We start from the raw sequence: 57,671 nt of genomic DNA, 5'->3' as shown, positions 1-57,671 counted from the left end.
GAAACTAATTTAAGTTCTTCACCATCTAATACTAAATCGTTAGCTTGAGAATTTTTTTTGATGATATGACTACGGGCGATAACTGTAGTTGTTTCTGCCGCTAAATCGAAATCAAGATCGATGTCAGTAATAGTAAAGTCCGGTGTTTTATAGTCATGACGATATTTAGCAGTCGGTTGTATATCAGTTGTCGTTGTACTCATGTTTATATACCTTTGTAAGTGATGTGCTAATTATGTATTCGAATTAATCAAAACGGGGTTAATACCCATTAGTGTCTATGATTATTCTTTTAAAATAGAATGAATTATATTTGTTTATCATTTTGGAATGAATTTCGATTAATTTTACCAAAATCTCTATATGAAATATTATAGCCTATTAAAAATAATCTTATTAGATAATTAATTTATATCTTAATTATTATTCTGCTATAATCATCGGAATTTTCTTTAAAGAACTGATAATAGATAGACATGTTACCCGCAATAATTACATCAATATTAGATACTGATGCTTATAAGTTGCATATGCAGCAGGCCGTTTTTCATCATTATCCTGAAGCGACTGTCGTTGCACAGTTTCGCTGTCGTAGTGATGATCTACTTGGTCAATATGCCGATCAAATTGCCCATCAAGTTAAATTAATGGAGTCTTTAACACTTACCGATGATGAGTTTGCCTATTTATCTGGTATTACCTTTTTTAAATCTGATTATTTAAACTGGTTAAAAAACTGGCGTTTTAATAGTCAGTTATTAACCATTAAAAACGAAGATGGTTTGCTGGTGATTCAAATTGAAGGCAAATGGGTTGATGTTATTTTGTGGGAAGTGCCATTGCTAGCGGTTATTAGTGAAATTGTTCATAAAGATCGTTCGCCAAATATCGGCGTTGAACAAGCATTAGCAAGGCTTAAAGATAAATTAGCCAGATTTGATGAGCAAACTAATGATCTTGATATGTCTGGTTTTAATTTGCTGGATTTTGGCACACGAAGACGCTACTCTTTTGCTGTCCAAGAGGCCGTTGTAAGTTATTTGCAAAACCATTTCAGTAATTTTCATAGTACTAGTAATTACTTATTGGCGTATCGTTTAGGGTTAACCCCAGTTGGCACTCAAGCCCATGAATGGTTCCAAGCCCATCAACGTTTAAGTCCTAACTTGCATGATTGCCAAAAAACGGCATTACAAGTTTGGTTAGATGAATATCCTGATGATCTTGGTGTTGCGTTAACAGATTGTATTACTATGGATGCTTTTTTACGTGATTTTGACTATTATTTTGCATCTCATTATCAAGGTCTACGCCATGATTCGGGTGATCCGATTGAGTGGGGTGAAAAAGCGATTAGCCATTATCAGCAATTAGGAATTGATCCTAAAACAAAATTACTGGTGTTCTCTGATAGTTTAAACTTTGATAAAGCGCTGAAAATTTATCGACACTTTAATCATCGGGTGAAATTATCTTTTGGTATCGGTGGTTTTCTTGCTTGTGATATTCCGTCTACAGAAGTAAATACCAAATCGTTAAACATTGTATTAAAACTAACGGAATGCAATAATCAAGCTGTAGCTAAATTATCTGATAGTCCTGGCAAAACAATTTCGCAAGATTTGGCTTTTATTGACGAATTAAAAAGAACGTTTAAAGTCAATCATTAATAGTCATATTGATGATTAATATTAATAATTAAACAAAGTGATATAGCCTTATAAATAATCTGTATTATCAATTTTTGATAATGCTTTAATGAGTATTAAAATTCAGCTTATATATTACTTTTAATATTACTTACTATATAAATAATAAATAGAGATGGATAATTAAAATGAATTCTGTTGCTCCTATTGTTGACGTGCTACAAGGTAAAATTGCTGTTGGTAGCACCATTTCAGTTCAAGGTTGGGTAAGAACTCGCCGTGATTCTAAAGCCGGTATCTCATTTTTGGCTGTGTATGATGGTTCTTGTTTTGATCCAATTCAAGCGGTAATTGAAAAAGACTTACCAAATTATGAACAAGATATTTTGCGTTTAACTGCTGGTTGTTCAGTAAAAGTGACTGGTAAAGTTGTTGAATCTCCAGGTCAAGGCCAAAAATATGAATTACAAGCAACGCAAGTTGAAGTTTATGGTTTTGTTGATGATCCTGAAACTTATCCAATGGCAGCTAAACGTCACTCAATAGAATATCTTCGTGAAGTTGCGCATTTACGCGCAAGAACCAATATTGTTGGTGCAATTACTCGTGTTCGCCATACCTTAGCGCAAGCTATTCACCAATTTTTTGATGAACGAGGTTTTTTTTGGCTTTCAACACCAATTATTACAGCCTCTGATACTGAAGGTGCCGGTGAGATGTTTCGGGTTTCAACACTGGATATGTTAAATCTGCCTAAAACAGATAATGGTAAGGTTGATTTTGATAAAGACTTTTTTGGTAAGGAAGCATTTTTAACTGTTTCTGGGCAACTTAATGCAGAAACTTATGCATGTGCTCTTTCAAAAGTCTATACTTTTGGTCCCACTTTTAGAGCTGAAAACTCAAATACCACACGCCATTTAGCTGAATTTTGGATGATGGAGCCAGAAGTGGCGTTTGCTGATCTTAACGATAATGCCAAACTTGCTGAAGATATGTTGAAATATGTCTTTAAGAAAGTACTTGAAAAACGAGCTGATGACATGCAGTTTTTTGCTCAGCATATTGATAAAGACGCCATTAATCGTCTTGAAAGTTTTATCAATGCTGATTTTGCTCAAGTTGATTATACTGATGCTATAACTATTTTACAAAATTGTGATGCTAAATTTGAAAATCCAGTAAGCTGGGGTATTGATTTGGCGTCCGAACATGAACGTTATTTAGCTGAACAACATTTTAAAGCACCAGTCGTTGTTAAAAATTACCCTAAAGATATTAAAGCGTTTTATATGCGTATGAATGATGATGGTAAAACTGTTGCGGCAATGGATGTATTAGCACCGGGGATTGGAGAAATCATTGGTGGTTCACAGCGTGAAGAACGTTTGGATATGTTAGATAAACGTATGGATGAACTAGGCCTTAAAAAAGAAGATTATTGGTGGTACCGTGATTTACGTCGTTATGGCACTGTACCTCACTCAGGTTTTGGATTAGGTTTTGAGCGTCTTATTGTTTATGTCACTGGCGTCCAGAATGTTCGTGATGTGATCCCATTCCCAAGAACTCCTCGTAATGCAAATTTCTAAAATTTGTGCAAATTATCAACTGACTTTTGGTCAGTTGATAACAAATATTGCATTAACAAAACTTTACAAATGATTAAAAAATAATCAAACGGACGCTATTTTAAGCTTAGACATCACGTTTAACGAAAAGTTCACTTGATTTTAATAAATTTTTATACATAATTTACAGTACTGTAAAAAGTAAGATGAAAATAATAGTTAAAAACGTTAGTTATAAACATTATTTTGGATGAATAATCATTGTAAAAATTGACACAACTTAAAGACGTGTCTTTTTATAGAAATAACCATGAGGGTAAGAAATGAAACGTAATCTATTAGCAATCGCTATCCCTGCTCTTTTAGTAGCAGCTGGTGCCAATGCTTCTATCGAAGTATGGAACAAAGACGGTAATAAAGTTGACTTTTATGGTCGAGTAAAAGCAGCTAACCATATTACTGACCGTGGTCAAAAAGATGAAGGTGATGATACTTCAGCTCGTTTAGGTATGTCTGGCCAAACTCAAATCACTGACGGTATTACTGGCTATGGTCGTTGGGAATATGAAGCGAAAGCAGGTAAAAACTCTGACAACGAAGTTCGTTATGCATTTGCTGGTTTAAACTTTGGTGATGCAGGCTCATTCGACTATGGTCGTAACGACGGTGTTTTAAAAGCTATTACTGCTTATACTGACGTATTACCAGAATTCGGTGGTGACGCAGCAAACAACGATTGGAACGTACTTTCAGCTCGTACTAAAGCTGTTGCTACTTACCGTAATAACAACTTCTTCGGTTTAACTGATGATTTAAGCTTTGCATTACAATATGCTGATAACGGTGATAACTCTAATAAATTCAGAGAAGATGCAATTAGAGGTGAATCTCGTGAAGCTTATGGTGCAAATGTTCAATGGCGCATTTTTGACACTGGTTTAACTGCTGGTGCGGGTTATGCTCAAACTTCAACTAGCAATAATCGTCAAAGTACTTGGGCAACTGGTCTTAAATATGACAATTATAATTTATATTTAGGTGCTACTTATTTCCAATCTAAATTTAAAGATTCTAAAACATTTGTTTGGCCTGATGGTTATGTAAGACATGTAGATGAAAAAATTAAAGGTTTTGAATTAGTAGCTCAATATGGAATTGATTTACCAGTTGGTCGTATCACTCCATCATTAGCTTATGTTCAACATAAATATAAATATAGTTCTGAAAACTTTGTTGCTAACAACATTCGTCATATAGCTGATGGATGGAATACACCTTTAGCTAAATATGTATCTTTAGGTGCAACTTACGATCTTAACAAAAACTTCAGTACAATTGTTGAATATAAATTCAACTTGTTAGATCGCAAAGATCTTGGTGCTATCCAAAATACCCAAAATTCACGTGGTCACGGTTCTAAACCAGGAACTAAAGATGTGTTAGGTGTTGGTTTAATTTACCAATTCTAATCTCTTAATATCTTAAATATCTAAAAAAGGCACTTAGGTGCCTTTTTTTTCATCTATTGAACGTTATGTTATCTAAAAAAACATTTTATGCTTAAAAAAATATTATTTTAAGTCATAAAATAGTCTCAATTCGCAGAATAATATCTTAGAAACGTTATTAATCCATAATGTTTGCAATAAAAATCTAGTATTTAACAATAATAATAGATATCCCAGTAATAATTTAGTTGCTAATTAACAGCAGCTATTTATTAAATCAAGAACAAAATATTTTGTATCTTTAATAATAAAATACCTAAGAGGGTAACTAAATGAAACGTAATCTATTAGCAATCGCTATTCCTGCTCTATTAGTTGCAGGTACAGCAAGCGCTTCAATTGAAGTGTGGAACAAAGATGGTAATAAAGTTGACTTTTATGGTCGAGTTTATGCCTTGAACTATATTACTGATCGTGATAATCAAACTGGCGAAGGTGACAAAACCACTGCTCGTTTAGGGATGTCAGGACAAACACAAATCACTGATGGCTTGAGTGGTTATGGTCGCTGGGAATATGAAGCTAAAACAGGATCTGATGCTGATAACGAAACTCGTTATGCTTATGCAGGTCTAAACTTTGGTGATTTTGGTTCATTTGATTATGGCCGTAACGACGGTGTATTAAAAACCTTAACTTCATATACTGACGTTTTACCTGAGTTTGGTGGCGATGCATCAAATAATGATATCTATGCATTAACCGCAAGAACCAAAGCAGTAGCAACTTATCGTAACTCAGACTTCTTTGGTTTAGTTAACGGTCTACGTTTTGCTGTTCAATATGCCGATAATGGTGATAATAGTTCAACTCAATATCTAAATCATCACGAACGTACTGCTCATGACAGCGCTGAAGCTTGGGGTTCGGTAATTGATTGGGATGTATTAGATACAGGTTTATCAATCGGTGCCGGTTATGCACAAACAGGTGGTCATAAAGATGCTAAAGCATGGTCAGCAGGTGTTAAATATGACAACGACAATCTTTATTTAGCAGCACTTTATATTCAAGGTAAACAAAAAGCCGGTTGGGACAATGCTTCAACAACCCGTAAGGCTGATGATTTAAAAACCAAAGGTTTTGAATTAGTTGCGCAATATGGTATTGATTTTGATATTGGTCGTTTAACACCATCTGTTGCTTATATTCAACACAAAGTTAAAGATGCATCTAGTTTAACTAATGATAGCGGTCTTAAAGGTAATGATTTAGCTAAATATGTTGATGTAGGTTTAACTTATGACTTCAATAAAAACTTATCAGCAATTGTTGATTACAAAATCAACTTGTTAGATAAAAATGATATTGGTGCACGTCGTAGTTTATATGAAGATGGTACATTTACTAAATCTCAAATCAAAGCAACCGCTAAAGATACTGTAGCATTAGGATTAATTTATCAATTCTAATTATCTTTATCTTAAGATTAAATAAAAGGCACTTAGGTGCCTTTTTTGTTGTAATCTTTTCATTAAATACCGCTTGCGCTTTAATAGATAGTCTGATAAAAATAAAAAAATAATAATCAATTAGGACTATTTTAATGCAGTATATTACTCGAAAATTACCTGCAAAAAAAAATATTGCTTTGGTGGCACATGACCACTTAAAAGAAGCATTATTGAATTGGTGCAAAAAAAATCGCGAAGAGCTCTCTCATCATAATTTATGTGGAACAGGTACGACAGGCACATTAATAAAAAAAGAGACCGGTTTAGATATTACACCAATGCTCAGTGGGCCTATGGGGGGCGATCAGCAAATCGGTGCTTTAATTGCTGAAGGTAAAATTGATATTCTGATATTTTTCTGGGATCCACTAAATGCCGTACCTCATGATCCAGATGTAAAAGCGTTGTTACGCTTATCAACAGTTTGGAATATTCCTGTTGCCACTAATCAAGCCACCGCGAACGCTTTAATACAATCCTCAATATTTACTCAAGAAGTGGAAATTGAAATTCCTGATTATCAAGGTTATTTAAACGAAAGAGTAAAATAGATGCCAATTCCTTCACAAGTTCGCAAAAAAGGTCGATACATATTATTGTTAGATAATTTGTTTATTGTGTTGGGATTTTATGTAGTATTTCCATTGGTCTCTACTCATTTTGTTAGTCAAGTTGGTTGGAGTGCATTATTTGTTGGTTTTGCTTTAGGTTTTCGTCAATTTGTTCAGCAAGGATTTGGTTTGATTGGTGGGGCAATCGCTGATCGCTTTGGCGCTAAACCAATGATAATTACCGGTATGTTTTTGCGGTCAATTGGATTTATCTCAATGGCACTAGCAACAGAACATTGGTTATTATTAGTATCTTGTTTACTTTCGGCATTGGGCGGTTTGCTATTTGATCCCCCTAGAATGGGATTAACTATCAAATTTACTCGTCCTCATGAACGAGGTAAGTTTATTTCGCTACTAATGATACAAGACAATGCAGGCGCAGTTATTGGTGCTCTTATCGGTGGTATTTTAATCGATTACGATTTTCAATTAGTCTGTTGGTGTGGCGCTTTTATCTTCTTCTTATGTGGTATTTTTAATCTGATCTATTTACCGGCCTATCATATTGCAATTGGTAAAGCACCGATTATTAACGGCATGAAGATGGTTCTCAAAGATAGAAAATTTACTCATTATGTACTTACTTTAACTGGTTATTATGTGCTGTGGGTACAAATTATGTTGATGTTACCTTTAACCATTACCAACGTATCGGGTAGCCCTAGTTATGTAAAATGGATGTATGCTATCCAAGCGACAATATCACTATGTTTGCTTTATCCTCTTGCTCGAATAAGTGAAAAATATTTCAGATTGGATCAACGTCTCAAATTTGGATTATTGTTGATGTCGTTTGCTTTTATTATTATTGGCTTTACATCACAATTATCTATTTTACTCTCTCTTATAGCATTGTTTTATTTTGGGGCTATTATTGCTGAACCAGCTAGAGAAACATTAGCAACTGTTTTAACAAACCCTAAAGCTAAAGGTAGCTATATGGGGTTTAGTCGGTTGGGATTGGCATTAGGTGGTTTTATTGGTTATACCGGTGCTGGCTGGCTTTATGATCTGGCCCTCCAAATCGGTTTACCGCATTTACCATGGATAATCTTAACGTTAATCGGTCTATTAACTTTAGGATATTTAGAATATTTATTCAAAAATGAGCCACCTATGACTAAGGTTAAGATGAGAAAGATTGGCTAATTTCGCCATTTTTAAATAAAATTGCTTCACCACTAGCTAACTTAGTCCATACTTCGTTCGAAGTTAATGGCATAGTTGAGATTATTGTTACTACATCATTTGGTGTCGTATGTTTTTGAAAATCTATCTCAACATCTTCGTCAATCAACTTGGCTTTTCCAAATGGTGCTTTTCGGGTGATCCAGTGTAGATTAGTTGAACAATAGGCAAACACATACTCACCATCAGAAAGTAGCATATTGAAAATACCTAATTGAGTTAATTTAATTGCACACTCTCTAATATATTCAAAAAGCTCAATATTATTGGATGGTTGCTGTGGGTATTTTTTATGTAATTCATTTATTAAATAACAAAAGGCATATTCACTATCAGTTAATCCAACTGGTTGAAATATTCCTGTATCTAATTTTTCATAATCAGTTAATTGCCCATTATGTGCAAAAGTCCAATTTTTACCCCATAGTTCTCGGGTAAAAGGATGAGTGTTTTCTAGTGCAACACCACCGCGATTAGCTTGGCGGATATGAGCAACAACAGCAGTTGATTTTATTGGGTATTGTTGAACCAATTTAGCTATAGGTGAAAAACTACATGGCTGAGGATCTTTAAACGTTCGACAGCCTTTACCTTCATAGAAAGTTATACCCCAGCCATCTTTGTGAGGACCTTTATCGCCCCCACGTTTGATTAAGCTGGTAAAACTAAAACAAATATCGGTCGGTACATTGGCACTCATACCCAATAATTCGCACATATTAAGCCATCTCTTTTTCAATAAGTAGAATTAAAATATGAATTACTTTGATATGGATTTCTTGTACACGATCTGCATAGCCAAAATGTGGTACACGAATATCAACATCAGCTAATCCATTCATTTTCCCGCCATCTTTACCTGTTAGTGTAATAACTTTCATACCTTTTTGTTTAGCTGCTTCAATTGCTTTCAGCACATTAGCTGAATTCCCTGAAGTTGAAATGCCTAATAATACATCACCTTTTTGTCCTACGCCTTCAACGTAACGAGAAAATATGTAATCGAAACCATAATCATTGCCCACGCATGAGATGTGACTAACATCAGATATAGCAATGGCTGGATATGAAGGGCGGTTATCACGAAAACGTCCAGTTAGTTCTTCAGCAAAATGCATTGCATCACAATGTGATCCGCCATTACCGCATGAAAGTACTTTTCCACCTTGTTTAAATGAGTCTGCAATTAAAATAGCTGCTTGTTGGATTTTTTTTAGATTATCATCGTTTGCAACGAAATTGGTCAACACGTCAATTGCCTGATTTAATTCATCACGAATGGTGTTAATGTACATTAATAATACCTCTTTAAATAAAAAGCTTTTCCATAACCATTGTAATTCGTTAATAACAGCTTGCAAGCAATAACAATAAATTTTTTATAATAGGTAAAATATTTCAATTGATTACAAGTACATAATAGAATAGTTATCAAATAAATAATTATTAATAAATGCAAAAATGACCTTTAATAAATTAACTATTTTCATACTATAAATAGTTAATAACTATTTTCATTAAAGCTTGTCTTAAATAGATTAAATCCTCTTTTTGCTAATAGGATAAGCCTTTAATTTGTGGTATAATCGCCTAATGATTTTTATCTCTGAAAGAGATTATAAAATTGCATCCAGAATCAATCGGTAAGGAATGAATATGCAAACAATTAAAGGTAAAGTTGCTGCGCCTGAAGCCAAAGTAGCGATTATTGTGGCACGTTTTAACCAATTTATTAATGAAAGTTTAGTTAATGGTGCCATAGATGCACTTACTCGTATCGGTGAAGTAGACGATAACAATATTACCGTTATTTGGGTGCCAGGCGCTTATGAAATTCCTTTAGCAGCAAAAGTTGCTGCACAGTCAAAAAAATATGATGCAATTGTTGCATTGGGCACGGTTATCCGTGGTAGTACTGCTCATTTTGATTTTGTTGCTGGCGAATCAAGTTCAGGGTTATTGAATGCTAGTTTAGATTTTACGATACCAGTTGGTTTTGGTATTTTAACTACTGAAAGTATCGAACAAGCCATAGAACGAGCAGGAACTAAAGCGGGCAATAAAGGTGCAGAAGCGGCACTAACCGCACTTGAAATGTTAAATGTGATTAAAACAATTAAGGAGTAATTTAGTGGCGTTAGTTAATCCTCGTCGTCGAGCAAGAGAGTGTGCAGTTCAAGCTATTTACTCTTGGCAAATTTCTAGAAATGATCTTGCTGATGTTGAGAGCAGCTTCATGGCTGAACAAGATATGAAAGGTGTCGACACCAAATATTTTAGAGAATTACTGCATGGTGTTGCCAAAAATACCGCAGAATTAGATGAGAAAATGACTCCTTATTTAACAGAAAGAACTGTTGATGAACTCGGTCAAGTTGAATTAGCCGTATTAAGAATTGCTCTATATGAATTAATGAAGCGACATGATGTCCCTTATAAAGTTGTTATCAATGAAGCTATCGATCTTACTAAAACCTTTGGCGCAGAAGATAGTCATAAATTTGTTAATGGTGTATTAGATAAAGTTGCACCAACCATTCGTACACGATAATTGTCTTTAATTGGGAATAATATGAACGATACTAGTGAAAAAAGTAAGCCCACTATTTTTTATGCTAAAAATAGCGAAGCGAGAGTGAAAAAACGTTCAGCCAAAGAACGTGGCGGTGATTATAAAAATAAACGTAATAATGATGGTTTTCACACTGATTCAAAAGCAAAACATGACCGGATCGAAACCTTTAAACCAAAAAAATTTAATAAAACCGTAAAACCCGCTAAAGCACAATTTGATTTAACGGATGAATATGATTCCCCATGGCAGAAAAAAGTTCGAGATAATGAACAAGTACCAACATTCGGTTATGATGGCTATCGTCAAAAAAAGGAAGAGACATTAGTTTACAGCGAAAATAGTTGTAAAGCGGTATTTAAGCACCGACGTTTGGCTATTGTTAAATTATTTATTACTCAAGAAATGACTTATCAATTTAAAGAATTAATTAATTGGTTAGTCAAACAACGTCTTGGTTATGATGTTGTCTCAACAGAGCAAATTACCAAAATCACACAAACTCCCCATCATGGTGGCGTTTGTTTAATTGTTAAAAAACGTATACCACTCACTTTGCTTGATTATTTAGATGAATATGATGATCAAGCTCAAGATTGCATTATTGCTGTTGATGATGTGAATAATCCGCATAACTTAGGTGGGTTAATGCGTAGTGCAGCTTTTTTTGGTGTTAATGGCGTAATTTTACGGCAAACAAACTTACTCGATAGTGGTGCAGCAATGCGTGTTGCTGAAGGTGGTATTGAAGCCGTTGAATCTATTAAAAGTGATGATTTTATAGCATCTATTGATCTGTTAAAACAACATGGCTATCAAGTTATTGCATTATTACCATGTCAATTAAAATCGATTTCATCCACCGAGTTATCACAATTCAAATTTACCAAGAAAGTTGCCTTAGTTATATTTCAACAAATTAATAACAAATTAATTAACTGTGCTGATAATATTATCCATTTGCAAGGCAATGATAATATGTCGGCTTTAAATATTTCTGTAGCAACAGGGATTGTGTTATCTGCTATAAAATATCAATCTTAATTGGTATGATTCTAGCAATTGATGAATTTAATTGATGAAGTTAACACTTTTGTAATTTTATTATATTAAATAGCATCAATTGGTTAGAAAATGGTTGTTTTTTCTGTACATTAGTATCCAGTTTTGAAATTGATTGGTAATGATTATGTCATCTAAACATCGAGTTGGTTTAATTTTTGGTAAGTTTTATCCGTTACATAGTGGTCATATTTATCTTATTGAAAAAGCATTGACACAAGTAGATGAACTGCATGTCATGTTGGGTTGTGAGGCAATACGTGATAAACAACTGTTTGAAAAAAGTCGCCTGCCTAGACAGCCTCAAGTAAGTGATCGTTTCTCATGGTTGAAAGAAACCTTTAAAGATAGACATAATATTCACATTCATATTTCTGATGAAGCGGGTATTAACTATTATCCCAACGGTTGGCAAGATTGGAGTGACAGTATAAAACGTATTTTATTTGAACATAAAATCGAACCTACTGTTGTATTTACTAGCGAATCACAAGATGTCAAACATCATGAACGCTATTTTGGTTGCCCTGTTGTTATTGTTGATGCTGATCGTGATTTTGTTAATATTAGTGCGACACAAATTCGAGAAAATCCTTATCAAAACTGGTCTTATATTGCTAAGGCAGCGAAACCTTTTTTTGTTAAAAAAGTAGCGATTATAGGGCATGATAAATTTAATGAATTGCCGGTACAATTAGCTAATATTTATAACACACAATATGTTTCAAATGGTTATATTAACTACATTCAACGAGAAATATCTACAATAGAAAATAAACGTTATTTGAGTGAAAATGATTATCTTAGAATAGCTATGTTGCATGTAGAACGTATGTCCAAAGCTGTTGAAGATGCTAATAAATTACTCTTTACCTCAATTGATTTTGATACGTTGGCTAAATACTATAATCAAATTTTTGCTAAATCTAATGAAGTATTGAATGGGTTAAAAAATAGTTATCAGTTTGATTTAGTCATTCACGAACATGATTTGCCAGCAAACTCCACACCATTACAACATTTCGAAATCGTTTCTCAAATGGTTGAATCGTTATTAATTTAGACCATCACATTTAGGTTAGCTTATGCTAAAATAAGCTAACTATTTATGATAGGTGAATTTTTATGTCTCAATCATCTTCACAGCAAAATGATGAAAATCAAGATAAAATTGATTTTGGTTACACTCAAGTTTTAAAGCAAGATAAAGTAAAACGGGTAGCAGAAGTTTTTCATTCTGTTGCTGATAAATATGATGTTATGAATGATCTTATGTCATTTGGTATTCATCGTATCTGGAAAAAAATCACTATTGAGTATAGTAGTGTTCGTAAAGGTCAAAAAGTTTTAGATCTTGCCGGTGGTACTGGTGATTTAACGGCTAAATTCTCGCAAATTGTCGGTGATGATGGCTTAGTTGTATTAGCTGATATCAATGAATCTATGCTAAAAGTAGGTAGAGATAAGCTTCGAGACAAAGGTCTATTTAATAATATTGAATATGTACAAGCCAATGCAGAAGAACTGCCATTTGCTGATAACTATTTCGATTGTATTACTATCTCATTTGGTTTACGCAATGTCACCGATAAGCAAAAAGCATTGCAATCTATGTGGAGAGTGTTAAAACCAGGTGGACGTTTATTAATACTTGAGTTTTCTAAACCACAATACCAGATTTTAAATAAAGCGTATGACCTATACTCATTCACTATGTTACCGTTGATGGGCAAAATTGTCGCTAATGATGCTGATAGTTACCGGTATTTAGCTGAATCCATCAGAATGCACCCAGATCAAAAAACGTTGAAAAAAATGATGGAGGATGCTGGATTTGTCGATGTGAAATATCACAATATGACAGGTGGCATTGTAGCTTTACATACTGGTTTTAAATTTTAATGTGATAAAAAAAGAATGACATTTCTTCGAATTTATAAAATATTAACGGTATTTCGAGCTTATCGATTAGATGAACTATTACCAAAACATCGAACCTCAACATGGTTTAAGTTGTTGTTGATTAGTCTATTTTGGGTTAGATCTAAAGCGAAACAACAAGATGTTGGTGAAAGATTGCGTCTAGCCTTACAAGAGTTAGGTCCGGTTTGGATAAAATTTGGACAAATGGTTTCAACAAGGCGAGATGTATTACCAAAACATCTCGCTGATGCATTAGCCAAACTGCAAGATCAAGTAGCTCCTTTTGATGGACTAATTGCCAGACAAATTATTGAATCAGCTCTAGGCTGTTCTATAGATCATTATTTTATTGATTTTGATGAAAAACCATTAGCTTCAGCTTCCATTGCTCAGGTGCATACTGCAATTTTAAAAAGCAGCCAAGCCCAAGTTGTGATTAAAGTTTTACGTCCGAATATTTTACCTATAATCAAATCTGATATTCGCTTGATGTATTGGGCTGCTAATCAATTTACTAAACGGATTAAATTTGGTGAAAAGTTACGTGCGGTTGAAATTGTTAGTGATTATGAAAATACACTTTTGAAAGAACTGGATTTACAAAAAGAAGCTTATAATACCGCCCGTTTACGAGATAATTTCATTAATAGTGATATTTTATATATTCCTTATGTTTATCAAGATCTTTGTCGAACAAATATTTTAGTAGAAGAACGGATTTATGGTACGCCAATAGCTAATATTGATGAACTTAAACAAAATAATGTCAACATGAAATTACTTGCCGAACGTGGTGTTCAAGCTTTCTTTACGCAGGTGTTTCGGGATAATTTTTTTCATGCCGATATGCATCCAGGTAATATCTTTGTTGATATTTCTGAACCACAAAATCCTCGTTATATTGGTATAGACTGTGCAATTGTTGGTGTATTAACTGAAGATGATCAGCGTTATTTAGCTGAAAATTTTCTCGCCTTTTTTAATCAAGATTATCGACGGATTGCGCAAATTTATATTGCTTCTGGTTGGGTGCCAGAAACAACGGATGCAACGGCATTAGAAATGGCTATGCGTAGTGTGTGTGAACCTGCATTTGCCAAACCATTAGGTGAAATATCGTTTTCACAAATTCTATTAGCTTTATTTCAAGTTGCTCGTCAATTTGAAATGGATATTCAGCCGCAATTAACATTACTTGAAAAAACCTTATTTTATATAGAAGGATTAGGACGTCAGCTATACCCAGAACTCGACTTATGGCAAACTGCTAAGCCATTTCTTGAAAAATGGTATGAAGATAAGTACAGTGCTAAAACGTTATTCAAGCAAGTATGGACTTCGTTACCCGAATGGAAAAATATCCTAGTTGATCTGCCAGTAAGATTAGGCGATCAGGCGCGTATCACTAAACTGATGCATAACCAATTAAAACAGATTAATCAAGAATTACAACGAAGCAAAAAACGCTATCGTTGGTCATTGGCCATTCTTAGTCTGGTTTGTGTTTTATCTATTGTGACGCTGGTTATACATTGAGATAGTTATTTTTGGGAATATCATCATTTTACGTGTATAATTTGATTACTTGACGCTATTGGAGATAGTTATCATATGCCTAGTTTGCCCAAACTACTGATATTTGTTGCTGTTATCGTACTATTATTCGGAACAAAAAAATTGCGTTCATTGGGCTCTGATCTTGGGGCTTCAATTAAAGGTTTTAAAAAAGCCATGAATGACGATGATGACAAAAAAGAGACTGATGATTCACAAAAAGTTGAACATCTTGACTCATCAGCTAATAACCACGCCGATAAAGAGTAACCCGTGTTCGATATTAGCTTTGGTCAGCTACTATTAGTATTAATTATTGGACTGGTTGTATTAGGACCGGAACGTTTGCCTATTGCGATTAAAACTGTTGCCGGATGGATTAAAGTACTCCGTCGCATGTCAGCAACTGTCCAGTTAGAATTAAATAAAGAACTCAAACTGCAAGAATTACAAGATAGCTTAAAAAAAGCCGAACAAAGTGGTTTGAACACTCTTACCCCAGAACTGCAAGCATCAATTGATGAATTAAAACGGGTAACTGAATCACTGCAAAACGAGATTAATTCAGTCAGTCCAATTGATACAACAATTCCTTCAGATAAAGATAAATTATGACAGAAGACGCAACCCAACCACTTATTGGACATCTGGTCGAACTCAGAACAAGACTTTTACGCTGTATCATTTGTATATTACTAGTCTTAGCATGTTTACTTTATTTCTCAAATGATATCTATCATATTGTTGCTAATCCGCTTATCAGTCAATTACCTAAAGGTAGTAGTATGATTGCGACCGATATTGCGGCTCCTTTTTTTACACCAATTAAACTGACGGCTGTTGTTGCAATATTTATATCTATTCCTTATCTTTTATATCAAGTTTGGGGATTTATTGCTCCGGCACTATATCAACATGAAAAACGGCTGATTATGCCATTAATTATTTCTAGTACGGTACTTTTTTATATTGGTATTGCGTTTGCATATTTTGCTGTATTTCCTTTGGCATTTTATTTCTTTATCCATACAGCACCAGTTGATGTTGCGATAAATACTGATATTACAAAATATCTTGATTTTGTCATGACACTATTTATTGTATTTGGTTTTGCATTTGAAGTACCTGTGGCGATTATTTTGCTTTGTTGGACTGGCGTTACTACTCCTAAAAACTTACGAAAAAAAAGACCTTATATTATTGTCGGTGTGTTTGCTGTAGCGATGTTTGTTACCCCACCAGATGTATTTTCTCAAATTTTATTAGCTGTACCTATCTGTTTATTATTTGAAATAGGGACATTTTTTGCCCGTTTTTATCAATCTAGAAAAAAAATCCAACCAGACGATGAATGTGTTGGGGATTAATAATAAATTGATAAGTGATTTACTGAATAACAAGTAAAGGATATATGACCATAATGAAAACTTCACTTCCTGAGTTTAATCAAGCAAATGTTCTGGTTGTTGGCGATATAATGTTAGATCGCTATTGGTATGGAGGTACTAACCGTATATCACCAGAAGCACCAGTGCCAATTGTTAAAGTTGATGCTCTAGAAGAACGCGCTGGCGGTGCAGCCAATGTAGCTATGAATATAACCTCTTTGGGCGGTAGCGCAAGATTAATTGGTTTTACCGGTATTGATGAGCCAGCCAAAGTACTTGATGAACAACTGACTAAACGTAATGTCCATTGTGATTTTGTATCAGTCTCAACTCATCCAACAATTACCAAATTAAGAGTTTTATCTAGAAATCAACAACTCATTAGAATCGATTTTGAAGAGGGTTTTAATAGTGTTGATCATACACCTATTTTAGAACGTATTGAAAGTGCACTTTCAACCTCTAAAGTATTAGTACTATCTGATTATGCTAAAGGTGCCTTAACCGCTGTACAAGCAATGATTAAACAAGCTCAAAAAGCAAATGTACCAATATTGGTTGATCCGAAAGGCACTGATTTTGAGCGTTACCGTGGCGCAACGTTATTGACGCCAAATATGTCTGAATTTGAAGCGGTTGTCGGTGTTTGTAAAACAGAGCAAGAGATTATCGAAAAGGGCTATCAACTGATTAAACAGTATGATTTTAAAGCATTACTTGTCACTCGCAGTGAAAAAGGGATGACGTTATTACAGTTAGATAAGCCTGTTTATCATCTACCTACGCAAGCCAAAGAAGTATTTGATGTTACTGGCGCCGGTGATACGGTGATAGCGACCTTAGCTGCTTCATTAGCCGCAGGACAATCACTTGAAGAAAGCTGCTTTTTAGCGAATGCAGCAGCAGGTGTTGTGGTTGGTAAGTTAGGGACATCTACGGTATCTCAAGTTGAATTAAGTAATGCTATCCGTGCTCGTACTGATGATGGTTTCGGCGTAATGACTGAAGAGACATTAAAAGAAGAAATTAACAAAGCGCGTCTTCGTGGTGAAAAAATTGTCATGACTAATGGTTGTTTTGATATTTTACATGCAGGGCATGTCTCTTATCTTGCTAATGCCCGTAAACTAGGCGATCGTTTAGTTGTGGCAGTAAATAGCGATGCTTCGGTAAAACAGCTTAAAGGACCATCACGCCCAATCAATCCATTAATGCAAAGAATGATTGTTTTAGGTGCGCTTGATTCTGTTGATTGGGTTGTTCCTTTTGAGGAAGAGACTCCACAACGATTAATTGCCAGTATCTTACCTGATGTATTAGTAAAAGGTGGTGATTATAAACCTGAAGATATCGCAGGTGGAAAAGAAGTTATCGAGGCCGGGGGAATAGTTAAAGTCCTCAATTTTGAAGATGGTTGTTCCACAACTAACATCATTGATAAAATTAAACAGCAATAAATAATATCTGGTAATAAATGGCTACTTATTTAAGTAGCCATTTATCTAAATAGATGATTACTCTTATTTAATTTTTTCCATTATTTTTTATCTTTGTTTTATTTCAATTAAGATATATTTTAGTATCAATAAAGATCACATATTTAATGACTAATAAGGAATAAAATAATGAAACTAAAAATTACAGTGTTGTTAATGATATTGATGAGTGTCGCTTGTCATCGAGTACCTGTTCAAAAATATCTATATGAAGCAAATCTCCATGACCCAGAACTGATATTCACCACTGAAACTTATTATCCTACCTATTTTTCTTTAAACATTTATGATGGTAAAACTAGCAACTGCGCTAATTTTCAAAGTCTTGGCTATGTATTCCCACATAAAATTGTACCATTTAATATTTATCCTAAATACGTTCCCTCAATTGAAACTAAATCTCCAGCCAATAAACTTGTTACGGTTATTGGCAAATCACGAGATGATAAAGTTTCTTGTACCACAAAATATCACCAATTTACCGCTGAATTGGGTAAAACATATAATATTTTATATAAACTTGAAGACAGAAAATGTTATCTTGAGATTACTGAAAAAATGAGTTCTAAACCTGTCAATTTTCAGGCATTGAATAAATGTGGGGAATAGTCATATCAGTAGCAATATTATTATGTTAATGAATAAAATTATTCTCCGAAACTAATCAATAGTTAATAACTATCGTTAAATTTCATAATTAATACTTTTTTTATTGTCGGCTTTATGCAAAGCTATTAACCATCAATTGCTAATTTGTTTTTAAGGATTTTTTATATGACTAAACACTATGACTATATTGCTATCGGTGGTGGTAGTGGTGGTATTGCCTCAATTAACCGAGCTGCATCATATGGTAAAAAGTGTGCCATTATTGAGGCTAAATTATTGGGTGGTACTTGCGTAAATGTTGGTTGTGTGCCGAAAAAGATTATGTGGTATGGTGCACAAATTGCTGAAGCAATTAACCATTATGGCCCTGATTATGGATTTGATACAACAATTAATCATTTTGATTGGGATAAACTCATTGCAAGCCGAACTGCTTATATTGATCGTGTTCATCAATCTTATGATCGTGTATTAAATAATAATAATGTCGATGTGATCCATGGCTATGGCAAATTTGTTGATGCAAAAACGATTGAAGTTAATGGCGAACACTATAGTGCCGATCACATACTCATTGCTGTAGGTGGAAAGCCAACGATTCCAAATATACCAGGAGCACAATATGGTATCACTTCTGATGGATTTTTTGAGTTAAAAGCACTCCCTAAACGAGTAGCAGTTATTGGAGCTGGTTATATAGCTTGTGAAATTGCCAGCGTGTTACATTCACTTGGCGCTGAAACACATCAATTTGTTCGCCAAGGTACACCATTACGAGCTTTCGATCCGTTAATCGTAGAGACACTTATGGAAGTGATAACCAATGATGGCCAGCATCTGCACACCTTTGCCATTCCATCTTCTGTTAGCAAAAATAGTGACCAATCATTAACGTTAACATTAGAAAATGGTGAGAGTTATACTGTTGACTGCTTAATATGGGCAATCGGTCGTGAACCAGCAACCAAAGAAATGAATTTATCTGCTGCCGGCATTAAAGTTGATAACAATGGATTTATTATTGTGGATGAGTTTCAAAATACTAATGTCTCTGGTATTTATTCGGTAGGTGATGATACAGGCGCTGCAGCATTAACCCCTGTTGCGGTGGCTGCCGGTCGCCGTTTATCGGAACGACTATTTAACAATAAACCAAATGAACATTTAGATTATTCTAATATTCCAACGGTAGTGTTTACTCACCCACCGATTGGTACAGTTGGTTTAAGTGAACCGCAAGCTATATTGCAATATGGTCCAGAAAACGTCAAAGTTTATAAATCTACTTTTACTGCCATGTATACCGCAGTCACTTCGCATCGACAACCTTGTCGAATGAAATTAGTCTGTGTTGGTGAACAAGAAAAAATAGTTGGTATTCATGGTATTGGTTATGGTATGGACGAAATCTTACAAGGCTTTGCTGTAGCATTGAAAATGGGAGCAACCAAAAAAGACTTTGATAATACCGTTGCAATTCATCCAACAGCAGCGGAAGAATTTGTCACAATGCGCTAATATTTATCATTCATCTTACTTTTTAACGAAAACAGGGCTATGGCCCTGTTTTTTTATTAATAGTCTTTAATGATCCGAATTATTTTGCCAGCCATTTTGGGCTAATGAAGTAAAGCCAACTACAACAGCCAGTAAAGCAACAGCTGAAATATAAATACCTGCGCCAAGATAACTAAATTCACCTAATAAGTGATCTGGACTTAACAAATAAATAGTTAACGTTGGAGTAATTGCACTAAATAGTGCGTAGGCTAAATTATAAGAGAACGATAATCCTGAATAACGAATTGCCGGTGGAAACGTTCTAGTGCCGATAATTGGAGTCATGGCGATCGATCCAATAAATAGACCAAATAGTGCCCAAATCGAATAAAGTTTTGTTAATGACATATCTGGCGCTAATGAACTGTAAAAATAGATACTGACTACAGCTAATCCGCCCCAAGTCAGGATTACTGTTTTAGCTGTACCTAATTTATCATCTAACCAGCCAGAAATAACACAACCAATAGATAAGGTTAAAGCAGCAATACAACCACCAATACGCCAATCAAGATTAGCAAAATGGTACATACCACCAACAATACGACCCGGGGTAATTAAAATACCAACCATAATAGCGGTTGATAATGACCAAGTTAATAAAGCGACAATCAAACATGCTGTTTTATGTTTTTTTAATACGGTAACTACAGGTATACTTTTTTCTAAAGCTTTACGTGCAGCTAACTCTTTAAAAATTGGTGTTTCAGATAAAAATTTGCGTAAATATACTGAAATAACCCCAAAGATACCACCAATAATAAAAGGAATACGCCATGCATAATCCAAAATATTTTGGTTAGTAAAATAGAGATCAATAATAATTGTGACGAAAAAACCAAGTAAGATACCACCAGTAATGCCTGATGTTAGAGTGCCGACACCTAAACCATAACGTTGTTTTGGGGTATGCTCTGCAATAAATACCCATGCGCCAGGCATTTCACCGCCGATAGCAGCGCCTTGTAGCATTCGCATCAATAACAATAATAATGGCGCTACAATACCAATTGTTTCATAAGTAGGCAAAATACCAATGATAAATGTAGGTAAAGCCATCATCGCCACACTTAAGGTAAACATTCTTTTACGACCAACTTTATCACCAAAGTGCGCCATAATAATGCCACCAACAGGGCGAACTAAGTAGCCTGCTGCAAAAATTCCCCAAGCAAATAAATCTAACGTTAACGGCGATAAGGTATGGGGTAAAAATAACGGTTTGACAATAGTATCAATATAGAGAGCATAGATAACAAAGTCATAAAATTCTAATGTCCCCCCTAAAGAGGATAATATCAATGTTTTTAAATCTTTACTGTTCAATGGACGTGCCACTGGTTGCCATTCAGCATTAATCTCGGATTGATTCATGAAAAAACCTTATTGTTATAGTTAAATAGATATAGCCAATTAAGAAAATGATTGTATTTTGACTAAATCTTAATAGTGAATGGTCATTCTGCCATAAAAAATAGACTTTTTTTTAATCATAAAAAAATTTAATCAATGACAATGATATGTCTGTTTGATTTATAATCAGTATAAAAAATGATATTAAATGAAAATTCTATTCAATTATCACGTATAATATTTTTGAAACATAAGGATGAAATAATAATGACAAAACGATGCAGTTGGGTGACAAATGACCCGTTATATATTGATTATCATGATAAGGAATGGGGGAATCCACAATATGATAGTCTAAAGCTATTTGAAAAAATCTGTCTTGAAGGCCAGCAAGCAGGATTATCGTGGATTACTGTTCTAAAAAAACGAGATGAATATCGTCGATGCTTTTTCAATTTTGAACCGCAAAAAATTATCCAATTAACGGCGGCTGATATAGAATCATTACTTGAAAATGAAGGATTAATTCGTAACCGACTAAAACTTAATAGCATTGTAAAAAATGCTCATGCCTACTTAGCTATGCAAAGTAATAATGAGGATTTTTCTCAATTTATTTGGTCATTTGTTAATGGTAAACCTATAATTAACCACTTTAATGATATAAGTGAAGTTCCAGTTAGCACCGAAATATCAGATAGAATGTCAAAAGCACTAAAAAAGAGAGGTTTTTCTTTTGTTGGAACAACGATCTGTTATGCTTTTATGCAATCAATGGGATTAGTTGACGACCATTTTGAAAATTGTTTCAAAAAATGAGAGGTATTATATGATAATCATTAAATTAATTAGATGGTTACTGATATTAATACTATTTTATTTTGTTATTTGTAATATTATTATTTTTATTTATGCTCACCAAAAACCAGCTGCTAATGCTGATACTCTGGTGGTATTAGGTTCACAAGTTGTTGGCACACCAGCACAAGCTCCTTTAACGTTACAAATTCGCTTGAATACTGCATTTAATTATTTGCAAGATAATCCCAATACAAAAGTAATTGTATGCGGAGGGCGGGGGAGTGATGAATCAGCGACTGAAGCGAGTGTGATGGCTGATTACTTAATCAAAAAAGGTATCGAATCTTCCAGGGTCTATTTAGAAGATAGATCAAGGCGAACGGCACAACAATTTGTCTATGCTAATCAAGTTTTGCCATTAGGAAAGACAGTTGTGGTGACTAATGATTTCCATATTTTACGTTCAATCATGTTAGCTAAACGATCTAATATTGATGATATTTCCGGTTTGTCAGCGCCATTAAGTTATAGCAATTTTGATAAATATATCGCCATGATAAGAGAACCATTAGCTTTACTTAACTCATGGCTATTTGATCATCCATTAGATTATGTTGAAACTAAAAATGATAATTAATCGGTCCCATTGCTTTAGACTATTTCACTTTACAGATTTTTAATGGTTGTCGTGGTATGATTAACCATTTCTATTTAAATTAAAATTGATAAATATGAATACAGATACAATTGTTGCACAAGCGACACCTCCAGGTCGTGGCGGTGTGGGAATATTGCGTGTTTCGGGCCCTAAAGCGCAAGATGTTGCTAAAGCCGTTTTAGGTATTTTACCTAAGCCTCGCTATGCCCATTATTTACCTTTTTTAGCATCGGATGGTACAACCTTAGATGAAGGTATTGCGCTATTTTTTCCTAATCCACACTCATTTACGGGTGAAGATGTGCTTGAACTACAAGGGCATGGTGGCCCAGTTATTTTAGATCTACTGTTAAAACGCATTTTAGATATTCCTAGTGTGCGGATTGCAAGGCCGGGCGAATTTTCAGAGCGAGCTTTCTTAAATGATAAATTGGATCTAGCCCAAGCCGAAGCGATTGCAGACTTAATTGACGCTAGCTCGGAGCAAGCAGCAAAATCAGCCTTATCTTCTTTACAAGGGGTATTTTCTAAAAAAATTAATACACTGGTTGAAGCATTAATTCATCTACGTATTTTTACTGAAGCAGCTATTGATTTTCCAGAGGAAGAGATAGACTTTTTATCTGATGGAAAAATAGCGGCAGAACTTGAGCAAGTCATACAACGATTAAACGAAGTCCGTCAAGAAGCTAAACAAGGTTCATTATTACGTGAAGGTATGAACGTCGTCATAGCGGGTAGACCTAACGCTGGTAAATCAAGTTTACTTAATGCATTAGCTGGACGAGATGCCGCTATCGTAACGGATATAGCTGGAACAACGCGCGATGTTTTACGTGAACATATCCATATTGATGGAATGCCTTTACATATAATCGATACTGCCGGCTTACGTGAAGCTAGCGATGAAGTTGAACGTATTGGTATTGAGCGAGCATGGCAAGAGATTGATCAAGCCGATCGAGTATTATTCATGGTCGACAGTACAACAACTAATGAGACAAATCCTGAAAAACTCTGGCCAGAATTTATTGAACGTTTACCGAAAAACATACCTGTCACAGTTATTCGCAACAAGGCTGATTTAACTGGTGAACCATTAGGTTATAGTGAACAAAATGGCTATTGTCTTATTCAACTATCGGCAAGAACCGGAGAAGGTATTACATTATTACGTGATCATCTCAAACAGGTTATGGGCTTTACTAGTAGCACCGAAGGTGGTTTTCTGGCTCGTCGTCGACATCTGCAAGCACTTGAGAAAGCAGCAGAGCATTTAAATAATGGTCAATATCAACTTACCACATTCCATGCTGGCGAACTATTGGCGGAAGAACTAAGATTAGCTCAAGAAGCACTAAGTGAAATTACAGGTGAATTTACTTCTGATGATTTATTAGGACGAATATTCAGTTCATTCTGTATTGGCAAATAAGTTTTATCTACAGATAACTAAATATTTTAAACAGATCTTTCTATTTCAAAACCCATATAATTTTTTAAGTTATATGGGTTTATTTTTCAGAGTTGTAAAAATTGTATTTTTATAAAAGTTTTAATTAAAAAATAGGGATAGATGCGAAAAGATTTATCCCTAATTTAAAATGATAAACAACCTATGCTGACTTATTTATTCTTGCCGGCATTATTGGGTACTAAAATTAAAATTGAAACAAAACATAACAGACAAAAGCCAACATTAATCCACAGTCCAATTGCTGCTGCTGTCGCTATACTTTGCCCATTAGCAATAATTGCAGCATAAGTTGATGCCGAAATCGCCACACCAAATGCACCGCCTAATGAGCTTGCCATTTTATATATTCCTGATGCAACACCAACTTTATCTTCCGGAGCACTAGCTATTGCGGTATCAATTGATGGTGTAGCATAAAAACCTAAGCCAAGACCCAATAAAATATAGCCGGCTAACACCGAAATAATATAAAACATATCGGGTAAAAAAGTCAGCGTCATCAAGGCAATACCCGAACCGGTAATTAAAGGCCCGAGTAGCATTGGTTTTTTCGCTCCGACTTTTTGTAAGATCTTTTCACCTACTCGAATCATACATAAAACCGAAACTAAATAACCAATGGTCAATAATCCATTTTCGAAAGAGGTAAAGCCTCGTCCTTGTTGGGTATAAGTACTGGCAACAATTAATGTACCGGCAACAGAATTGAGCAGAAAGTTAGATAAGGTAGCACCACGATAAGGGACGTTTTTAAACAGTGAAAAATCTATAAATGCGCCATTCGCTTTGCGATTTTCAATAACAAAAAATAAAATCAGAAAAACCAAACATATCGTAGCGAGTGATAATGTCATTACACTAGTCCAACCAAAAGTAGATCCTTTGGTGATGACAAGGTTTAACGTAACTAAAGTGATCACAAAAACGAATAGCCCAACATAATCAAATTTGGGCAAACTTGATGGATCGTCAATCTTAGTTTCTGGTGTCCCTTTCAATAACAGCATACCTAACACAGCACAGCTGATTGAGATAATAAAAATCCATTGCCAACCTAAATAAGTGGCTATTGCTCCACCGGCAAGTACACAAGTTCCTGAACCACCCCAAGAGCCAATTGACCAAAAACTCAATGCTCGTTGACGATCTTTACCTTGATAATAGGTTTTCACTAATGCCAACGTCGATGGCATAATACAAGCAGCAGATAAGCCTTGGATAATACGACCAGTAATAAACAGCACTTCACCTTGTGCGCAGATCAAACAAAGACAACCAATAATACTTAAAATAAAACCTAAATAGGTAAAACGAACACGGCCAAAGCGATCAGCTAATCCGCCAGCAACGACAATAAAACAACCTGAAAACAGAGCGGTTAAACTGACAGCTAGATTGAACGATGCAGGTGTAATACCGATACTATGTTGAACAGCCGGCCCGACATTGACAATAGACTGAGCAAAAAGCCAAAAAGTAATCACCCCTAATACAATGCCGAATGTTAACCGGTTATGACTTTTAAACTGCTCTATGGCTGAATTTTGAGTATTTGACATATTTAAATTTGACATAGCTGCACATTAATCCTTATATGTTTAAATAGCTTTCAGTTAATGCCACCCAATATGATGCAGCGGTAACAATACATTTATCATTAAAATCATAACCAGGATTATGCACACTACAAAAACCAGGTTCATCGCCATTACCGATAATCATATAGCAGCCATTAGGATTACTTTCTAACATAAAAGCAAAATCTTCACTGCCCATAAAAGGATGACAATTATCATGCACGCGATCTTCACCGACTAATTTTTGTGCGACTTCTAATGCAAATTTGGTTGCATCTGCACCATTATGTAAAACCGGACTACCATTGACATGCTCAATTTGTACTGAGGCGCCAAAACTTTCCGCTTGCGCAGTGGCAACTTCGCTAATACGCTTAAGTAGTAACGCTCGGGTATCATTATCTAATGCTCTAACTGTTAGTTTCATAAGTGCATCGCTGTTCACCACATTTGGCGCTTCACCTGATTGAATACAACCAATCGTGATAACGGCTTGCTCAAATGGTGATACATTACGAGAAACAATACTTTGCAAGGCAGTGCCGATATAACAAGCAACAAGGGTGGCATCAATTCCTCGTTCAGGCATGGCACCGTGAGCACCTTTGCCTTTAATCTTGATATGAATAGTATCGGATGAGGCCATAAGTGCGCCGGCTTTGAAATAGAAATGACCTTCTTTAAAACCTGGCATGTTGTGGATACCGAAAATAACATCACAAGGAAATTGTTTGAATAAACCGTCGTCAACCATTACTTTACCACCATATAACAACTCTTCAGCTGGTTGAAAAATGACATGTAAAGTGCCATCAAAGTGACGGGTTTCGGCAAGATATTTGGCTGCACAAAGTAAAATAGTGGTATGACCATCATGGCCACAACCATGGAATTTGCCATGGGTTTGACTGCTCCATGGTTTTCCTGATGCTTCAATAATAGGTAGCGCATCCATGTCGGCTCTAATACCAATTTTTTTATCACTAGTGCCATTTTTTAAAACACCAACCACCCCGGTTTTAGCTAAACCACGATGTACTTCATAGCCCCATTCAGCCAATTTACTTGCCACTAAATCGCTGGTTTTATGTTCTTCAAAACCTAATTCAGGATGTTGATGAATTTGATGGCGGATATCAATAAACTCTTGCTCTGTTTTTCTAATCGTTTCCATAATATGCTGCATTTTAGGCTCCTAATTAACCTGAATATCGTTATGAAAAAAATAAAAAGAAGGGAACTACACATCTAAACTATGATTAACACTATGATTAAATTTAAAACCTGCAAACAACTTAATCAGTAAAACAGCTTAGATGAATAAATATACAATAACCGCTATTCTTGTGAATGTCGATGATTTCTATATGGTAATATTTGAAAATTGTTATATCGAATTAGCATTGAGGTAATAGTCTGATCGAAAAAATGACTTGGTAAATTATCTATTAACCAAACTTCATTATCGGCTAAATAAAACTCAATACCTTATGATATATAGTTAAAGAACTTCTCTTAAGACAACTGGTTTTCCATGACGTATACCAACGGTTATAGCTGTTTTTCTATTATGGATCTCAAATATCAATTAAACGGTATACACTTCTCAATTATTTTTACAAAAAATATAGATCAAAATAAATTCTTAGCTTAATCTCATTGAGCATATTAAAAATTTGGTTAATTTATTTTTCCAAGTAGGCTTGGTTTTAGTTTGTTTTGGCGTAATATAAAGATTAAATTTTAATTCATTAATGGTAATAGCTAACAGATTTGTTTTATTTAAAGAATAATCTAATTTTTCTATCTGTTGCCATTGATAATTTATCGGTAAATTATTAAATAACCAAAAGGGGTTAATGATGAAATTAATAGTCGATAATATGAGTTGTCAGCATTGTGTTAAAACCATTACTAAAGCAATTAATGATATTGATCCTAAAGCGAAAGTTACTGTTGATTTAGCTAAGCATGAAGTTGATATTGATGGTGGTACTATCTCGCAAGAAGCGGCAATTGCAGCAATTAATGAAGCGGGATTTGAGTTTGTCGGTATTGCTTATTAACAGTATTTAGCGTTATTAAATTTTAGGCGATTATCTCATCGCCTAAATCTTAGAGAGTACTTTTATCAAATCATCGATTAACAGTTTTTGTATATTTCTACCACCATTGATAAAAATGGTGAGTAGGTCCAATTCCCTTACCAATTTTTAAACTATCTGCATGCTCAATAGCGCCTTGTAGGTAGTTTTTAGCATATTTTATTGCTTCTTCTAAATTATGTTTCGGTAACAATGCTGCAATTGCCGCAGAGAGGGTGCAACCTGTACCATGAGTATTTTTAGTGACGATTCTCGGTGATGACATTCTGATAATTTTATTGTCAGTGATTAGATAATCAGGACTTTCTTGACTTGGCAGATGTCCGCCTTTCATTAAGACTGCCTGACAACCCAATTTTAGTAACTCATAACCTTGTCGTTGCATTTCATCTTCGTTTTTAGCTTCCTGACAATCAAGTAATGCAGCCGCTTCAGGTAGATTAGGGGTGATGATTGTGGCTAATGGTAATAATAGATCTCGAATAGCAGAAACGGCATCAGCTTTTAACAATGGATGTCCGCCTTTAGCAATCATTACGGTATCAAGCACAATATTGGCAATAGGATGATTGTTTAATAGCTGATGAACTGTAGTAACAATCTCTTTATTCATTAGCATGCCAATTTTAACACTATCAATGTGGATATCTTGATATAGTGTATTAAACTGTGCTTCAATAAATTCAGCGGGAATGGCATGTACACCATTAACTCCTTGCGTACTTTGTGCGGTTAATGCGGTGATCACTGACATACCATAAGCACCAAGTGCTGAAAATGCTTTTAAGTCAGCTTGAATACCTGCGCCACCACTAGGGTCACTGCCTGCTATTGTTAATGCAACTGTTGTCATGATTTGGTTTCCTATTTTGCCAGTTTTATTTTACTGATTAGGTCGGATGTTGCTTTGGCAAGATTAGCTTGTCCGCATATTGCCGACACAACGGCAATACCTTCAATGCCAGTTTGGATTACTTCGGTTAAATTATTCACGCCGATACCACCGATAGCCACGGCAGGGCATTGTTTCGCTTTAACCAGTTCTTTCAATTGAGTAATGCCTGTCGCAGCTGCGGCATCCTTTTTGGTTGTGGTTGGATAGATAGGCCCTATGCCAAGATAATCGACTAAATGCCAAGGAACATTCTCTAGTTGTGATTGATTTGAAACTGAAAGTCCTAACCATTTGTCTGTGCCAATTAGGCGTCGAGTAACGTCGACCGGTAGATCGCTTTGTCCTATATGAACGCCATCAGCATCAATGGCTAAAGCAATATCAACATGGTCATTGATAAATAGCGGAACTTGGGTGCGACTTAACACTTCTTTGAGCGCTTGTGCGGCGTCATACCAATTTTTACCAGAGTATTCTTGTTCTGAACGTAGTTGCACTGCGGTAACACCATTCTCAACAGCAATTTTGGTGGTAGTGACCATACCATCTATACCGCCACATAATAACGGGTCGAGGACTAAATAGAGGGTTAAATCAAGTTGCTTTTTCATCAAACATCCTTATTTTTAGTTTTGATTGAATCGTGAAAGATGATCAATAACAGCAATGGCGAAACTACCTAACCCTTGTTGCTTACTAGCGAGTTGTCCTGCTTTTTTCATCATAAAACAAGCAGAGGCGGTTGCAATTAAACGATCTTCACTAGCGGCGATAAATGCGGCCGCCATTGCTGATAATGAGCAACCTGTACCAGTTACTCGGGTTAGCGCGATATCGCCACCGACAATGCTATAAATTTGTTCACCATCTGTGACATAATCTATCTCACCTGTTATTGCGACAATGGTTTGATATTTTTGTGCTAATAGTATTGCTGCATTTAATGCAGAATCGGTAGAATCAAGTCCATCAGGCCCTTTCGATGATGATTGTTGACCACTCAATGCGAGAATTTCAGAGGCATTTCCTCGAATAACACTTGGTCTAAAGGTTAACAGTTGTTTGGCAACTTCAGTGCGGTATTTAAGTGCCGCACCAACCGCGACAGGATCCAGTACCCATGGTGTCTGCGTCTGTTCAGCTTTAGCTGCAGCTAATAACATACTATTTGCGCTGTGCTCATCAATGGTACCAATATTAATTAATAAACTACTGGCAATAGTTACAAAGTCCTCAACTTCTTGTTTAGCAACGACCATTGCTGGCGAAGCACCAATGGCTAATAAGACATTGGCGGTAAAATTCTGTACCACATCATTGGTAATGCAATGGACTAACGGGCGTTGTTGTTTAACTTGCTCAATAAAGGGAATGGCATCATTGTTTTGAAATAACTGAATGGTAGACATATTCTTTCCTTATTTATTATTGATATTAAGGGAAGAATGTGTCAAAACGGATAATTAAGACGGAGACTTCCCTACGCTGGTATGAGCCAGATCAGGTTCAACGGGTAAAATCTCAGTTTTTTGTAGTAACAAAAAACACCCCGAGTCAAAAATAATTTATAAAAACAGTTTTATTATGTACTCAGTTTATACTTTATACAAGCTATTGTAATAATCTTTCGATATCGCTAATAGATCGTCTATCTGGTAAGAAAATGATTAAGTGATCACCATCTTCGATCATTAAATCGGTATTAACAATAATCACATCTTCACCACGCACCACAGCACCAATAGTTGCCCCTGAAGGCAATTTTAGACTGTTAATATTTTTACCAACTAATTTTGAATTTTCTGCCTCACCATTGGCAACTACTTCGACAATTTCTGACTCACCCTGACGTAGTGAGACCACTTTAACCACACCTGTTTGTCTAACATGACTTAATAGCTCTGAAATAGTTGCATGTTGTGGTGAAATGGCAATATCAATTACGCTATCGTTTATTAACTCTAAATAAGCTTGTCGTTGAATAAGTACGATGACTTTTTTGGCTCCCATCCTTTTGGCAAGCATTGACGACATAATATTTGATTCATCATCACTCGTCACTGCCACAAACAGATCGGTAAGTTCGACTTGTTCTTGCGATAATAGCTCTTGATCCGATGATTCACCATGTAATACGGTCGTATTAACTAACTGCTCGGCAATTAATTCTGCTTTTTCGGCATTACGTTCAATCAATTTAACTTGATAATCGTTTTCTAATCGCTTAGCTAAAGCAACAGCAATGCCACCACCACCACTAATGAGTATTCGTTTATAAGGCTTTTCTAACCGTTGTAATTCACTGGTTACCGCTTTGATGTTAAGCGGTGGGGTAATAAAGTAAACCATATCCCCAGCTTCAATCAAAGTTGAACCAATCGGACGAATAAAACGATTTTTACGATAAATAGCCACCACCCGAGCTTCGACATGAGGTAAATGTTCTTTTAGCTCTGATAATTCACTACCAACCAATGCACCACCATAGTAAGCTGTAACGGCAACTAAGCAGACTCGATTATCATAAAATGAGGCAAATTGTAGTGCGCCAGGATATTGCACTAGCTGGCTGATTTGATTGGTGATTAGGTTTTCTGGGGCAATAATATGGTCGATATTAATACAATCTTTATTAAAAAATGAGTATCTTTCATCATTATATTCTGGAGCTCGAATACGTGCGACTTTTTGAGGAATATTGAACATCACATGCCCAATCTGGCAAGCCATCATATTGACCTCATCAGAATTGGTAACAGCGACTAACATGTCGGCAGATTCTGCACCAGCACTTTCTAATACTTGTGGATAAGATGATTTTCCACAAATAACTTGTAAATCAAAACGTTCTTGCAATGATTGCAACTTGTCATGATCTTCATCAACAACAGTCACATCGTTCTGTTTTTCGGTAACCAGATATTCGGCAAGAGCACTACCTGTTTGACCTGCACCAAGAATGATAATTTTCATAACTAACCTATGATAATCAAAAAGGCTTTAATAGCATCTTTCGTTAATAAAAACGATAGTGCGTTTAGTCATTAAAGCCAATTGATATTGTTTAGCGTTAATTGCAATCTAGTTTTACGGTTAATTATACAAAACCGATTGCGTCATAAACTTTTTTCAACGTTGGCTCTGCTTTTGCTCGAGCTTTTTGTGCACCTTCTTGCATAATTGTCAGAAGATAATTTTCATCATCACGATACTGATGATACTTTGCTTGTAAACCAGTTAACATATCAATAACTTGATTTGCGACCTCGGTTTTTAGATGACCATACATTTTACCTTCAAATTCTTTCTCAAGTTCAGCAATAGGTTTACCCGTAATACCGGTTAAGATATCTAACAGATTTGATACCCCCGTTTTATTTTTTAAATCATAACGTACGACTGGTGGTTCATCAGAATCGGTCATTGCCCGTTTAATTTTCTTCTCGACATCTTTTGGATTTTCAAGTAACCCAATAACATTATTACGATTTTCATCTGATTTAGACATTTTTTTGCTAGGATCTTGTAACGACATAACCCGAGCGCCAACTTTAGCAATAAATGGTTCAGGAACAGTGAAGATATCGCCATAAAGGGCATTAAAACGCATAGCAATATCGCGAGAAAGTTCAAGATGTTGTTTTTGGTCATCACCAACGGGAACTAAATTAGCTTGATATAACAAAATATCGGCAGCCATTAACACTGGATAATCAAAAAGCCCGGCATTTATATTTTCTGAATGACGAGAAGATTTATCTTTAAATTGTGTCATACGGCTCAATTCACCAAAATAGGTATAACAGTTTAATGCCCAACCTAATTCAGCATGTGCAGGCACATGGGATTGCACAAAAATAGTACTTTTTTGTGGATCAATACCACAGGCTAGATAAAGTGCTAATGTATCAAGTGTTGCTTTACGTAACTTATTAGGATCTTGGCGTACCGTGATCGCATGTTGATTGACGATACAATAAACGCAATCATATTCATTTTGCAAAGACACCCAATTCTTTAAAGCACCTAAATAGTTGCCTAATGTTAGTTCTCCTGATGGCTGAGCGCCACTAAATACAATTGGTTTACTCATAATTTATTCCTAATTTAAACTTATTATTTTTTTGCTTCAGCTTTTGGCTGAGGTAATAGGGTTAATATATCTTGAAAATCATCAAATAAAAAATCGGGTTCACTTGTTGCAATTGATTCGCCATAATTATAACCATAACTTAACGCAACAGTAGGGCAATTAGCATTTTTGGCTGCGGTAATGTCATTTTTCGAATCACCAACAAATAATAACTGATCATTGTATAATCCAAATGTTGCCATGACTTGATAAAGCGGAGCAGGGTGTGGTTTTAATTTAATTACATCACCGCCGCCGAGTACTAATGAAAAATACTCTTTGATACCTAATGAGCTTAGTAATCCCGGTAAAAATTGTGCCGGTTTATTAGTTACAAGTGCTAAAGGATAATGATTTTCATAAAGAGTTTTTAAGGTCTGTTTTACATGAGGAAACAGTGTTGTCTGTTCATCCATAACCTTATCATAATGCTGACTAAATATTTGTTTAGCTTCAGCAAAATATTCTTTTGACGGATTAATATCAATGGCTTTGAAAACGCGTTCAAGCATCACATCAATACCATTACCTACCCAGTTTTTAACTTGTTCATTGGTAACTGTTGGTAAATTTAAATCTGCCAACATTTTCTGGGTTGCTAAAGCAAGTCCAGGTACGCTATCTACTAATGTTCCATCTAAATCAAAAGCAATAGCTTGAATATCATCTAATTTAGCCATGTTTTACTCCTGCTAACTCTTTACGCATTGTATCAATTACCGTTTTATAGTTAGGTTGACCAAATATGGCTGAGCCAGCAACAAACATATCGGCTCCTGCCTTGGCAATTTCAGCTATATTATCTACTTTTACACCGCCATCAATTTCTAGGCGAATATTTCTACCAGAATCAATAATGCGTTGTTTAACTTGCCGCAATTTTTTAAGCGTTGCTGGGATGAATGATTGACCACCAAAACCTGGGTTAACACCCATCAATAAAATAATATCAACTTTATCCATCACATAGTCTAAATGGTCAAGTGGTGTTGCTGGATTAAGCACAATACCGGCACTGCAACCATGATCTTTAATTAATTGTAATGAACGATCTAAATGAATTGTCGCTTCCGGATGAATAGATATGTTTGTTGCTCCAGATTTGGCAAAAGAGGTAATTAGCTCTTCAACTGGAGAAACCATTAGATGGACATCAATTGGAGCACTAATTCCATAGTCTCGCAGTGCCTTACAAAACATACTACCCATTGTTAAATTGGGAACAAAATGATTATCCATCACATCGAAATGGACAACATCCGCTCCTGCATCTAATACTTTTTGGGTATCTTCACCAAGACGAGCGAAATCGGCGGATAGTATTGATGGTGCAATAATAAATTCATTCATAACATACCTCTACTCATAAACACCTTATACTTAAAAATAGCTTAAGATTTTTGGTATAAGGCCAATATTTCATCAATTTTTTTGCGTCCTTCGCCAGCGCAACTAATTGAGCGCCGCATTTCTGCTCGGTAAAGATGGCGCGCTTTACTATATAACGTTCTGGTATAGTGAGTATCATGATTTGATACCAGAACTGGAATCTCTTTTTTATAGGCAATTTGCTCAGCTAATTGTGACAACCTTTGATGTTCGTCAAACCCAAAGTTATTAGAATAGTAGGCGGTAAAACCTGCTGTTTCATTAGGTGATAGATAAGGTGGATCACAATAAATAACGGAGTTACGTTTCGCCATTTTCATCGCTTTATGATAAGGCGTACAGACAAACTCAGCATTTTGCGCTTTTTTGGCAAAGAAATAGAGTTCCCTTTCCGGGAAATAAATAGTCTTGTAACGGCCAAATGGGACATTAAATAAACCACTATTATTATAACGACATAAGCCGTTGTAACAGTGACGATTTAAATAGACAAATAAAAGCGATCGTAAATATTGATCTTTGCTATAATTAAACACATCACGTAGTTGATAAAATGCTTCAGCCTGATTATTTTGATCATTAAATAGTAATTTAAGATCATTAATAAACAGCTCCGGATTGGATTGTAATAGCTTAAATAGTGCAATTAGATCATGATTGATATCAGCTAAAATATAACTTTTGAAGTTAGTATTTAAAAAAACGGAACCAGCACCTACAAAGGGCTCAATGAGTTGTTCACCTTCCGGTAGATACTGTTTTATAGTGTCTACAAGCTCATATTTTCCTCCAGCCCACTTTAAAAAGGCTCGTCGCTTCTTCAACGGAAACTCCTATTTTGTCATTGGTAGGATATATGAACAATATCCCTTACTATTTTGCCGATTTTTCTTTATTAATAGTTGCGCCAGATTTAACCCAAGGTTTATCTTTTTTTAGTGCATCTGGTAAAGACTTGATTGCTTTTCTGGCTTCATCAGCAGAATTATATGTACCATTAACTAAAATAAACCATTTGACATTATTTCGTTTAGTTTCATAAATTTGGTAATTGGTTATATTATGTTTTTTTACCAATTTTTTTAAACCTTCAAGCGAGGTTGAAGCACTCAGTTGAATTGAAAACTGATTACTCTTTATTTTGTCAATTTTAGTCGGTTTAGTATTTACTTTAGAACCACTAGTTGATTCAGTATCAGGTTTATTGACTTTAGATTCAACTTGGTTCGGCGAGTTTAGTCTATTATTATCCACATTATTATGCGATGAATTATTACCCTGATGAGTATTATGGTCAACTTGTGACTCAGGTTTACTCTCTGGTGAACTCTGAGTGTTTGCATCACTACCGTTACTACCAGTTAATTCGCTACTATTTTGTTGTTCATTAACATTGGTAATTGGTGCTGGCGCCATAGGCGATGGTACCGTATCAGATGCTTGACCTTGAGCTGTAGCCGTTGCAACGTCATTGGATTGTGTTGTTATGGTTGGCTCAGGTTCTTGCGTTGAAACACCGCTAACTTCAGGAGGAGTTAGTTGTGTAGGTGTTTTTGGTTTTGACGAACGAAATAACATTGTGCTAACTAATAAGACAATAATAACAACAGTTAACCCCATAATTATCAATTTCTTTTTCGAATAATGCTGAAAAAAATTGGTAATATTAAATGAGGGCGTAGACGGCTTATTGGATTGTTCTGGTATATAACGATCATCTTTATCTACACGCATATTAACTCCTTAACCTATTAACAGGTCTAATGCCTTATAACCAACCATGGTTTATGAATCAATGATTTAAATTTGTTCAATTTTATCAATGATATACCCAGCAACACCTTTGGCACTTTGCTCATCGGTTTTAATTGTGATGTCAGCAATTTCTTCATAAAGAGGATCTCGTTCCTGAGCTAATTCTTCATAAAGTTCGCGAGGGGTATTGCCACCTTGTAATAAAGGACGACGTTTATCCTTTTGTGTTCTTGCCATTTGTTTTTCAATAGTCGTTTCTAAATAAACGACAATACCACGTGCTGATAATCGATTACGTGTCTCTTTCGATAGTACTGAACCACCACCGGTAGCAAGTACTACACCTTGTTTTTCAGTCAATTCATTAATGACTTTCTCTTCTCTGGCTCGGAATCCGTCTTCACCTTCTAAGTCAAAGATCCATGCAATATCAGCACCTGTACGTTTTTCGATCTCTTGATCAGAGTCAAAAAATTCCATGCCTAACTGCTGTGCAATTTGTCGGCCTATTGTGCTTTTTCCTGCCCCCATTGGGCCAATTAGAAAGATATTTCGCTTTTCTGCCATTGTAGTTTCATCATCTATTAATTTTGGTTAAAATTTACAACACAATATCAATTTGCTATGATTTTTATCATCATTTTATCTTTGAATTGTGTAACTTTCTTGGATCTCCGTCTAACGACAAAAATTTAGGTCGGTAATTATCTCAATAGATAGCCCTATTTTGCAACAGGTATTTATTAATCAGTTAACTTATCCCCGCTTGATGTAGGTCATGAATATTAAGTGCTCCAACTAATTCACCTTGATTATTCACTACTGGCGCAGCTGTAATATTATGATCATTAAAAGTTTTTAAGGCTTCGACCGCTTTCCAATTTTCCGGTATTTGATGTCCTGGACTGGTCATTACTTCAATAATATTGTCTTGTAGTGTACCATGTTTTAATAGTAATCGACGCAAATCTCCATCAGTAAAAACACCAACAATTTTATTATCATCTTGACATATTGCAACTAACCCTACACCAGTTCGACTTAATTCTAACATCGCATCGAGTACCGTTGCTGATTGTGAAACTTTAGGAATTAAATCTCCTTTTCGCATAATATCTTTTACGTGATTTAACAATTTAGCTCCTAGACTACCAGCAGGATGTGAACGAGCAAAATCCTCTTCTTTAAAACCACGAGCTCGCATAACGGCAATAGCCAATGCATCACCCATTAATAATGTATTAGTTGAACTTGATGTTGGTGCTAGTCCCATTGGGCAAGCTTCTTTTTCAATTGAAATGTCTAATACTGCTTGGGCTGCTGTCGCAAGTGGCGAATCAAGTCCACCAGTAATAGCGATAACCGGAATATTCATAGCAGCAAGGATTGGTAAAATAAATTGAAACTCCTTTGCCCGACCAGAATAAGAGATCAAAATTACTACATCGTTTTCGGTTACCATGCCTAAGTCACCGTGTAGCGCTTCTGAGGGATGCATAAAAAAAGCTGGACTACCAGTACTAGCTAATGAAGCGGCGATTTTTTTTCCAATATGTCCTGATTTACCAATACCTGACACGACAACTTTTCCCTTGGTGGACAAGATGAATTGACAAGCCTTAATAAAGTCTTTACCAAGTCGGGCGGGTAACTTTTGTGCTTCGTGAAGTTCAAGTTCAAGAAGTTCTCGACCATATTGTAACAATTTATCCATGTTTAATTGCCTATTGAATTAAATTTACACAAAAATTAAATCTATAATCAATTTTATGATTATATTTAATCAGATTATGCTAGATAGTCTAACAATTAACTATTGAATATTCAAAAAGCTTTTAGAATTAAAAAACAAAATAAGTGAGACAATATTTAAGAATGGCGTTTTTAAAAGGTTAACACTATGTTTTAAAGATTTAACTCTCTAATAATATTTACAAAATTTAACAATTACATCATTAAATGTAGTTGCGTAGATTTTTTTGTGGCACTATACTCTATAGATTATTTTAACCGCAATATTTGGTGGTAATTTAGTCGGTCTAACTGAAATAAAGTGAAATAAAACATGGTATTACTTGACAAGGGATGTCAAAATGCGTTATAATTTAAAACACCAAACACCAAACACCAAACCTGCCCAACTTTTAATTTAAATTCGTCTCGTTTTAGCCAGCAAAGTTTCGTTTTTTCGTGTAGTTTATTTTTTCAGCAATCCCTTAAATTGTTATTAAGATTGTTTTTATCTTGGTCGATTTTTTTAACTTTACTGCCTATTATCTCTCTATTCTTTTCATTTAATAGTCAAGCGCTGACCGCTTATACTACAAATGTTATTCATGGTAATGGCCCTTATTTAACTTTTGATGGTGGTCAAACACGCGCGATAGACTTAGACGAACTGATGAAGATATCCTTCTCTGATGGTACGACATTAACACCGGCAAGTAATAACTCAAATTCATCACATGCTATTTTACTGCCAGTTGCCGGTCAGAGCTTTGCCGATATTGATATGTTAGTGCCAACTAATGTTAATGCCATACCATTGAGTACCCTTATCGGTACGCCTTATAACTATTGGAATGATGATGATGGCGATGGTGATTTTACCGTTACAGGGAAGTTGTATTTATCTATCCTTGATAAATTTGACCGTCCGGTCACTCGTGACGATGTGCCTACCATTTGTAAAGCACCTTATCGAGTAATGTTAAGAACTGATGATGATATTATTTTATCCACCCGTTATGGCGTACCTAGAAGTCGTCGTTTTACCGCAAGTACTGTGAGTTATTATATTAAACCACAGCCAACAGCGGATATTTGCTCTGCTAGACCTCTGTTAGAATATAACGGCGAACGTGCTGGTCCTTTTTCTATGTGGGACCCAGGTTTGGGTTTTCTTGTTCAGTCATCCAAACCGTCATCTTACGGTCTGAATTTTCCTACTACTGGCGCAGATGGTTTATATTTTGATTTGGTGCTAGGTAGTATTGATACGCAATTAACATGGGAGGATGTTTCTCCTAACGGCGATATTAAAGCGACTATGACCTATTTAAATAGCTCAGACCCTAGTATTGTCCGGGTCACCTTAAATGGTCCCGTGGCTACACCGCAGCAATGGCGTGTAGATGATCCGGGTTGGGCAGGTAAGAAAATAATTGCTCCATCATTGCCTCAGACATTTGAGTTGGTAGGTAAAGGTAAAGATAGTCACAATAATGATATCATGTTGAAGTATGGTTTTGTGTTAAAACAGTGGTTTGTCAACCGAGGTAATAGAACAGCGCCAGCTTCCAGACAGGGATCTTGGTGTCTTAATCTAGGTTTAGGTTTAGGTTATCGTCTTCCGCGCCTTAGAGAATTAACTAACGCATCAGCATGTTCAGAAATATACTGTCCAAGTGTTGTTTATCCATCAAATAGTTATCATTATTCGCGACGAATTGGTGCCGGATTTTTAGCTGAGTGGGGTAATATGCAAAGATACAAGGATGAGGCTAAACAGCACTATGCCTATTGGTCGAGTGAACCGGTCCCAACTGATAAGGAAGGCAAAAATACGAGCAATAGCACCAGCCAGTTCGCCGCGACTGCTGTTTACGGTTTGATTACAGGGTTAGGTACTTCTGCTGCAGTAGCTTGCGTCACGGGGGATGAGAAGAAAGAAGATAAATAACTTTGCTAGAGCTTAAAAAAGAAGCTGATTGACGGGAGTGATAAAAGACAAGATGTAGCCGAATTCACCCCGATAGGTTTATTTTTGCGGAAAGGGGTTTTTGTAGAAAAAATTGAGGAAAGCACTTTTTATGCTCTAAAACCCTAACGCTACTTTAACCCCTAGTAAGATCAATATTAAACCTAATAATTTATCAATAATAAATTGAAGTTTGAAATAACGTCGCTGGACGATTTGGGTTTGAAAGATAAATACTACCAATGGCCACCAAAGTAAGGCTTCAAGCCAAATAATAAATGCGACGAGCAATTTATCCATTAAAGTTGAGTCTGCATTGAGTAGTTGGGTAAATATAGCCAGAAAAAACAGTGTCGCTTTCGGATTTAGTAAGTTACATAATAGCCCTTGCATAAATGCCGCCTTTGCGGTGACATTAATTGGCTGAGTTTGTTTGCTGATGTAAGTGGTAGCACTACTTTTAGCTAATAACGCTTTAATACCTATCCATAGCAAATAAGCAGCGCCAGCATAACGCAAGGCATTATATAGCCACGGGGTAGCGGTGATTAATACCGCAATACCTGCCACACAATAGCTCATATGAATGGCGATCGCGCTTATCACCCCTAAACAGGTCATTAATGCCATTTTTCGGTTGTAACTTAAGCTATTTTTTAAGACCAGAAAAAAATCTGGTCCCGGGGATATCATGCCTAAACAGCTAATAGTGATAACTAAAATTAAGGTATCGACGCTCATTTTTGCACTTGTGCCGCATTGTTTAATGTCGCGATATTCGATTTATGTTGTTCAATAAACTGTTTTTTATCAACATTCTCACCGTTTAAGTAATCGGTTAAAAATTTTGCATTGGTTTTAATTTGTGCACCATTTAGAATCAATCTCGGTAAATCAATTTGATAAATATTTTGATTAGGTGATTTTTGTAAATCATCAACATTTGCATTGGTTAACAAATAGAGTTTGCGCTCTTTTTCTGATAACTTTTTCACCGTTTCGGTGCCAGCTCCCATCATTAAATGGTCAGGGAAGATGTAAAATACAGTATTATCTAATATACCTTGCTGTTTCAGGTGGTTAATAAATTCCCCTAAATTATAATCGAGCGAAGCGGCCACAAAAGACATATTATCTTGTTTTGGGCTGATTACTGATGTCATGCGCTCATCATTAAAACCGTTTGGAGCATGAGTTGAGACAGTTGAGATAAATAGCGCAAAGGGTTTATCGGCATTTTGCAACTCTTGTATTTGCTGTTTAGCAATGTCTAATATATCTTTATCATACAATCCAAATGGTGCATTTGGATATTTGCCTACATAATTTTTTTCTGAAACGACTTGCATGCCTATTACTTCGGCGGTGTGGCCAATTCCTGCAAATTCCGGACCAGCCATAACATAGCGAGTTTGATAACCGGCTTGTTTTAGCACATCACCTAAGGTAACCAATTGAGTGGTATTTGCACCTTTTAATGGTGAAGTTGAATGTTCTCCGATTAAAAATGGCACACCAGTCATATAGGTATACATAGAAGCTGTTGTCCATGTACTACCTGCACTCATTGGCATATTAGCAAAGAAAGTATATTGTTGCTTGAGTTGTCTTAAATTTGGCGTGATATCAGCAAAATCTAAAAATCCTTGTTCGAAGGATTCTAACGACAATACAATTATATTTTTGCCTTTTTGGCTATCAAGTTGTGATTTTTCAACATAATCATTCATATTTAAGTTTTGTAACGCTTGGGCAAAAGTTGCTTTTGGGGCGCAAGTAACTTGATAGATTTCATAAGCACGACTAATAGGGCCGTTATGATAACTAATTGAGGCAACGGCAATGGCAACTAATAGTAATCGCCAGTGTAATTTACATTTATGGCGAAACCAGTTGGCTAATTTGCTGAGGATAAACACTAACCCCAAAAATACCACAATCACCAATAGCGCTTGCAGTTTAAAGATGAATAATCCTTCAATAATATCATTCACGTTCAGATTGACGTAAAACTGATAATCAATAAATCCACCACTAAAATAAATTGAGGTAAGCTCCATCACAATAATAACTGTCATTAAAATGATGGTGAATAATTGCCATTTTTTTTGTTTAAAAAACGAAGCTAAACTAATGGTTAAGATAAAAAGTGGTAAAACAACTAAAGTCGATAATGGCATAACAATCAATACTCATTTTTACTTTAAAATTTAAAAATTGTCCCAGTATATACTTAATAAACAGAAAAATAAAAATCGGAATTGATTGGTTAATACATTAACCAGTCTATTGCAATCAATGAAGATTTCTACTTTATCAACTATATCAACTATTTTACTTGAGTTATTTCACCTTAATGATAATAATTATTGTTTGTTGTTGATAATTGGAAGCATTAGCAATAAGATAGCTAACAAATATTTGCAACTGTTTTAAGGTCTACGCCATGTTGTGCTGGTTACGCAATGTTACAATTGTTTTATCAATGTCTTTATTTTGTTTATCAATAAGTTATGCCGATATCACTTTACCTACGCCACAAATGAAAGATGGCATGGGGTTATTTGATAGCCTTAAAAAACGTGCTTCAACTCCAGGCGGAGGGTTTCCAACCGGGATGGTTTCAGATGATGAACTATCAAGCGTGCTTTGGTCGGCAACGGGATTAAATCGAGGTAAAAATGGTTGGACGGTACCAATGGCTAGTGGTAAACAACCTTATGTTCGTCTTTATGTAGCTAGCGATAAAGGTGCCTTTTTATATGAATGGGAAGGACACTATCTTCGTGAGATAACTAAGCAAGATATTCGTGCTGACATTGGTATGCAAAATTTTACTAAGCGAGCACCATATATTGTTATTTTTGTAGCTGATGGTGCAAGTCTCAATGATTTTGATGCACAAAAAGCCAATGATTTTAGTCAAATTGCCGTTGGTGCTATGAGTCAAAACGTCTATTTGTCTGCTGCAGCATTAAAACTCAGCACTCGTTACATCCATTCAATAAAGCCTGACATTATTAGTCAATCGTTACAATTGCCAGAAAGCAGTAAACCTATAGGGATAATGTTGTTAGCAAAATAAGGAGTAAGCAGTGAAAAAGTATTTAACTTTAGTGTTACTACTGATTGCCAGTTTAGCGATTTTTAGTTCACCTTCTTACGCAACTGAAAAGAAGTATGCAAGCTGGAATGCGATTGTGGATGAAATGGATATCATTTTAAATGATGCTTATAACATCTATTTTATGAAAGACAGCGAAGCTGCTAAAGATCGAGTAAACAATGCTTATTTTGGTTTTTATGAAAAACATGGCGTTGAACGTGCGGTAATGTCTTACATTTCCGGCAAACGTGGCACTGATACCGAATACCAATTTGCTAAAATTAAACGATTAATGAGTCAAGGTGCGCCTAATAAAGTTGTGCGAACTGAGATTGATGTTATTCTGAAAATGCTCCACGAGGATGCTAACGAGTTAGATGGTAAAAAAGAGAGTGGCTGGAGTGTCTTCTTTGCCTCATTTATTATTATTTTCCGTGAAGGATTAGAAGCGATACTGGTGATTGCGGCAATTTCTGCATATTTAGTTCGTTCAGATAATCAGCCAATGCTTAAAGTCGTCTATCTAAGCAGTTTATTTGCGGTGTTTGCCAGCGTGTTGGCTGCTATCGCCTTGCATACTATTGTTGGTTTAAGTGGTGCCAATCAAGAAATTATGGAAGGTGCCGCCATGTTACTCGCAACAGTGGTGCTGTTCTTTATAAGTAACTGGATGCTATCTAAGTCAGAATCGAAAGCATGGAAAAATTATGTTGAAGGAAAGGTGCAAAGTGCGGTATCAACAGGAAGCAGTTTTGCGTTAGGGTTTGCTGCCTTTTTAGCTGTATTTCGTGAAGGAGCGGAAACGATCATATTTTATCAAGCTATGTTAGCTGATGCTAAAGATCACATGGATATGGTTTGGTATGGACTAGGTGTTGGTACCATCGTGTTGACTTTGGTATTTATTGTTATCCGCTTTGGCAGTGTTAAATTACCGCTTAAACCATTTTTTATTTGTACCAGTGCATTAATGTATCTTATGGCGATAGCCTTTGCCGGCGGTGGTGTGAAAGAGCTACAAGAAGCGGATATTATTTCGGTCACCCCAGTAGATTTTGTCCATTCAGTAGAGGTATTAGGCATCTATCCAACGGTTGAAACATTGGTGCCACAGTTAGTCATGCTAGTTGTCGTGATGCTCTCTATTATGTATTACAAAAAATATCATAAAAATTAAATAATATTATTATTCTTGGTGTAATTTAAACTTGAATAGTAATGAAAACATTGGCAGTAATTTGTAATTGATTAGTCATTAGTTTATTGATTAATTATTAAAGGGTAAAACAAGTTGTTAAAAAAATTAAGGAGTTTTCAATGAAAAAACTAATTATTTCTGCTGGTATTTCGTCAATACTTGCACTTTCTTCAATGGCAAATGCTGCTGCGCCGGCACCCGGTGAGGAAAAAGGTTTTGAAGAGTTTCCAATCGGTGAAGAAGTCACTGTTGGTCCATTACATATTGGTGCGGTTTACTTCCAACCTGTAGATATGGAGCCAGCTGGTATGGGTGGCTTACCTGCTTCTAAATCAGATATGCATATCGAAGCCGATATTTCTGCTGCCGAAGGTAATAAGTTAGGTTTTGGTGTAGGTGATTTTGTCCCTTACTTAACTGTAAAATATAAAATTCAAAAACAAGGTAGTGACAAAACTATCGAAGGTAATTTTATGCCGATGAATGCATCAGATGGCCCACACTATGGTAACAATATTAAGTTAGATGGTGCTGGTAAATATAAAGTTACATTCACAATCGAAAACCCTGAAAAACAAGGTTATTTATTGCATGTAGATAAAGAAACTGGTGTTGAAGGTCGTTTCTGGTCTAAACCAATCGAGGTTTCTTGGGACTTTGACTACATCCCTCGTGCATGGTAATAATTAGCTAAACTATTGGCGAGTGTAACAACTCGCCAATATACGTTGTAATCTTTAGGCAATCGTTATGCTCCAATATCTTATCAGTATTACCGATAATACTTTTGTACCTGTGATCATATTGGCACTTGTTAGTGCAGTGTTTGTTCAGTCAAACCTATATAGTGGTAAAAAATATCTTATCATTGGTTTTTTATTGGGAATGCTGGCGGCAATCATTTATGCAATCTTAAAGCGTAATACCGGTATTGCTGTTCGAGAGTACTATGACCTTGGTGTGATTATTCCGTGGTGCATCATTGTCATTCCATTGCTTATCTGCTGGTCGCTCAGAAATTCGTTCCAACAACCTATTATTAAGATTCTATTGGCTGTATTAACGGCTGTTGCCATAGGGCTGATTACAGCTCAATGCTTACCGAATATTTTACTCTACCCATTTGGATTTGATGTTGGCATGGAGTCAATATTCAATAATGATTATCTGTTTAAATGGGTTGGTTATGGCTTTGCTCTATTAGTTTGTGGTTTAATTGGCTGGTTGATTTATCGCCTTTGCGCTAGGTTATCAACTCGATTGGTGGTGGTGATTGCGACATTTGCCATTATTATCTTTACCATTCAAAACGGCATTAATCTACTACAAATATTAATTGTCAGACGATTTATCTCACCGCAACAGTGGATGATGGATTTGGTGATTTTTATTTTAGCGCATGTCAACTTGTTTACTTTTATCTTTATGGTGTTGGTATTACTACTCACTGTTTTATTATATACCAAAGCAAAAACCACCTCGCTGGTTGGTAATAATCCAGCCCAAATACGCAAACTTAAAGCAAGCTTACGCCGTGATCGTCGTACATCATTATTGTTAATGGCGGGAGTGGCTATTACTGCCTACACCGTCACTCGTGCTCGTTATATATTTGAAAAAGGGGTCGAACTCACCCCTGCTGAACCTGTTACGCCAAATGCTGATGGTTTAATTGTTATTCCATTAGAACAAGTTAATGACGGCAATTTGCATCGTTATGGTTATAAAACAACCGATGGCACATTAGTAAGATTTATTGTGATTAAGAAAAGCGAAAATGCTTATGGGGTTGGTTTTGATGCTTGTGATATTTGTGGGGCAAGTGGTTATTATCAACGAGGAAATCAAGTTGTCTGTATTTTATGTGATGTCGTGATGAATATTGCGACTATTGGTTTTTCTGGTGGTTGTAATCCCGTTCCACTTAAATATGAAATTTTAGATGGCAATATGATTATTCGACCTACGCATCTTGAAGCTGAAAAAAGTCGTTTTAAGTAAATGGTTTTAAAAGGAAGAAAATATGTTTCGTAGAATGTTACTTAGCGTGTTAGTTCGTCAAAAAAAGAAGCTATTTTTAATTGCCTTAACCGTTGCTTTAGGTGTATCGCTGGCGACTGCCATGTTAAATGTAATGTTTGATGTCGGTGATAAAGTTAATCAGGAATTAAAGGCCTACGGTGCTAACTTAAATATCGTTCCCAAAGGGGCTGCATTAGTTAATGAGTTATATCAACTAGATAATGCTGATACCCGAGCTGCTATTCAATATATCAAGCAAGATGATTTAGTAAAGATTAAGATGATCTTCTGGGCATATAACATAGTTGATTTTGCACCTTATCTTACTACACAAGTAACAGTTAATGATAAACCAGTTAGCTTAGTTGGAACTTGGTTTAATAAACATCTGACTATACCAACTGGTGATGAAGTTGACACTGGCATGTTAGCTATGAAGTCATGGTGGTCAATTGAAGGCAACACTATGAAGGATGATAATTTGCAAGGTGTAATGGTGGGTGAGACCATTGCCAAGCAATTGAATCTTAAACTAGGTGATAGCCTTGAGCTAATTTCACCATTAACCAATAAAAAAGTTACTTTAACTGTAAATAATATATTCCACAGTGGAGGGATCGAAGATTCTCAGCTTTATGTGTCACTTCCTGTCGCGCAAAATCTGGCTAATAAAGACGGTTTGGTTGAACGGGTAGAAGTGAGTGCATTAACCACGCCCGAAAATGATTTAGCCCGTAAAGCAGCACAAGATCCAAATAGCTTATCTCGAACTGAATGGGATACATGGTACTGTACCGCTTATATCAGTTCGATAGCCTATCAATTGGAGGAGTTAATGCCCGATGTTAGGGTTAAAGCAATTATGCAAGTCGCTGAATCAGAAGGATCAATCTTACAAAAAACACAGTTATTAATGATATTGTTAACTGTTTTATCCTTAATCTGCTCGGCGCTAGCAATATCCAATTTAGTTACTGCCAATGTGATTGAGCGTAGTACTGAAATTGGTTTATTAAAAGCGTTAGGGGCAACAAATATTTCGGTAGCGATGTTAATCCTTACTGAAATACTGATCATTGCTTTACTCGGGGGGATGGTTGGTTATTTTGTCGGTCTTGGCTTTGCGCAAATTATTGGCCAAACGGTATTTGGTTCGTTTGTTGAACCTAAGATGATAATTATTCCACTGGTATTAATTATGGTAAGCATGATCACCTTATTAGGCAGTTTACCGGCACTACGTATTATGATGTTTTTACGCCCAACCGATGTGTTGCATGGTCGGTAAGTGAGGCTAAATGATGATGAATAAAAATCAACGCTTTATTTTAAAAACGCTGCTTAGTTCGTTAATTCGCCGCCGTTCCCGGATTGCTATTGCTCTACTCGGTGTAGCGATAGGTGCCACGGTTTTACTTGGTATGGTTACACTTTGTTATGATATCCCAAGACAAATGGGACAAGAGTTTCGCTCTTATGGTGCCAATCTGCTGTTGATGCCGGCTAATAATCAACCTACCATGCCAATGACCGAAGTAAAAAAAGCCGTTAGCTTACTACCGCAAGATAAACTATTAGGGGTTACCCCATTTCGTTATGACTCTATCCGCAGTAATCAACAGCCTTATACCATTGTCGGCACCCAGTTTGATCAAGTTATCAATACTAGCCCTTATTGGAAAATAGAAGGTGAAGTGCCGAAAAACCCAAATGAAATTATGATCGGTACCGATATTGCCCATTTTGCTAAGCTTAGCATTGGTAGTACGATGCCGATTTCAGGAAAATCTAAACAAAATTCGCGCTTCGATGAAGAATTAACTATTACCGGCATCGTCAAAACCGGTCGAGCTGAGGATAACTTTATCTTTATTGAACTCAATGATCTGGAAACGTTACTCGAAGAAAACAATCAAGCCGAAGTGGTCGAAATAAGTATTACGGCAACGCAAGATGAGTTACAGCGCTATATTCAAACCATTAAAGATAATTCCAGCTATGTCGAACCTCATCTTATAAAATGGGTTACACAATCGGAAGCATCGGTGCTCGGTAAACTGTCATCTTTACTCTATTTGGTCACACTAGTGGTGTTAATTTTGACAATGATCTGTGTCGCCACCACTATGATGACGGTCGTTATGGAGCGCCGTAAAGAGATTGGTCTGAAAAAAGCTATTGGTGCAACCAATAAAAGTATTGCCAAAGAATTTTTAGCCGAAGGATTAATTTTAGGTATTGTCGGTGGTGTGATTGGAGTGATTTGTGGTCTGATTTTTGCTCAAGTAATCAGTGCTAACGTATTTGGGCGATCAATTGTAATTGAATTTTATTTAATACCAACAACGATTATTATTTCGGCTGTGGTAACCATTATTGCGTGTTTGATTCCAGTAAAACGTGCACTTGAAGTTGAACCAGCATTAGTTTTACGTGGCGAATAGGATAGTAAAGTATGAATATGCTCGAAGTAAATAATGTATCTAAAATCTATGGCTCATTACATGCCTTGTCTGAAGTCAACTTAACCGTTGAAGAGGGTAAATGGTTATCTATTATGGGACCATCAGGCAGTGGTAAAACAACCTTAATGAATATTATTGGTTGTATGGATAAACCGTCATTAGGCTCTGTGATTTTAGATGGACAAGATATTACCCAGTTGTCATTACCACAGCTGACGGAAATTCGCCGTGATAAGATTGGTCTAATCTTTCAACAATTCCATCTTGTTTCCTATTTAACTGCATTAGAAAACGTAATGGTGGCGCAATATTATCACAGTATGGTAGATGAAAAAGAAGCCTTACAAGCATTAGAACGAGTTGGACTTGCGGCACGGGCCAAACATTTACCACGCCAATTATCGGGTGGTGAACAGCAAAGGGTCTGTATTGCCAGAGCGCTAATTAATTATCCAAAACTGATTTTAGCTGATGAGCCAACTGGTAACTTAGATGAAAGTAATGAAGCAATGGTTATGAACTTACTACATCAACTTCACGAAGAAGGAAGTACAATCATCGTTGTTACGCATTCGCCTGAAGTATCAAAACATGCGCAGACTACGGTGGTTCTTGAACATGGTAAGGTAGCAAGTATTATCAATAATTAATAATTAAAGGGTCTATATTTATGAAAAATCGCGTTGTTACATCTGTATTATTTATATTCATCGGGGCGCTACTTATTTTATTCCCGCTTTATATTTTACCTGTCTGCCCGTTGCCTGATGCGCAAGCTATACCTGCTACAACGGTGGCAGGGGATGGGCATATACATATGCATTCAACTCCAGGTAAAATTATGAAATGCTTTTGGACTGCAAGGGCTGAAATTGGTATTGGTAGTTTAGTGATTGCCATTGGTGCGTTAGTACTATTTAGTCGCTCACTATTTGTCCGTATGGGATTGAGTATGGCGTTAGCTTGCACTGCAGTTTTAGCGGCAGCTATTCCAACTATTTTAATTGGTGTTTGTGGCAATGAGATGATGCGTTGTAATATGGATGCCAAACCTGCACTGATTTTATTAGCTATCGTTTTGGCAATTGCTGCAATCAGCAATGTGCTTTATTTGAATAAACAAGTAAATAAACAAATAAGATAAACAGTATTAAGTAAGTATCAACAATCAACATTAGTCACCATCAGCCTTAATACAACAAAATATAGAAAACGAGAACTAAAACATGCAAGAAAAACCGATTACTATAGCAAATTTGGCATGGCGAAACATTCAAAGACGACCATTTCGGAGTTGTTGTTTGATTATCATTATTATGCTGTTTTCCGCTACGCTATTTGGCGGTAGCGTGTTAATGAAAAATCTGAGTTTAGGTATTTCCGGTATGGCTAATCGTTTAGGCGCGGATATTCTTGTTGTACCTTACGGTTATGAAAAAAATCTTGAAGTGGCATTGTTACGTGGTGAACCAAGCAGTTTTTATCTAAAAGCGGATTTGATGGATAAAATTAAAGTAATCAAAGGGGTTAAAGCTGTCTCCCCCCAACTGTTTATCGCTTCATTGAATGCTGGTTGCTGTACATCTAAAGTACAACTAATTGGTTTTGATCAGCAAAGTGATTTTGTGATCAAACCTTGGTTGCAAACGCAGTTAAACCAACCATTGAACAATAATCAGGTTGTTGTTGGTAGCAAAATTACGGCCAATGTCGGTGATGAAATTAAGTTTTTTAATCATCCATTTAAAGTCGCAGCCAAAATGGATAGTACCGGAATGGGCTTTGATACCTCTGTATTTATGACAATCCCGACAGCACAGTTACTGATGAAAGAAGCGAACCTAATTGAAGGCGATACTGAACACTTTGCTAACTATGTATCATCAATTTTTGTTAAAGTCGATCCTGATTATCAGCCTAAAGATGTTGTTAATCAGATGATGCCGAAATATGCTATTGACTACAATATTGATTTTGTGATGACCAAAGGCATGTTAAGTAATATTTCCAAATGGCTAAATGGTTTTTCAACTATTGTCTATAGTTTATCGGCAATTTTCTGGGTACTGGCGATTATTGTCATCTTTGTGATATTTTCATCATCACTTAATGAACGTAAACGTGAAATAAGTCTATTACGTATTTTAGGCGCTTCACGTAGTGATCTGGTTAAAATGTTACTGCGAGAATCGCTTATTATTAGCGCCCTAGGTGGCATTGCCGGTATTGTGATCGCTGGTGTATTAATTTATGCCTTTAGCTTATTGATTTGCCAGTCGATAGGTTTGCCATGTATGAACATTTCCATTACTGACGGATTTATTTATGCATTAATGGTATTTATGTTGACGTTAATTATTGGTCCACTGTCTAGTATTTATTCGGCATTATCGTTGACTAAATTTGATACTTATCAAACATTAAGAGAGGGTGAATAATGTTATTGGATGTCAAAAACCTTCGCAAAGATTATCAACGTGGTTCGCAACATTTCTCAGCGGTAAATAATGTTAGTTTTTCAATGGCGCAAACCGATTTCATCAGTATTATGGGCAAATCAGGTAGTGGTAAAACGACGTTACTTAATATGATTGCTGGGTTATTGACCCCGACTCAAGGTAAAATTACCATTAATGGTACCAACTTATTTGAACTTGATGATAAACAGGTATCAGCATTTCGTAATCAAAATATTGGCTACATTCCACAAGGTAGTAGCTTATTACCCAATTTGACCGCACTGGAAAATATTCGCTTACCATTTTATTTAACTAAACGGGAAAACCAATCTAGCTTAAATTATGCGATGGAACTGCTTGAAAAGGCTAAAATCGGCTACTTAAAAGATACTTATCCTGCGAATATGTCGGGAGGAGAAATGCGTCGAATTGCTATTTTACGGGCGCTGATTTGTCGGCCAAAATTAGTGATTGCCGACGAACCTACCAGCGATCTTGATGAAGAAAGCTCCGCACAAATTATGGCATTATTAACCGAGATTCACCAACAAGGTACAGGACTATTAATTGTTACTCATGATAATGATGTAGCAAATTATAGCCAAAGAACGCTAAAAATGTCCTCAGGTCGATTAATCGATTAGTTTGCACTAATGGTATCTCGAGTAATTATAACAATAGTGGATTACAGCCCATATCGATCATAATTTTATTTAACTTTATCAGCGGTAATCCAACTAATGAATTAATATCATCACCTTCAAGCTTATCAAAAAGGGTGATACCTAATTCATCACATTTAAAACTACCAGCACATTGTAGTGGCATCTCTTTCGCGATATAAGCATCAATTTCTGCATCAGTTAACTGGCGAAAAGTAACCTTAAACGGTTCACAAATTGTTTGCGATTGGCCGGTACGAGTATCAATGACGGTCATTCCGGTATAAAAGTAAAACGCTTTACCACTGCTATTTCTCAATTGTTGTTGGGCATTTTCAATGGTATGTGGTTTGCAAACAATCTGATCATCCAGTACACCTACTTGATCAGAACCAATAATCAAACTATCAGGATAATTAGCCACTAACGACTGCGCTTTGGCATTAGCTAAACGCACCACCAATTGCTGTGCACTTTCATTTAGCAAAGGCGTTTCATCACAAATGGGTGGTACACACTCAAACGGAATGGCTAATTTTTCCAATACCTTTTTACGTGATAACGATGTCGATGCTAAGATAATTCTCATTGCAACTATTCTCTTTAGATTCATGGCGAAAGATGAGCATTAAAACCGATATAACGGTAATAATCAACTGTCAGTAGTGTTATAAAGTTATCCAGCAACGATGGTCTGTGTGATTTTGGGCCTATTGTCTAAATGGCTTATCAATCACTTATTTTCGATAAGTTTTATTAACTACTAAATTAGTTAAACTGCAAGTAATTGCAACAAATCGTTGTTCATTGAATTTCAGACGTTTTATTGTTTGGTGGCTATTTCAATACTGAGGATACGTCCGAGTAAAGTGGATTTGCGCGAACCCTCTTTACTCGGAAGTAAATTTTAAATTAAATCTAGCGTACCACTAACACTGATGTTTGTGCGCCACGCACCACTCCTGAGGCATTTGATCCCAGTAAGTGTGTTGAGATATTAGGACGTCTTGAACCTAAAATAATTAGATCTGGTTCAATTTCTTCGGCTATATGTAAGATCTCATCTCTTGGATTACCAAAAGCGATTGAAAAAGATAAATTTTCCCGTGGTAAATTAATCGTATCAATCAAACGATGTAACCACTGTTCTGTTTGTACAGTAGCTTGATCTTTAAACTCATCAAAACCAAATGAGTAAGCATTCACGATAGCCGATGCAACTGGTAAGGTATGAAAGAAGATAACTTGTGCATTGGATAATTTTGCTAAACACTCAACATGAGGGATCACTTTTTGAGTGAGTTCATCTTCAAGCACATCAATCGGAACTAATATTTTTTTGTACATAACGCCTCCTCACAATATTTAAACTTGGCTTTACCATTTTATTGGTGAAGGCCAACGGTATTGGTTCAGTATGATACTAATTTTAAATGAAATCCAATTGTTACATGACTATCCTAACGCGAATTTAAAAGATTGAAATAATTTTTTTGCAAAATCATGATGGAGATCAACTATAACTAACATTATTTATCATCATGACCTTAAACCGACACTAAAACAAACAATAACAAACAATTTGCGTGGTCGCCGCGGGAGATTGTAAAGAGGGTTCGCGCCAACCCTCTTAACTCGGACGTATTCACCGTATAGAAACAACCACAAAACAACAAACGTCCGAAACTCAAAGAATAAAAAAATTTGAGGAGAGGGGTTTTTAAAGCCTAAAAAACTATCCAATAAATTGCTAACGTTAGTTATAACATCAGCTAGTTCCAATAATAAAAGTTTATTTTGGCAAATAAGTTTGGTGTATTTAATTTAGCGACATTCGCAATGTGCTGACAACTGAGTGAGGTTAGCATGGCAAACAGGGATGTTTGGCAAGGAGCGTTAAAAGCGAACGAAGGCGGAAGGCAGTCACATCGTGACCACTTGCGTGGTCGCCGCGGGAGATTGTAAAGAGGGTTGGCGGCAACCCTCTTAACTCGGACGTAATCACCATATAGAAACAACCACAAAACAACAAAACGTCCGAAACTCAAACAACCAAAAATTTTGAGGAGAGGGGTTTTTAAAGCCAAAATCCATCCAATAAATCGCTAACGTTAGTTATAACATCAGCTAGTTCCAATAATTAAAGTGTATTTTGGCAAATAAGTATGGTGTATTTAATTTAGCGACATTCGCAATGTGCTGACAACTGAGTGAGGTTAGCATGGCAAACAGGGATGTTTGCCAAGGCTGTGTTTTGTCAGGAACAAATCACAGCCGGTGCGTTAAGAGCGAACGAAGGCGGAAGGCAGTCACATCGTGACCACTTGCGTGGTCGCCGCGGGAGATTGTAAAGAGGGTTGGCGCCAACCCTCTTAACTCGGACGTATTCACCGCATAGAACTAGCCACCAAACAACAAAACGTCCGAAACTCAAACAACCAAAAATTTTGAGGAACGGGGTTTTTAAAACTTAAATTCCTACTTATTGTTAACCCTTTTTTTTAACTTAAAATAAAGTATTTAAAAAATCAATATGTTGAAAAATGGCTCAAAAAAAGGGTTTTTATTGGTAAAAATGGACTTTGCCTTTTTACCAACTGCATTTATAGTATATTGGATTCTAGTTCACTACCGTGTAGGTAGTTTAGAAAGCCGCCTTGTTTTTTAGTGCGTTTTTTAATTGGTTCACTACCGTGTAGGTAGTTTAGAAATTCACGGCGTTTGCTCGGTATTAATCAGCACGGTTCACTACCGTGTAGGTAGTTTAGAAATGTCCCTGCGGTGAATTTAGGAGGTAATTATCGTTCACTACCGTGTAGGTAGTTTAGAAAACATTGTTACATTTTTATTTATTTCTTTTTCTGTTCACTACCGTGTAGGTAGTATAGAAATATATAAGTGGCGGTATAGGTAATATCAAGTAGTACACCGCTTATTGAGTAGGTTAAAAATAGTGATTTTTTAAGAGGGGATAAAGGGGATATTATTTCTAAAAAACAGCAAATAATCGATGCTGTTTTCGAGCTATCAGTGTTCATCTTTACAAAAGTTAACAATTAAACCGTCAAAAAAAGTTGCATGGTTTTTTGCAATCACTATACTTTTATAGCATATTTATACGAATGGATAAATTTTATGCCATTAGGCTTAAAATTTTAAATAAATCATAAAATTGGATTGACAAGGATATCTGATATGGATTATAATTTTCAACACACAACACACAACACACAACCTGCCCAACCTATAAATTCACCTTTCTAAAGTTAAGCTCACGCCGTTTATTATTTCACTACAGTTTATTATTTCAGCAATTCCCGAAATTTCAGCAAAATTTTTCAAAATTTCTTAGTTTAGTCTTTTTATCTCGGCCGATGGTTTTGGTATTAACCGTAGTTATTTTACAATCTATCTCTTTTTCTAACTATGCATTAACCACTAAAACGACCAATATTATTTATGGCTCAGCCCCATATTTAACCTTTGATGGTGGTCGTACCCGGGTAACCAATACCGAAGCGCTACTCGGGATATCGCTTTCTGATGGTAGAACATTTACTCCCACAACCAATAATTCGAGTTCAACTAATCCTATCGAGTTACCTGTTGTTGGTCAGAGTTTTAATGATATTGGTATGTTAATACCAACGGATACTAATTCTATTGCATTAAGTTCACTTATTGGCACACCGTATAATTATTGGGGAGATGATGATGGAGATGGTCAGGGAGTTAATGGTGTCACCGCTACCGGTAGTTTATATTTATCTATTGCTGATAAAATTGGTCGAACTGTTGCCCGTAATGAAGTGCCGACTATTTGTGATAACAATAAAGCACCATATAAATTAACCTTATCAAATAGTGAAGGTAGATTAACAACACGTTATGGGGTACCTAATGAAAGTCGTTTTGGTGCAGGTAGAGCCATTTATTATATTAAACCTAATCAAACGCCAACGGTTTGTTATGCAAGACTTCAAGTAGATTGGGGTAGAGGTCTTTCTAATGCCGTTTGGAAATATTATTGGGGTTTTCTACCACAGTCATTTACGCCATCGTCTTATGGTTTAAACTTCCCGACTACTGGTGCTAATAATTTGTATTTTGATTTAATTATTGCCGGCACTAATCAGGCCTTATCTTGGGCCCCGGTTTCTCATGGTGGTATTACGGCGACGATGACCGATTCAACAAGTACCAGCGTTCGAGTCACCCTAACGGGTCCTGTTGCTACACGATCGCAATGGGAATCAGAAAATCCAGATAGAATCGCAAGACCATCATTACCGCAGACATTTGAGTTAGTCGGTCGTGATAGCAGTGGTAATGCGGTGGTCAAATATGGATTTGAGTTAAAGCTGTGGTTTGTTAGTCGTGGTGTTTCTTATAATACCTATTCTAGTACGGAATCTTGGTGTAATAAGATTGGAGGATACCGTATGCCTAAGGTTAGGGATTTAACTAATGCGAATTGTCGGGGAGGGTGTCAAAGTGCAACGCCTTCGTCACCTGATAATGAGTATCGGCGTCACATTGGTGGAGGATTTTTCACGGAATGGGGGCCGGTGCACCATTACACTGGTAGTTCCTTCCACATTAACGGCGGCAGCTATTGGACGGGCGAGTATGATTATATGCATTCTGTATTTAATGCGGTTGACTCGTCGGATGGTGCGATAGTACGTGCTCCGCTGGACCACAACGGAGTCCCGAAGTGCGGCGGAGTCTGTGTCTATCCTTAGCTATTATTTCTTAGTTCTTAGGTATTGAAGCTGAGGATAAGAAAAATAATGTTAGGGCGATAAAAGCAATTTTGTGGTGCGACTTTGGCAACGTGCTGACAACTGAGTGAGGTTAGCATGGCAAACAGGGATGTTTGGCAAGGCGGTGCTTTGTCAGGAACAAATCACAGCCGGTGCGTTAAGAGCGAACGAAGGCGGAAGGTAGTCACATCGTGACCACTTGCGTGGTCGCCGCGGGAGATTGTAAAGAGGGTTCGCGCCAACCCTCTTAACTCGGACGTAATCACCGTATAGAAATAACCACAAAACAGCAAAACGTCCGAAACTCAAACAACCAAAAATTTTGAGGAGAGGGGTTTTTGAAAATTAAATTCCTACTTATTGCTAACCCTTTTTTTTGACTTAAAATAAAATTTTTAAAAATCAATACGTTGAAAAATGGCTCAAAAAAAGGGTTTTTATTGGTAAAAATGGACTTTGCCTTTTTGCCAACAACATTTATAGTATATTGGATTCTAGTTCACTACCGTGTAGGTAGCTTAGAAAGATTTGTGAGCCAACGGTTAGTTTTTCTATCGGTTCACTACCGTGTAGGTAGCTTAGAAAACATGTATCGTTTTAAACCGTTCTAGCGATATGTTCACTACCGTGTAGGTAGCTTAGAAAAGTCAGCAGAAACGGTGCGAGTTATTGATAAAGTTCACTACCGTGTAGGTAGCTTAGAAAGTGATAGGGTTCTGGAATAAAAACAGTTATAGGTTCACTACCGTGTAGGTAGTTTAGAAATACACCGCTTATTGAGTAGGTTAAAATGGTGATTTTTTAAGAGGGGGATAAAGGGGCTATTATTTCTAATAAACAGCAAATAATCGATGCGGTTTTCGAGCTATCAGTATTTTCTTTACAAAAGTTAACAATTAAACCATCAAAAAAAGTTGCATGGTTTTTTGCAATCACTATACTTTTATAGCATATTTATACGAATGGATAAATTTTATGCCATTAGGCTTAAAATTTTAAATAA

The 57,671-nt window shown here is 36.0% G+C and carries 53 protein-coding genes, 2 pseudogenes, 2 CRISPR repeat arrays and 1 riboswitch (1 of these 58 running past the window's edge); of the genes and pseudogenes, 34 read left to right on the top strand and 21 right to left on the bottom strand.

Annotation, left to right across the window (positions count from 1 at the left end):
• On the bottom strand, positions 1–203 hold the 5' portion of the coding sequence (gene pepN, locus B6C84_RS01530) for an aminopeptidase N (protein WP_086353845.1). The gene continues 2,431 nt to the left of window position 1, outside the view; the window shows 203 of its 2,634 coding nt (coding positions 1–203); its start codon is at positions 201–203; its stop codon lies beyond the left edge, outside the window.
• Positions 204–476: 273 nt separating this feature from the next.
• Here pepN and pncB point away from each other — a divergent pair, with 273 nt between their 5' ends.
• The 6 genes from pncB to mdtH all read left to right on the top strand — a co-directional run bounded on the left by pncB (position 477) and on the right by mdtH (position 7,945).
• The gene (pncB, locus tag B6C84_RS01525; RefSeq protein ID WP_065651452.1) at positions 477–1,670 is read left to right on the top strand and encodes a nicotinate phosphoribosyltransferase; all 1,194 of its coding nucleotides are present in this window, start codon (positions 477–479) and stop codon (positions 1,668–1,670) included.
• A gap of 167 nt (positions 1,671–1,837) precedes the next feature.
• Complete coding sequence (asnS, locus tag B6C84_RS01520) at positions 1,838–3,241, top strand: asparagine--tRNA ligase (RefSeq protein ID WP_065651451.1); 1,404 nt, start codon at positions 1,838–1,840, stop codon at positions 3,239–3,241.
• Positions 3,242–3,543: 302 nt separating this feature from the next.
• A complete protein-coding gene (locus B6C84_RS01515; RefSeq protein ID WP_065651450.1) occupies positions 3,544–4,689 on the top strand; it encodes a porin in 1,146 nt (381 codons plus the stop codon).
• A 311-nt stretch (positions 4,690–5,000) separates the two neighbouring features.
• Complete coding sequence (locus B6C84_RS01510) at positions 5,001–6,140, top strand: porin (protein WP_034901280.1); 1,140 nt, start codon at positions 5,001–5,003, stop codon at positions 6,138–6,140.
• Positions 6,141–6,274: 134 nt separating this feature from the next.
• Positions 6,275–6,733, top strand: a complete 459-nt coding sequence (locus tag B6C84_RS01505; protein ID WP_034901282.1) for a methylglyoxal synthase — start codon at positions 6,275–6,277, stop codon at positions 6,731–6,733.
• Positions 6,734–7,945, top strand: a complete 1,212-nt coding sequence (mdtH, locus tag B6C84_RS01500; protein ID WP_065651449.1) for a multidrug efflux MFS transporter MdtH — start codon at positions 6,734–6,736, stop codon at positions 7,943–7,945.
• On the opposite strand, the gene B6C84_RS01495 is transcribed toward mdtH, so the two are convergent.
• Both B6C84_RS01495 and lpcA read right to left on the bottom strand, forming a co-directional pair.
• Complete coding sequence (locus B6C84_RS01495) at positions 7,923–8,702, bottom strand: class II glutamine amidotransferase (protein ID WP_065577535.1); 780 nt, start codon at positions 8,700–8,702, stop codon at positions 7,923–7,925. The two genes, mdtH and B6C84_RS01495, sit on opposite strands and share 23 nt — an antisense overlap.
• Before the next feature lies 1 nt (position 8,703).
• Positions 8,704–9,279 (bottom strand): D-sedoheptulose 7-phosphate isomerase, encoded by a 576-nt coding sequence (lpcA, locus tag B6C84_RS01490; protein WP_086320481.1) that lies wholly within the window; start codon positions 9,277–9,279, stop codon positions 8,704–8,706.
• Positions 9,280–9,640: 361 nt separating this feature from the next.
• Here lpcA and ribH point away from each other — a divergent pair, with 361 nt between their 5' ends.
• From ribH to gorA, 12 genes and pseudogenes are all read left to right on the top strand, one after another.
• On the top strand, positions 9,641–10,111 hold the full coding sequence (ribH, locus tag B6C84_RS01485; protein WP_086320482.1) for a 6,7-dimethyl-8-ribityllumazine synthase: 471 nt from the start codon (positions 9,641–9,643) through the stop codon (positions 10,109–10,111).
• Positions 10,112–10,115: 4 nt separating this feature from the next.
• Complete coding sequence (gene nusB, locus B6C84_RS01480; RefSeq protein WP_065613984.1) at positions 10,116–10,535, top strand: transcription antitermination factor NusB; 420 nt, start codon at positions 10,116–10,118, stop codon at positions 10,533–10,535.
• Positions 10,536–10,556: 21 nt separating this feature from the next.
• Positions 10,557–11,600 carry a TrmH family RNA methyltransferase gene (locus B6C84_RS01475; RefSeq protein WP_086353846.1) on the top strand — a complete coding sequence of 348 codons (1,044 nt, stop codon included), beginning with the start codon at positions 10,557–10,559 and terminating at the stop codon, positions 11,598–11,600.
• 145 nt (positions 11,601–11,745) lie between these two features.
• Positions 11,746–12,681: a multifunctional transcriptional regulator/nicotinamide-nucleotide adenylyltransferase/ribosylnicotinamide kinase NadR gene (gene nadR, locus B6C84_RS01470; protein WP_165755136.1), complete on the top strand. Its 936-nt coding sequence runs from the start codon at positions 11,746–11,748 to the stop codon at positions 12,679–12,681.
• Positions 12,682–12,743: 62 nt separating this feature from the next.
• Positions 12,744–13,520 carry a bifunctional demethylmenaquinone methyltransferase/2-methoxy-6-polyprenyl-1,4-benzoquinol methylase UbiE gene (gene ubiE / locus B6C84_RS01465; RefSeq protein ID WP_034901293.1) on the top strand — a complete coding sequence of 259 codons (777 nt, stop codon included), beginning with the start codon at positions 12,744–12,746 and terminating at the stop codon, positions 13,518–13,520.
• Positions 13,521–13,535: 15 nt separating this feature from the next.
• Positions 13,536–15,047 (top strand): annotated as a pseudogene (gene ubiB, locus B6C84_RS01460) (ubiquinone biosynthesis regulatory protein kinase UbiB); the annotation flags it as partial.
• 105 nt (positions 15,048–15,152) lie between these two features.
• A complete protein-coding gene (gene tatA / locus B6C84_RS11685) occupies positions 15,153–15,365 on the top strand; it encodes a twin-arginine translocase TatA/TatE family subunit (RefSeq protein WP_086353849.1) in 213 nt (70 codons plus the stop codon).
• Positions 15,366–15,368: 3 nt separating this feature from the next.
• A pseudogene (gene tatB, locus B6C84_RS01450) lies at positions 15,369–15,647 on the top strand (Sec-independent protein translocase protein TatB); the annotation flags it as partial.
• Between the two features lie 59 nt (positions 15,648–15,706).
• The gene (gene tatC, locus B6C84_RS01445; RefSeq protein ID WP_086353850.1) at positions 15,707–16,462 is read left to right on the top strand and encodes a twin-arginine translocase subunit TatC; all 756 of its coding nucleotides are present in this window, start codon (positions 15,707–15,709) and stop codon (positions 16,460–16,462) included.
• 53 nt (positions 16,463–16,515) lie between these two features.
• Positions 16,516–17,940, top strand: a complete 1,425-nt coding sequence (hldE, locus tag B6C84_RS01440; protein ID WP_086353851.1) for a bifunctional D-glycero-beta-D-manno-heptose-7-phosphate kinase/D-glycero-beta-D-manno-heptose 1-phosphate adenylyltransferase HldE — start codon at positions 16,516–16,518, stop codon at positions 17,938–17,940.
• A 168-nt stretch (positions 17,941–18,108) separates the two neighbouring features.
• On the top strand, positions 18,109–18,588 hold the full coding sequence (locus B6C84_RS01435; RefSeq protein WP_034901300.1) for a hypothetical protein: 480 nt from the start codon (positions 18,109–18,111) through the stop codon (positions 18,586–18,588).
• Between the two features lie 165 nt (positions 18,589–18,753).
• Entirely contained in the window at positions 18,754–20,106 is a 1,353-nt protein-coding gene (gene gorA / locus B6C84_RS01430) for a glutathione-disulfide reductase (RefSeq protein WP_086353852.1), read from the top strand.
• A gap of 66 nt (positions 20,107–20,172) precedes the next feature.
• On the opposite strand, the gene B6C84_RS01425 is transcribed toward gorA, so the two are convergent.
• The gene (locus B6C84_RS01425) at positions 20,173–21,522 is read right to left on the bottom strand and encodes an MFS transporter (protein ID WP_065577525.1); all 1,350 of its coding nucleotides are present in this window, start codon (positions 21,520–21,522) and stop codon (positions 20,173–20,175) included.
• Positions 21,523–21,768: 246 nt separating this feature from the next.
• On the opposite strand from B6C84_RS01425, the gene B6C84_RS01420 reads away from it, so the two are divergent.
• The 3 genes from B6C84_RS01420 to mnmE all read left to right on the top strand — a co-directional run bounded on the left by B6C84_RS01420 (position 21,769) and on the right by mnmE (position 24,395).
• Complete coding sequence (locus tag B6C84_RS01420) at positions 21,769–22,320, top strand: DNA-3-methyladenine glycosylase I (protein WP_034901305.1); 552 nt, start codon at positions 21,769–21,771, stop codon at positions 22,318–22,320.
• Between the two features lie 10 nt (positions 22,321–22,330).
• A complete protein-coding gene (locus B6C84_RS01415) occupies positions 22,331–22,939 on the top strand; it encodes a YdcF family protein (protein WP_081299995.1) in 609 nt (202 codons plus the stop codon).
• Between the two features lie 94 nt (positions 22,940–23,033).
• Complete coding sequence (mnmE, locus tag B6C84_RS01410) at positions 23,034–24,395, top strand: tRNA uridine-5-carboxymethylaminomethyl(34) synthesis GTPase MnmE (protein WP_086353853.1); 1,362 nt, start codon at positions 23,034–23,036, stop codon at positions 24,393–24,395.
• Between the two features lie 191 nt (positions 24,396–24,586).
• Here the strand turns inward: mnmE and B6C84_RS01405 are convergent, their stop codons facing one another.
• Both B6C84_RS01405 and B6C84_RS01400 read right to left on the bottom strand, forming a co-directional pair.
• On the bottom strand, positions 24,587–26,011 hold the full coding sequence (locus B6C84_RS01405) for an MFS transporter (protein ID WP_086353854.1): 1,425 nt from the start codon (positions 26,009–26,011) through the stop codon (positions 24,587–24,589).
• 16 nt (positions 26,012–26,027) lie between these two features.
• The gene (locus B6C84_RS01400) at positions 26,028–27,200 is read right to left on the bottom strand and encodes a M20 aminoacylase family protein (protein WP_086353855.1); all 1,173 of its coding nucleotides are present in this window, start codon (positions 27,198–27,200) and stop codon (positions 26,028–26,030) included.
• 676 nt (positions 27,201–27,876) lie between these two features.
• Between B6C84_RS01400 and B6C84_RS01395 the strand changes: the two genes are divergently transcribed.
• Positions 27,877–28,080: a heavy-metal-associated domain-containing protein gene (locus B6C84_RS01395; RefSeq protein ID WP_198197801.1), complete on the top strand. Its 204-nt coding sequence runs from the start codon at positions 27,877–27,879 to the stop codon at positions 28,078–28,080.
• 97 nt (positions 28,081–28,177) lie between these two features.
• Here the strand turns inward: B6C84_RS01395 and thiD are convergent, their stop codons facing one another.
• From thiD to gutQ, 11 genes are all read right to left on the bottom strand, one after another.
• Positions 28,178–28,972, bottom strand: a complete 795-nt coding sequence (gene thiD, locus B6C84_RS01390; RefSeq protein ID WP_086353856.1) for a bifunctional hydroxymethylpyrimidine kinase/phosphomethylpyrimidine kinase — start codon at positions 28,970–28,972, stop codon at positions 28,178–28,180.
• An 11-nt stretch (positions 28,973–28,983) separates the two neighbouring features.
• The gene (gene thiE, locus B6C84_RS01385; protein WP_086353857.1) at positions 28,984–29,625 is read right to left on the bottom strand and encodes a thiamine phosphate synthase; all 642 of its coding nucleotides are present in this window, start codon (positions 29,623–29,625) and stop codon (positions 28,984–28,986) included.
• Positions 29,626–29,640: 15 nt separating this feature from the next.
• A complete protein-coding gene (gene thiM / locus B6C84_RS01380; protein WP_425319286.1) occupies positions 29,641–30,414 on the bottom strand; it encodes a hydroxyethylthiazole kinase in 774 nt (257 codons plus the stop codon).
• A 60-nt stretch (positions 30,415–30,474) separates the two neighbouring features.
• Positions 30,475–30,576: riboswitch (TPP riboswitch) on the bottom strand.
• A 49-nt stretch (positions 30,577–30,625) separates the two neighbouring features.
• On the bottom strand, positions 30,626–31,987 hold the full coding sequence (gene trkA, locus B6C84_RS01375) for a Trk system potassium transporter TrkA (RefSeq protein WP_086353859.1): 1,362 nt from the start codon (positions 31,985–31,987) through the stop codon (positions 30,626–30,628).
• Positions 31,988–32,111: 124 nt separating this feature from the next.
• Positions 32,112–33,107, bottom strand: a complete 996-nt coding sequence (trpS, locus tag B6C84_RS01370) for a tryptophan--tRNA ligase (protein WP_065577517.1) — start codon at positions 33,105–33,107, stop codon at positions 32,112–32,114.
• Between the two features lie 23 nt (positions 33,108–33,130).
• On the bottom strand, positions 33,131–33,826 hold the full coding sequence (locus B6C84_RS01365) for a phosphoglycolate phosphatase (protein ID WP_086353860.1): 696 nt from the start codon (positions 33,824–33,826) through the stop codon (positions 33,131–33,133).
• Complete coding sequence (rpe, locus tag B6C84_RS01360) at positions 33,819–34,496, bottom strand: ribulose-phosphate 3-epimerase (protein ID WP_086353861.1); 678 nt, start codon at positions 34,494–34,496, stop codon at positions 33,819–33,821. Before rpe ends, B6C84_RS01365 begins: the two co-directional genes overlap by 8 nt.
• Before the next feature lie 41 nt (positions 34,497–34,537).
• A complete protein-coding gene (locus tag B6C84_RS01355; RefSeq protein WP_034901325.1) occupies positions 34,538–35,359 on the bottom strand; it encodes a Dam family site-specific DNA-(adenine-N6)-methyltransferase in 822 nt (273 codons plus the stop codon).
• 49 nt (positions 35,360–35,408) lie between these two features.
• A complete protein-coding gene (locus B6C84_RS01350) occupies positions 35,409–36,269 on the bottom strand; it encodes an SPOR domain-containing protein (protein WP_086353862.1) in 861 nt (286 codons plus the stop codon).
• A gap of 66 nt (positions 36,270–36,335) precedes the next feature.
• Positions 36,336–36,857, bottom strand: a complete 522-nt coding sequence (gene aroK / locus B6C84_RS01345) for a shikimate kinase AroK (RefSeq protein ID WP_034901329.1) — start codon at positions 36,855–36,857, stop codon at positions 36,336–36,338.
• A gap of 184 nt (positions 36,858–37,041) precedes the next feature.
• On the bottom strand, positions 37,042–38,004 hold the full coding sequence (gene gutQ / locus B6C84_RS01340; protein WP_065614018.1) for an arabinose-5-phosphate isomerase GutQ: 963 nt from the start codon (positions 38,002–38,004) through the stop codon (positions 37,042–37,044).
• Positions 38,005–38,511: 507 nt separating this feature from the next.
• Between gutQ and B6C84_RS01335 the strand changes: the two genes are divergently transcribed.
• The gene (locus B6C84_RS01335; RefSeq protein WP_086353863.1) at positions 38,512–39,972 is read left to right on the top strand and encodes a hypothetical protein; all 1,461 of its coding nucleotides are present in this window, start codon (positions 38,512–38,514) and stop codon (positions 39,970–39,972) included.
• Between the two features lie 135 nt (positions 39,973–40,107).
• Here the strand turns inward: B6C84_RS01335 and B6C84_RS01330 are convergent, their stop codons facing one another.
• On the bottom strand, positions 40,108–40,731 hold the full coding sequence (locus B6C84_RS01330) for a LysE family transporter (protein ID WP_065651430.1): 624 nt from the start codon (positions 40,729–40,731) through the stop codon (positions 40,108–40,110).
• Complete coding sequence (locus B6C84_RS01325; RefSeq protein ID WP_086353864.1) at positions 40,728–42,170, bottom strand: LTA synthase family protein; 1,443 nt, start codon at positions 42,168–42,170, stop codon at positions 40,728–40,730. Before B6C84_RS01325 ends, B6C84_RS01330 begins: the two co-directional genes overlap by 4 nt.
• A 266-nt stretch (positions 42,171–42,436) precedes the next feature.
• Here B6C84_RS01325 and B6C84_RS01320 point away from each other — a divergent pair, with 266 nt between their 5' ends.
• From B6C84_RS01320 to B6C84_RS01275, 10 genes are all read left to right on the top strand, one after another.
• A complete protein-coding gene (locus B6C84_RS01320; protein ID WP_086353865.1) occupies positions 42,437–43,075 on the top strand; it encodes a nitroreductase family protein in 639 nt (212 codons plus the stop codon).
• Between the two features lie 10 nt (positions 43,076–43,085).
• Positions 43,086–44,273, top strand: a complete 1,188-nt coding sequence (locus B6C84_RS01315) for an FTR1 family iron permease (protein ID WP_217332072.1) — start codon at positions 43,086–43,088, stop codon at positions 44,271–44,273.
• 140 nt (positions 44,274–44,413) lie between these two features.
• On the top strand, positions 44,414–44,977 hold the full coding sequence (locus tag B6C84_RS01310) for an iron transporter (RefSeq protein WP_065578501.1): 564 nt from the start codon (positions 44,414–44,416) through the stop codon (positions 44,975–44,977).
• Positions 44,978–45,044: 67 nt separating this feature from the next.
• On the top strand, positions 45,045–46,295 hold the full coding sequence (locus tag B6C84_RS01305) for a Fe-S-containing protein (RefSeq protein ID WP_086353866.1): 1,251 nt from the start codon (positions 45,045–45,047) through the stop codon (positions 46,293–46,295).
• A 22-nt stretch (positions 46,296–46,317) separates the two neighbouring features.
• Positions 46,318–47,604, top strand: coding sequence for an ABC transporter permease (locus tag B6C84_RS01300; protein WP_086353867.1), 1,287 nt, complete (start codon positions 46,318–46,320; stop codon positions 47,602–47,604).
• Between the two features lie 16 nt (positions 47,605–47,620).
• Positions 47,621–48,760: an ABC transporter permease gene (locus B6C84_RS01295; protein ID WP_217332245.1), complete on the top strand. Its 1,140-nt coding sequence runs from the start codon at positions 47,621–47,623 to the stop codon at positions 48,758–48,760.
• Positions 48,761–48,771: 11 nt separating this feature from the next.
• Complete coding sequence (locus B6C84_RS01290; RefSeq protein ID WP_065563564.1) at positions 48,772–49,431, top strand: ABC transporter ATP-binding protein; 660 nt, start codon at positions 48,772–48,774, stop codon at positions 49,429–49,431.
• 20 nt (positions 49,432–49,451) lie between these two features.
• Positions 49,452–49,925 carry a DUF4418 family protein gene (locus tag B6C84_RS01285; RefSeq protein WP_086353868.1) on the top strand — a complete coding sequence of 158 codons (474 nt, stop codon included), beginning with the start codon at positions 49,452–49,454 and terminating at the stop codon, positions 49,923–49,925.
• An 82-nt stretch (positions 49,926–50,007) separates the two neighbouring features.
• Positions 50,008–51,219 carry an ABC transporter permease gene (locus tag B6C84_RS01280; protein ID WP_086320505.1) on the top strand — a complete coding sequence of 404 codons (1,212 nt, stop codon included), beginning with the start codon at positions 50,008–50,010 and terminating at the stop codon, positions 51,217–51,219.
• Entirely contained in the window at positions 51,219–51,884 is a 666-nt protein-coding gene (locus tag B6C84_RS01275; RefSeq protein ID WP_086320506.1) for an ABC transporter ATP-binding protein, read from the top strand. The genes B6C84_RS01280 and B6C84_RS01275 overlap by 1 nt, the downstream gene beginning before the upstream one ends.
• Positions 51,885–51,909: 25 nt before the next feature.
• On the opposite strand, the gene B6C84_RS01270 is transcribed toward B6C84_RS01275, so the two are convergent.
• Both B6C84_RS01270 and B6C84_RS01265 read right to left on the bottom strand, forming a co-directional pair.
• Positions 51,910–52,491, bottom strand: a complete 582-nt coding sequence (locus B6C84_RS01270) for a Maf family protein (protein ID WP_065651421.1) — start codon at positions 52,489–52,491, stop codon at positions 51,910–51,912.
• A gap of 329 nt (positions 52,492–52,820) precedes the next feature.
• Positions 52,821–53,249: a universal stress protein gene (locus tag B6C84_RS01265; protein ID WP_034904481.1), complete on the bottom strand. Its 429-nt coding sequence runs from the start codon at positions 53,247–53,249 to the stop codon at positions 52,821–52,823.
• Positions 53,250–54,525: 1,276 nt separating this feature from the next.
• Positions 54,526–54,793: a CRISPR direct-repeat array (repeat unit 28 nt; unit sequence GTTCACTACCGTGTAGGTAGTTTAGAAA).
• Positions 54,794–55,276: 483 nt separating this feature from the next.
• Between B6C84_RS01265 and B6C84_RS01260 the strand changes: the two genes are divergently transcribed.
• Positions 55,277–56,647: a hypothetical protein gene (locus B6C84_RS01260; RefSeq protein ID WP_086361333.1), complete on the top strand. Its 1,371-nt coding sequence runs from the start codon at positions 55,277–55,279 to the stop codon at positions 56,645–56,647.
• A 518-nt stretch (positions 56,648–57,165) separates the two neighbouring features.
• Positions 57,166–57,433: direct repeats of the CRISPR family, unit length 28 nt; unit sequence GTTCACTACCGTGTAGGTAGCTTAGAAA.
• Positions 57,434–57,671 lie beyond the last annotated feature (238 nt).

It is taken from the genome of Gilliamella apis (assembly GCF_002142155.1).
GTDB classification, from domain to species: domain Bacteria; phylum Pseudomonadota; class Gammaproteobacteria; order Enterobacterales; family Orbaceae; genus Gilliamella; species Gilliamella apis.
The sequence above is the reverse complement of the archived record's forward strand: the minus strand, read 5'-3'. Positions and strand labels throughout refer to the sequence as shown.

Bases quoted from the DNA above. Each gene is read 5' to 3' on its own strand.
- pncB (WP_065651452.1), top strand. From the start codon at position 477: ATGTTACCCGCAATAATTACATCAATATTAGATACTGATGCTTATAAG.
- asnS (WP_065651451.1), top strand. From the start codon at position 1,838: ATGAATTCTGTTGCTCCTATTGTTGACGTGCTACAAGGTAAAATTGCT.
- B6C84_RS01515 (WP_065651450.1), top strand. From the start codon at position 3,544: ATGAAACGTAATCTATTAGCAATCGCTATCCCTGCTCTTTTAGTAGCA.
- B6C84_RS01510 (WP_034901280.1), top strand. From the start codon at position 5,001: ATGAAACGTAATCTATTAGCAATCGCTATTCCTGCTCTATTAGTTGCA.
- B6C84_RS01505 (WP_034901282.1), top strand. From the start codon at position 6,275: ATGCAGTATATTACTCGAAAATTACCTGCAAAAAAAAATATTGCTTTG.
- mdtH (WP_065651449.1), top strand. From the start codon at position 6,734: ATGCCAATTCCTTCACAAGTTCGCAAAAAAGGTCGATACATATTATTG.
- B6C84_RS01495 (WP_065577535.1), bottom strand. From the start codon at position 8,702: ATGTGCGAATTATTGGGTATGAGTGCCAATGTACCGACCGATATTTGT.
- lpcA (WP_086320481.1), bottom strand. From the start codon at position 9,279: ATGTACATTAACACCATTCGTGATGAATTAAATCAGGCAATTGACGTG.
- ribH (WP_086320482.1), top strand. From the start codon at position 9,641: ATGCAAACAATTAAAGGTAAAGTTGCTGCGCCTGAAGCCAAAGTAGCG.
- B6C84_RS01475 (WP_086353846.1), top strand. From the start codon at position 10,557: ATGAACGATACTAGTGAAAAAAGTAAGCCCACTATTTTTTATGCTAAA.
- nadR (WP_165755136.1), top strand. From the start codon at position 11,746: ATGTCATCTAAACATCGAGTTGGTTTAATTTTTGGTAAGTTTTATCCG.
- ubiE (WP_034901293.1), top strand. From the start codon at position 12,744: ATGTCTCAATCATCTTCACAGCAAAATGATGAAAATCAAGATAAAATT.
- tatA (WP_086353849.1), top strand. From the start codon at position 15,153: ATGCCTAGTTTGCCCAAACTACTGATATTTGTTGCTGTTATCGTACTA.
- tatC (WP_086353850.1), top strand. From the start codon at position 15,707: ATGACAGAAGACGCAACCCAACCACTTATTGGACATCTGGTCGAACTC.
- hldE (WP_086353851.1), top strand. From the start codon at position 16,516: ATGAAAACTTCACTTCCTGAGTTTAATCAAGCAAATGTTCTGGTTGTT.
- B6C84_RS01435 (WP_034901300.1), top strand. From the start codon at position 18,109: ATGAAACTAAAAATTACAGTGTTGTTAATGATATTGATGAGTGTCGCT.
- gorA (WP_086353852.1), top strand. From the start codon at position 18,754: ATGACTAAACACTATGACTATATTGCTATCGGTGGTGGTAGTGGTGGT.
- B6C84_RS01425 (WP_065577525.1), bottom strand. From the start codon at position 21,522: ATGAATCAATCCGAGATTAATGCTGAATGGCAACCAGTGGCACGTCCA.
- B6C84_RS01420 (WP_034901305.1), top strand. From the start codon at position 21,769: ATGACAAAACGATGCAGTTGGGTGACAAATGACCCGTTATATATTGAT.
- B6C84_RS01415 (WP_081299995.1), top strand. From the start codon at position 22,331: ATGATAATCATTAAATTAATTAGATGGTTACTGATATTAATACTATTT.
- mnmE (WP_086353853.1), top strand. From the start codon at position 23,034: ATGAATACAGATACAATTGTTGCACAAGCGACACCTCCAGGTCGTGGC.
- B6C84_RS01405 (WP_086353854.1), bottom strand. From the start codon at position 26,011: ATGTCAAATTTAAATATGTCAAATACTCAAAATTCAGCCATAGAGCAG.
- B6C84_RS01400 (WP_086353855.1), bottom strand. From the start codon at position 27,200: ATGCAGCATATTATGGAAACGATTAGAAAAACAGAGCAAGAGTTTATT.
- B6C84_RS01395 (WP_198197801.1), top strand. From the start codon at position 27,877: ATGAAATTAATAGTCGATAATATGAGTTGTCAGCATTGTGTTAAAACC.
- thiD (WP_086353856.1), bottom strand. From the start codon at position 28,972: ATGACAACAGTTGCATTAACAATAGCAGGCAGTGACCCTAGTGGTGGC.
- thiE (WP_086353857.1), bottom strand. From the start codon at position 29,625: ATGAAAAAGCAACTTGATTTAACCCTCTATTTAGTCCTCGACCCGTTA.
- trkA (WP_086353859.1), bottom strand. From the start codon at position 31,987: ATGAAAATTATCATTCTTGGTGCAGGTCAAACAGGTAGTGCTCTTGCC.
- trpS (WP_065577517.1), bottom strand. From the start codon at position 33,107: ATGAGTAAACCAATTGTATTTAGTGGCGCTCAGCCATCAGGAGAACTA.
- B6C84_RS01365 (WP_086353860.1), bottom strand. From the start codon at position 33,826: ATGGCTAAATTAGATGATATTCAAGCTATTGCTTTTGATTTAGATGGA.
- rpe (WP_086353861.1), bottom strand. From the start codon at position 34,496: ATGAATGAATTTATTATTGCACCATCAATACTATCCGCCGATTTCGCT.
- B6C84_RS01350 (WP_086353862.1), bottom strand. From the start codon at position 36,269: ATGCGTGTAGATAAAGATGATCGTTATATACCAGAACAATCCAATAAG.
- aroK (WP_034901329.1), bottom strand. From the start codon at position 36,857: ATGGCAGAAAAGCGAAATATCTTTCTAATTGGCCCAATGGGGGCAGGA.
- gutQ (WP_065614018.1), bottom strand. From the start codon at position 38,004: ATGGATAAATTGTTACAATATGGTCGAGAACTTCTTGAACTTGAACTT.
- B6C84_RS01330 (WP_065651430.1), bottom strand. From the start codon at position 40,731: ATGAGCGTCGATACCTTAATTTTAGTTATCACTATTAGCTGTTTAGGC.
- B6C84_RS01325 (WP_086353864.1), bottom strand. From the start codon at position 42,170: ATGCCATTATCGACTTTAGTTGTTTTACCACTTTTTATCTTAACCATT.
- B6C84_RS01320 (WP_086353865.1), top strand. From the start codon at position 42,437: ATGTTGTGCTGGTTACGCAATGTTACAATTGTTTTATCAATGTCTTTA.
- B6C84_RS01310 (WP_065578501.1), top strand. From the start codon at position 44,414: ATGAAAAAACTAATTATTTCTGCTGGTATTTCGTCAATACTTGCACTT.
- B6C84_RS01305 (WP_086353866.1), top strand. From the start codon at position 45,045: ATGCTCCAATATCTTATCAGTATTACCGATAATACTTTTGTACCTGTG.
- B6C84_RS01300 (WP_086353867.1), top strand. From the start codon at position 46,318: ATGTTTCGTAGAATGTTACTTAGCGTGTTAGTTCGTCAAAAAAAGAAG.
- B6C84_RS01295 (WP_217332245.1), top strand. From the start codon at position 47,621: ATGAATAAAAATCAACGCTTTATTTTAAAAACGCTGCTTAGTTCGTTA.
- B6C84_RS01290 (WP_065563564.1), top strand. From the start codon at position 48,772: ATGAATATGCTCGAAGTAAATAATGTATCTAAAATCTATGGCTCATTA.
- B6C84_RS01285 (WP_086353868.1), top strand. From the start codon at position 49,452: ATGAAAAATCGCGTTGTTACATCTGTATTATTTATATTCATCGGGGCG.
- B6C84_RS01280 (WP_086320505.1), top strand. From the start codon at position 50,008: ATGCAAGAAAAACCGATTACTATAGCAAATTTGGCATGGCGAAACATT.
- B6C84_RS01275 (WP_086320506.1), top strand. From the start codon at position 51,219: ATGTTATTGGATGTCAAAAACCTTCGCAAAGATTATCAACGTGGTTCG.
- B6C84_RS01270 (WP_065651421.1), bottom strand. From the start codon at position 52,491: ATGAGAATTATCTTAGCATCGACATCGTTATCACGTAAAAAGGTATTG.
- B6C84_RS01265 (WP_034904481.1), bottom strand. From the start codon at position 53,249: ATGTACAAAAAAATATTAGTTCCGATTGATGTGCTTGAAGATGAACTC.
- B6C84_RS01260 (WP_086361333.1), top strand. From the start codon at position 55,277: ATGGTTTTGGTATTAACCGTAGTTATTTTACAATCTATCTCTTTTTCT.